This window comes from Cryobacterium sp. SO2 (assembly GCF_026151165.2).
GTDB lineage: Bacteria > Actinomycetota > Actinomycetes > Actinomycetales > Microbacteriaceae > Cryobacterium.
Genome location: NZ_CP117849.1, coordinates 454,548 through 512,218 on the forward strand (window position 1 = coordinate 454,548; position 57,671 = coordinate 512,218).

Genomic DNA, 57,671 nt, shown 5'->3' on the forward strand with positions numbered 1-57,671 from the left:
TCCGACACCGTGAGCATGGCCATCGGCAGGCCGAGGTTCACGGCGGTGCGTAGTTCGGCGGTGAGCATGGCCCTGGCGATGCCCCGGCGGCGGTGGGTTGGCGACACCGTGACCGAGCTGATGGCGTAGCTGCCCAGCGCGGTGCCGCCGGGAACGGTGAGGCCCATCTCCCAGGAGCGCACGGTGGCGACCGGGGTGTCGGGGTCGGCCTGCGAAGCGTCCCAGACGCCCGTGACCCGGTCGGTGGCGATGTCCTCGACCTGCACCTCGAGGGTGCCCTCGGTGGGCGTCACCTCGTGGAAGCCGCGGGCATCCGCCAGCAACCAGCGCTTGAGGCCCGCGTCGTCGGTCGCGTCCAGGACGGCCAGGCGCAGGCCGCGCTCGGCGAGGACGGCGGCGGATTCGGGGTCGACGGGTACAGACGTGTAGGCATTCACCCCGCCAGCCTACTCACGCGCCCTGGGCGGGACTCGGGTGCCGTGAGAGCCCGTCGCGCCGCTTGACAGCCCGCGGCGGCGGCGGACAAGCTGAAGCCGAACCGGGCCGGCTGCGGCAGGAAACGGCTGCGGATCGGGAAGGGGAGCGGATGACGACGGGCGCCAGAGTGCTGATCGCCCCCGACTCGTTCAAGGGCACCGCCGATGCCGCCGCCGTGGCCCGGGCGCTCGGCACGGGCTGGGCCGCCGTGCGCCCGGACGACGACCTGGTGCTGATGCCGATGGCCGACGGCGGCGAGGGCACTCTGGACGCCTTCGCCCTGGCGGTGCCCGGCGCCACGCGGATGCCCGCGACCGTGACCGGACCGGATGGCCGACGCGCCCCGGCCTCCTGGCTGCTGCTGCCCGACGGCACCGGCGTGGTCGAACTGGCCTGCACCAGCGGCATCACCCTGCTCGAGACGCTCCGCCCGCTCGACGCGCACACCGAGGGATTCGGCCAGGCCGTTGCCGCCGCCCTGCGGCACGGCGTCGACCGGCTCTACCTCGCCCTCGGCGGTAGCTCGTCGACCGACGGAGGCGTGGGCGCGCTCACCGCGCTCGGCGGCCGGTTCCTCGACGGGGACGGGCGGCAGGTGCTCCCCGGCGGGCGGGGCCTGGCCGACATCGTGACCGCCGACCTGAGCGGCCTGCCGCCGCTGCCGGCCCGCGGCGCGCTGATCCTCAGCGATGTCACCAACCCCCTGCTCGGCCCGGCCGGGGCCGCCGCCGTGTTCGGACCGCAGAAGGGCGCGGATGCGGCGGAGATTGTGGCGCTCGACGCCCGCCTGGGCCGTCTGGCCGGGTTGCTCGGCGCCGACCCGGCCACCCCGGGCGCCGGGGCCGCCGGCGGCACCGCGTTCGGGTTGCTGGCCTGGGGCGCCAGGCTCGCGCCCGGCGCCGCCGCCGTGGGGCAGGCGCTCGGGCTGCCGGCGGCCGTGCGCGGCGCATCCGTCGTGATCACGGGTGAGGGCCGCTTTGACAGCCAGTCCGCGGCCGGCAAGGTGCCGTCCCTTCTGGCCGGCCTGGCAGCAGAAGCCGGCGTGCGCGCCCTGCTCGTGGCCGGTGCGATCGAGCCCGGCGCCCTGACGGCCCACCCCGGCTGGTTCGCCGCCGCCGTGAGCCTCACCGACCTCGCCGGCGGCACCGCGGCGGCCATGGCCGACCCGCTCACCTGGCTCGAGACGGCCGGCTCGCGCTTGGCCGGCGACCGGTAGCGACCGTCCGAGCCGGCCCTCGCGGCTCGGGTTCGTGCCGCCCCGGGATGCAACGTTGGAATCGACCGGGTAAGTTCGCATGGAGAGCAGAAGCGCTCGCCCGGACCGGGCGGTGCGGCTGCTCGCGAGTGTGACCGACCAGGGAGCGAAATGGCAGCAACACTGCGCGATGTGGCGGCGCTCGCCGGGGTGTCGATCAAGACGGTGTCCAACGTCGTCCACGACTTCGAGCACATCCGACCGTCGACCAGGACCAGGGTGCGCGCGGCCATCGACGAACTCGGTTACACGCCCAATATCTCGGCCAGGAGCCTGCGTTCCGGCCGCACCGGTGTGATCGGGCTGGCCCTGCCCGAACTCAGCCTCAGCTACTTCGCCGAACTGGCCGACGCCATCATCCAGGCGGCCGAACGCCGTCACCTCGTCGTTCTGCTCGAGCAGACCGGCGGCGGTGACCGCGACCGCGAGATCGCCATGCTCTCGAGCCAGCGCCTGCAACTCACCGATGGGCTCATCTTCAGCCCCCTGGGCATGAGCTCGGCGGATACCGCGCTGCTCAATGTGGACTACCCGTTGGTGCTGCTCGGCGAGCGCGTCTTCGGCGGTCCCGTCGACCACGTCACCATGCACAACGTCGAGGCCGCCAAGGCCGCGACCCTGCACCTGATCGGCCGCGGCCGTCGCCGGATCGCCGTCATCGGCGCCCACGAGGGCGAAGTGGTCGGGTCGGCCGTCCTGCGCCTGCAGGGCTACCGCGAGGCCCTCGCCGAGGCCGGCATCCCGTTCGATCCCGCTCTGGTGGGCAACGTGGGTCTCTGGCATCGACGGGATGGCGCCGAGGCGATGCGCGCGCTGATCGACACCGGCGTCAGCTTCGACGCCGTCTTCGGACTCAATGACGCCCTCGCGCTCGGCGCCATGCGGGTGGCCCAGGTGGCCGGGTTGCGCGTGCCGGAAGACGTGATGTTCATCGGCTTCGACGCCCTCGACGAGACCAAGTACTCACTGCCGACCCTGTCGACCATCGATCCCGGCCGCGACGAGATCGCCGACACCGCGGTGCGCCTGCTCGTGCAGCGCATCGAGGAGGGTGTGACCCCGCCTGTACCCGAGGTCTACCTGGCCGACTACACGGTGATCGACCGCGAGTCCACGGCCGTCTAGGCAGCTCGGCGGCTCAGTCGGCCAGGCTGCCGAAGAGCACCAAGCGGCAGCCGTGCGCCGGGGTGGTCAGGGTGAGGGTGTCGTCGACCGCCGCCACGGACTGTCCGTCCCACAGGTCGGTGGCTCCGACGGCTCCCGCCGGCTCACCCAGCGCCGACAGCGGCAGGCGGATGTCCCTGGCGGTGTCCCCGGTGTTGAACACGGCCACGTAGAGGGCCGTGGGCTGCCCGGCAGCGGCCGCCCCGGCGCTCGAACTCCACACCACGGTGTCGCCCTCCCGCCACAACTCGCGCTGGTTGTGCGAGTCGCGGTGCATGCGCAGTACGGCGGGATTGGTGAGCAGGGCCAGGGTCGCCGGTGGGGTGGACGGCAGGTCGCCGCCGAACATCAGCGGCGACCGGGCCAGACACCACAGGGTGAGCATGGTGCGCTGCTCGTCGGCGGTGAGCCGGCTCATCCGGTCGCCGCCACGCTCGGCCCGGATGCCGATGCGGCCCAGCGGCAGCATGTCGGCGTCGGCCCAGGCTCCCGGCGTCTGGTGCGGGGCCCACCGGGCCAGGCGGCCGAACTGGTCGAGGATGTCCTCCCAGCGGTCCCAGAGGTCGTCGGACACGCGCCAGAACTGGGCGTGCCCGGCCAGGTGCTCGCGGTGCGCGAGGGAGAGGTCGGTGCCGGGGGAGAGACTGAGCGTGATCGGCCGGCCGGAGCGCTCGATGGCCAGCGCGTAGGCCTCGATTTCGCGGGTGTGATACGGCGCGAGCATGTCGTCGGCCTTGATGAAATCAACCCCCCAGGCAGCGAACTGGGCCACCTGGGCGTCGTAGTAGGCCTGCGCGCCGGGGTGGTCGTGGTTCAGGCCCACGTTGTCGGGGTTCCAGGTGCAGGCCGAGTCCGGGTCGGCGATGTCGGCGGCGCTCACCCCTGCGCAGCCGAAGACTGGCAGCGACGCCGCCACCGCGGCGCGCGGGATTCCGCGCATGATGTGCAGCCCGAAACGGAGGCCCAGGGCGTGCACGCGGCGGGCGAGCGGGGCGAACCCGGCGCCGTCCGCGGCGGACGGGAACCGGTTGACCGCGGGCAACTGGCGACCCCAGGCATCCATCTCGATACCCGGCGTATCGTTATAGCCGCCGGCGCGTGCGGCGGGGTCGTACCAGGCGATGTCGACCACGATGGTGTCCCAGCCGAAGCGCAACAGGTGTGCCGCCATGAAGTCGGCGTTCGCCAGCACTTCGGCCTCTGTCACCGTGGTGCCGTAACAATCCCAGGAGTTCCAGCCCATCGGCGGGCGCTGGGCGGTGGGATCGGGGTGGGGGTTTTGGTGCAGGTCAGGCTGGGTTTCGGGGGTCACTGTGGTGCTCCGGTTTGATCGGGTTGACCCGGCCGGCGCCAGGTAACGGAATGATCACGATATTACAACGTTGGAATTTTCTTGCCGGAATTCATTGCGTCTGCCCAGAGCCTGTCATACTGTTACAACGTTGTAAAACACTCAGGACGCGGATGTCCGACCCGATGGGCCGTGGCATTCACACTCACAGCACAGCCAATAGGGAAGGAACTACGTGATGAAGAGGTCACGTTTTATCGCCGCCTCCGTAGCAATGATCGCTACGACCGGCCTTCTGCTCAGCGGATGCTCGGCAGGAGCAGCAGACACCGGTGAGAAGCAGCTCACATTCATGTTCCGCGGCGGCGAAGACGAGAAGGCCGCGTACACGACGGCCATCAAGGCCTTCGAAAAGGCCAACGACGTCAACGTCAAAATCATCGTCACCACGGCGGATGACTACTCCACCAAGCTCAAGGCCGCCATCGCCGGCAAGCAGATCCCCGATGTGTTCTACATCGGCCCTGGCGACGTGCAGGCCTACGTGAACAACGGTGTCATCCTCGACATCACCGACTACGTCGAAAACTCGGACACCCTCGACCTCGACAACATCTGGGACTACGGCGTCGACAGCTACCGGTTCGACGGCAGCCTGGTCGGCCAGGGCGCCATCTACGCCCTGCCGAAGGACGTCGGCCCGTTCTCGTTCGGCTACAACAAGACCATGTTCGAGGCCGCCGGCATCCCGCTGCCCGACCCGGACGTGCCCCTGACCCTTCAGGAATTCGTCGACATCTCCAAGCAGCTGACCGTGGACCTCGACGGCGACGGCGAGCTCGACCAGTGGGGAACCGGCCTCAACGTGCAGTGGAGCCTGCAGTCGTTCGCCTGGTCGAACGGCGCGGAGTTCCTCAATAAGGACCGCACCAAGGTCACCGTGGACACCCCGGAGTTCGCCGAGGCGCTGCAGTGGTTCGCCGACCTGTCCAACGTGGAACACATCACCCCCTCCACCGCGCAGGCACAGACCCTCGACACCTACCAGCGCTGGATGAGCGGCCAGATCGCGTTCTTCCCGGTGGGCCCGTGGGACGTCTCGACGTACGCCGATCTCGACTTCGACTACGACCTGATCCCCTACCCGGCCGGCTCGACCGGTGAGTCCGCCACCTGGACCGGCACGCTCGGTATCGCGGTCGGCAGCACCACCAAGTACCCGGAGCTGTCCGAGAAGCTCGTCGAGTACCTGTCCGCCGACGCCACCGCCCAGCAGACGCTGGTTGATGCCGGAGTACAGATCCCGAACCTCAAGGACACGGCAGACACCTGGGTGGCCGACTCGACCACCCAGCCCGCCAACAAGCAGGAGTTCCTGGACATCGTGAACGGCTACGGCCGCGCACTGCCCGCCAACAACACCTACAACGCCGAGTGGTACGACGAGCTTTTCACCAACATCCAGCCGGTGCTCGACGGCACGCAGACCGCCGCCGACTACCTCAAGGAGGCGCAGCCCAAGATGCAGGCATTCCTGGACGACGCCAACGCCCAGGCCGGTATCGGCTAACAACCCGCACCGGATGTCGCGGCCGCGTTCTCCACTGCGCGGCCGCGGCATCCGCCCCCGGCCGGCTCGCCGACCGATAGCTCATTGGAATCAAGTCAAGGAAGATCGCTGATGTCCACAGAAGTTCTTCGCACCAAGCCGCGCCGCTCCAGACTGCACAGGCGTGAGCACCAGGTCGCCCTCGCGTTCATCGCGATCCCCCTGATCGGCTTCCTGCTCTTCACGCTCTACCCGCTGCTCTACTCCGTCTACGCCTCGTTCACGAGCTGGAACGGCCTGGCCGCACCGACGTTCAACGGGATCGACAACTACATCAAGATGTGGAACGACCCGTACTTCCTCAAGGCCATGTGGAACACGTTGTTCATGATGATCGGCATCCCGATCGGGCTCGTGCTCTCGATGGCCCTGGCCCTCGGTCTCAACCGCAAGATGCGCGGCACCACCTTCTTCCGCACGGTGTACTACATTCCCGTGATCTCCTCGATCGCCGCCATCGCCATCCTCTGGCAGTGGGCGTACAACGGCGACTTCGGCCTGGTCAACCAGGTCCTCGACCTGGTCGGCATCCAGGGCCCGAACTGGCTGGCCGACAAGGACACCGTCAAGCCGGCCCTGATCATCATGGCCACCTGGAAGGGCCTCGGCTATTCGATGCTGCTCTACCTGGCCGCCCTGCAATCGGTGCCCCGCTACCTCTACGAGGCCGCCTCGCTCGACGGCGCCGGCACCTGGGACCAGTTCCGCAACATCACCCTGCCGATGGTGCGCCCGGTCACTTTCTTCCTCGTCGTGACGAGCATCATCGGGGGATCGCAGATCTTCATCGAGATCAACATCATGACCCCGCTGGGCGGTCCGGAATTCAGCTCGGCCTCTATCGTCTGGTACATCTGGCGCCAGGCGTTCAACAACCTGCACATGGGGTACGCATCGGCCATGTCGATCGTGCTCGGGCTGATCATCTTCGTGATCACCGTCATCCAATTCCGGCTCAACCGCCGCAACCAGTTCTCGATTGACTGAAGGCCGCCACCGTGAGTACGTCAACTTCCCTTCCCGGCCCGGTTCAGGCCGGCGCACCGCTGCTCGACCCGCAGGGCGGCATCCCCGCCGGCCCCGGAGCTCCCTCCGGCCGCGGGCGGCGCTCCAACCCGACGCCCGCCGGCGCAGGTCATCCGCTGACCCGCTCGGCACGGTACAAGCTCGGCAACGTTCTCGTCACGCTGATCCTCTCGCTCGGCGCGATCGTCATGCTCGGCCCGCTGATCTGGACCTTCTCCACCTCGCTGAAGACCCACGACGCGATCTTCGCGCTGCCGCCACAGTGGATCCCCGACCCGGTGATGTGGGACAACTACCTCCGCGTGTGGTCGGCCGGACCGCTGCTCAGCGGCATCCGGAACAGCCTGATCGTGGCCGGCACCGTCACCGTGATCGGCTCGATCACCTCTTCGATCGCCGCGTTCGCCTTCGCGAAAATGCGGATGCCGTTCAAGAACGCCGCCTTCCTGATGCTGCTGGCCGGCCTGATGATCCCGTTCCCGACCATCATGATTCCGCAGTTCATGGTCTTCGCGAACATCGGCTGGGTCGATACCCTGCTGCCGCTGATCGTGCCCGGCCTGTTCGGCAACATCATCATGATCTTCTTCCTCAAGCAGTACCTCGAGAACGTGCCGGACTCGATCATCGAAGCCGCCAAGCTCGACGGCGCCTCCTACCTGCAGATCTTCTTCAGGCTGATCTTCCCGGCCATCCGGCCGGCCATGGCCGCGCAGTTCATCCTCTGGTTCATGGCCGTGTGGAACGACTACCTGGCCCCGATCATCTACCTGAACACGCCGGAGAAGCAGACTTTGCAGCTCGTGATCGCCAGCTTCAACGCTCAGTACGCCAGCCAGACCGACTACCCGCTGATCATGGCGGCCTCGTTCATCGCCCTGCTGCCGGTGCTGATCGTGTTCATCGTCTTCCAGCGTCAGATCATCGAATCCGTCGCCCTCACCGGCGGGAAGGGCTGACCGTGCCTGTTCTCGACGAGCGCGCAACCCTCGAGTGGCCCGAACTGCCCGGCACGGCGCTGCGCAGCCTGGCCCCGGTGCCGGCCGGCGACCCTGCCACCGGTGACCCCGCCGCCTGGGGCACCCGCAACGCACACGACCCCACTGTCGTACGCGACACCGACGGCTCCTGGTACATGTTCTCCACGGATGCCGCCGCCGGCGCCGACTCGGTGGCCGCCGGTGTGCACGTACGCCGCTCCGCCGACCTCGTGCAGTGGACCTTCGTGGGCACGGCCCTGGACGGGGTGCCCGGACCTGCCTTCGAGTGGACCCAGGCCCCCGGCCTGTGGGCGCCGGAGGTCGTGCGCTGGCCGGCACCCGGTGCATCCGCCCCTGCCGGCGACGTGCGCTGGCACATGTACTACTCGGCCTCCACCTTCGGCTCGAACACCTCGGCCATCGGCCTGGCCGTGGCCGACCGGCTGGCCGGTCCGTGGGAGGACCGCGGCATCGTCGTGGGCACCAGGACCGGCGAGTCCAGCCAGAATGCCATCGACGCCGCCGTCACGGTCGACCGTGACGGTACCCCGTGGCTCACCTATGGGTCGTTCTTCTCCGGCATCTACACGCTGCCGCTGAACGGGCGCACCGGGCTGCCGCAGACGCCGGGCGACCTCGGCACCCTCATCGCCCGCCGGGCCGTGTCGGTGGAACGGGCGATCGAAGGCGCCTTCATCGTCTACCGCCGCGAGGAGGACCGCTACGTGCTGTTCACCTCCTACGACTCCCTCTTCGACAGCTACAACGTGCGGGTCGCCGTGGCCGAGAACATCGACGGACCGTACACCGACCTGCTCGGCCGCTCCATGACCGACCTCGACGCCGCGCCGGCGTCGATCGGCACCAAGGTGCTCGGCAGCCACCGGTTCGGCACCGACACCGGCTGGCTCGCCCCAGGGCACAACTCGATCCTCATCGAACCGGATCTTCCAGGGGCGGCCCCGGCCGCGACCGGTTACCGCGCGGACGAGTACGTCATGGTGCACCACGTGCGCTTCGCCGACGACCCCCACCAGCACGTCGTGCAGCTGCGGCGCACCTTCTTCACCGAGGCCGGGTGGCCCGTCGTCTCTCCGCAGCCGTTCGCCGGCGCCGACGCGGAGCGCCTCGCCGAGCCGGTCGCCCTGACCGGCCCGTGGCACGCGGTGCGGTTGGCACCGGAGTCGCCCGACCTGGTGAACTCCGCTGTGGTGACCGTCGCGTTGGCGTCCACTGTGCTGCTGCCCGCCGGCCCCGGCGTGGCGGATGCGGCCGAGCGACTCTTCGACGGCCGCACCGAGCGGGTGCGCCTCGTGGTCGGCACCGACGCAGGTGGCACCGATGCATCCGGCACCGAACTCGATGCCGTGGTCTTCTCCTCCTGGGACTGGGCCAACGCCCGGCCCGCCCTCTCCTTCAGCGGCCTCGCCGCCGACGGGGTGGCCTGGTTCGGCACGAAGGGAGCCTGACATGGACGACTACGCCATCGGCTGGGCAGGTAAGGCCATGCAGTGGCTGCGCTTCGCGATCGCCCTCGTCGTGATCAACCTGCTCTTCATCGCGGGCAGCATCGCCGGGCTGATCGTGTTCGGGGTGTTCCCGGCCGCGACGGCCGCTGCCATCCTGCTCGGTCGGCTGCGCGCCGGCCAGCCGGGCGACCGTCTGGTGCGGGACTTCATCACCGCCTACCGGGCCCAATTCCGGCACCTGGCCGTTGTCGCGATCCCGTTCCAGGCCGCGGCAGCGCTGGTCTTCCTCGACCTGGTGGCCTTTCAGACCACGGCTCTCGCCGGCAGCCCGGTGAGCGCGGTGCTGCTGGTGTTGCTCGTGGTGGTGTCGGTCTGCACCCTGCTGGCCGGCCTCTCGGCTGTCATCATCTGCACCCGCTACCGGGATTCGGCCCGGGCGATCTGGCGGTATGCGTTCGTGCTGCCGGTCGTGTCCCCGCTGATGAGCCTGTCGCTGATCCTGGGCCTGGGCGTGCTCACCGTCGCCCTGTTCCAGTTCGGCGTGCTGATGCCGCTGATCGGGGCGTCCGCGCCGCTGTTCGTGGCCGGCTGGCTCATCGACCACCGCCTGGCCGCCCTCGACGCCACGCACCCCGCTCACGGCGCGGTGCGGAACGAAGACGGCGCGCTGCCGCTCGCCCCGGCCGGCCGCACCTCGCTCGCCTGACCGGCCCGGCTGTGACCGGTTCGCCAGTGCCGCACCTTCGCTCCACCCGACTTGCCCCACCTTTATAACGTTGCACAGATAGATAGGACACGATCTCCATGACCACCGCACGAATCAGCATCGACCCCACCACCGTGGTCGCCCCCATCAACCGGCGCATCTTCGGTTCCTTCGTGGAGCACCTGGGCCGATGCGTCTATGACGGCATCTACGAACCCGATCACCCCACCGCCAACGAAGACGGCTTCCGCCTCGACGTTGTCGAACTGGTCAAGGAACTGGGCTCCACCACCATCCGCTACCCCGGCGGCAACTTCGTCTCCGGCTACAAGTGGGAAGACGGCGTCGGCCCGCGCGACCGGCGCCCGGTGCGCCGCGACCTGGCCTGGCACTCCCTGGAGAGCAACCAGGTGGGCCTGGAGGAGTTCGGCCGCTGGTGCGAACTCACCGGCTCCGAGCTGATGATGGCCGTGAACCTGGGCACCCGCGGCATCGAATCCGCGCTCGACCTGCTCGAATACGCCAACGGCGATGCCGGCACCGCGCTCGCCGACGAGCGCGTGCGCAACGGCAAGACCGAGCCGTACAACATCCGCATGTGGTGCCTCGGCAATGAAATGGACGGCCCGTGGCAGGTCGGCCACATGTCCAGCGACGACTACGGCAAGATCGCCGCGCGCACGGCGTCGGCCATGAAGACCGCAGACCCCTCCCTCGAGCTCGTCGTCTGCGGATCCTCCGGATCGGCCATGCCCACCTTCGGTGAGTGGGAACGGGTGGTGCTCGAGCACAGCTACGAGTCCGTCGACTACATCTCCTGCCATGCCTACTACCAGGAGCGGAATGGCGACCTGGACTCCTACCTGGCGTCGTCGCTGGAGATGAAGTACTTCATCGACACCGTCGTGGCCACGGCCGACCACGTCAAGCACAAGCTGCGCAGCCAGAAGACCATCCAGCTCTCCTTCGACGAGTGGAACATCTGGTACCTGGACGAACACCGCGACTCCGAGGAAGTCAACGACGAGTGGCGCTTCGCACCCCGCCAGCTCGAGGACGTCTACTCGGTGGCGGATGCCGTTGTGCTCGGCAACCTGCTGATCACCCTGCTGCAGAACCACGACAGGGTGGGCTCGGCATCGCTGGCCCAGCTGGTGAACGTGATCGCCCCGATCATGACTGAACCCGGCGGAGACTCCTGGCGCCAGACCACGTTCTTCCCGTTCTCGGTCACCTCCAGGCTCGCCCGCGGCGAGGTCATCTCGCCCCGCATCACCGTGGGCACCTACGACACGGCGCTCTACGGTGCCGCGCCGCTGGTGGACTCGGTGGCCACGGTGGACGCCGCAGCCGGCACCGCCGCGGTGTTCCTGGTGAACCGCAGCCAGACCGAATCGATCGAGGTGACCATCGATGTGTCCGGGCTGGGCGCATCCGCCATCACCGAGGCCGTCACCCTGCATGACGACGACCCGTACGCCAAGAACACCCTGGAAGACCAGAACCGGGTGGGTCTGTCTGACCTCACCGGGTCTGTGCTCGCCGACGGCACTCTGACCGTCACCCTGCCGCCCGTCTCATGGTCGGCGCTCGCACTCGGTTAGCACGAACGGGCCAGGCGGGCACGCTCGCGGGCCTGTTCGTTCTGGCCCTGGCTGCGGTGCTCCTGTTCGTGCTGAGCGGATGCTCGGCCGAACAGGGCGCCCGACCGCTCACCGGGGATATCGCCACGCATGACCCGGCCTACGTGGCCGGGGTCGACGGGGCGCCCTCTTACGTGTACTCCACCGGCAACGGGGACATCGCCGACGGCAATATCCAGATCCGCAGCTCGGTCGACGGGCTGGACTGGGAGTACGTCGGCGAGGTCTGGCAGGAGAAGCCCGCCTGGCTGGTCGAGGCCGTGCCCGGGGTCGACAACCTCTGGGCGCCGGAGCTCTACGAGCACGACGGCACCTGGTACCTGTATTACTCGGCGTCGCTGTTCGGCACGAACACCTCGGTGATCGCGCTGGCCACGAACAGCACCCTCGACGTGGACGCGGCCGACTACGAGTGGGTGGACCAGGGTGAGGTGATCACCTCGGTCGGCACCGACTACAACAGCATCGACCCCGGTGTCGTCGAGGATGCGGACGGCACGCCCTGGCTGAGCTTCGGCTCGTTCTCCACCGGGCTGCAGCTCGTGCAGCTCGAGTGGCCGACCGGGCTGCGCACCGACGATGCCGAACCGGTGACGATCGCGGACCGCAACCTGGCCGTGAACGCCCTCGAAGCGCCGTACCTGCTCGCGCACGACGGTTACTTCTACCTGTTCTTCTCCCGGGACTTCTGCTGCCGCGGCGTGGACAGCACCTACAACATCGCCGTCGGGCGCTCGGAGTCTGTGGCCGGACCCTACCTGGACGCCAACGGCGCCGCCCTGCTCGAGGACGGCGGCACCCCGGTGCTCAGTAGCGACGGCGACAGGATCGGCCCCGGTGGCCAGTCGGTGTCCGGCGGCACCCTCGCCTTCCACTACTACGATGCCACCCTGGACGGCCTGTTCCAACTCGGCCTCATCCCGATCAACTGGGAAGACGGCTGGCCGGTGGCGACCTGGGAATAGGCCCCAGCCGCACGGCCGCCCACGCTACCCCGCACCCACCCCACAGGAGTTCTCATGCCCATCGCCGGACCCGTCAGCCCGCTGGCCGGAGCGCAGAGCGCCCTCCGCCCACTGTCACTGGACGCCGTCACCTTCGCCGGAACCGGCCAGCTCGCCGCCTGGCAGCGGGTGAACCGGGACGCCACCCTGGCGCACTGCGTGGATCAGCTCGAGGCCTCTGGCGCGCTCGCGAACCTGCGCATCGCGGCCGGCCGGGAGAGCGGGACCTTTCGCGGTTTCGTCTTCGCCGACTCCGATGTGTACAAGGTGCTCGAGGCCATCGGCTGGGAGGCCGGCCGTGCCGGCGGTGGCGCGGAGGCCTTTGCCGGCTTCGTCGACGAGACGGTGGCGCTGCTCGAGGCCGCCCAGCAGGACGACGGCTATCTCGACTCGTTCTTCCAGGTCGCCAAGCCCGACGAGCAGTTCGCCGACCTGCGCTGGGGGCACGAGATGTACTGCCTCGGGCACCTGCTCCAGGCCGGCGTGGCGTGGGCGCGCACGAGCGCGCGCACCGACCTGCTTGAGGTGGGGCTGCGGTTCGCCGAGCTCGTCGAGGCGCGCTTCGGCGCCGGCGGCGTGGATGCCGTCTGCGGGCATCCGGAGATCGAGACCGCCCTCGTCGAGGTGTACAGGGTCACCGGCCAGCGACGCTGGCTCGACCTGGCCCAGCGATTCATCGACCTGCGCGGCCACCGCACCGTGGGCGAAGACCGGTTCGGCTACGGCTACTTCCAGGACCACGAGCCGGTGCGGAGCGTCCCCGGTGCCACCGGGCACTCGGTGCGGCAGCTCTACCTGGCCGCCGGCGTGGCCGACGCCTACGCGGAGAACGGCGACACCGAGCTGCTCGCCGCGCTCGAACGCATCTGGCACGACGTGCACCAGAGCAAGATGTACGTCACCGGCGGACTCGGCGCCCGGCACCGCGACGAGGCCTTCGGCGACCCGTTCGAGCTGCCGCCGGACCGGGCGTACTCCGAGACCTGCGCCGCGATCTCCAGTGTGCAGTTCAACTGGCGGATGCTGCTGATCACCGGTGAGGGCCGGTTCGCCGACGAACTGGAACGGGCGCTGTACAACGCCGTGGCCGGGTCAACCACGAGCGACGGCACCGCGTTCTTCTACTCCAACCCGCTGCAGGTGCGCACCCACCGGGACGGCGCCCACGAGCAGGCCCCGGCCCGCCGGGTGGGCTGGTACGACTGCGCCTGCTGCCCGCCCAACCTGGCCAGGCTGGTGTCGTCGCTGCAGCACTACGCGGCCACGACCGCGGGCGGCTCGCTGCAACTGCACCTCTATGAGACCGGCTCCATCGACCTCGGCGGGGTGGGCGGCGCCGCAACTACGGCCCGGATCACGACGGGCTACCCGGTCGACGGCACCGTGCTCATCCAGTTCGATCACGCCTTCACCGGCGGCGAGGTGGCGCTGCGAGTGCCGGGCTGGGCGGAGTCCTGGCGGGTCACCGTGAACGGGGAGCCGGTTGACCTGCCGGTGTCGGACGGCTATGCGCGGGTGGCGGGGGCGGGCATCCGCTCGATCGAGTTGGTGCTCGAGATGCCCGTGCGGCTGCGGCGCGCGCATCCGCAGGTGGACGCCGTGCGCGGCTGCGTGGTGGTGACCCGCGGACCGCTGGTCTACGCGCTTGAGCAAGCCGACCTGCCCGAGGGGCTCGTTCTCGAGGACTTCGTGATCGATACCGCGGTGGATGCCGAGCTCGGCCCGGTCGACGCCGTGCTGGGGGTGCCGCTGGTGCGGATCACCGGGGCCAGGCGTGCGATGGGCTCGGGGGAGCTCTACCCGGTGCTGGTCGGAGCGGCTGCCGGTGCGGCCCCGCCGGCGGACTCCGCGGTACGGTCCGCTGCGGCGGTGCCGATCGGCGGCGAGCCGGTGGTCGTCACCGCGGTGCCGTACTACCGGTGGGGCAACCGCGCGCCAGGGGGAATGCGCGTCTGGATCCCCACCAGCTAGCTCCTGTCCCGCCTCCCACCTCATCTCGCGAAAGCGGTCGTGTGGTTGCTTCAGCGGGGCGAAGCGACCCGTTCCCCGCTTTCGCGAGATGGTGCTTCCGCGAAAGCGGTCGCGTGGTTGTTTCCCCGCACGGGAAGTAACCGTTAACCCGCTTTCGCGAGTTACTGCTCTCGCGAAAGCGGGCGTGTGGTTGCTTCAGCGGGCGCGAAGCGACCCATTCCCCGCTCTCGCGAATACGAAGGGGCGCGGGTACGGTCAGGCGCGGTGGGCCGCGTACTGGGCGCGGATCACCGGGTGGAAGTCGGGGGTGGGGTGCGCCGCAAGCGCCACCGACCAGGCCGGGCGGGTGCCGGTGAGGGCCCAGGCGGCCTGCACGGCGCCACCGTCGGCTACGTATTCACCGGGCTCCGGCACGGCAACGGGGGCGTCGAAGACCTGCGCGGCGATGAACTGCACGGCCGGGTTCTGGGCGGCACCGCCGATCAGCAGGATGCGCTCCACCGTGACACCCTGCGCGCGCACGGCATCCAGCCCGTCGGCGAGGCCGCAGAGCAGCCCCTCGATGGCCGCGCGGGCGAGGTTCGGCCGGGTGGTCGAGCCGAGGGTGAGCCCGAAGAGCGACGCCGTGGCATCGGGCAGGTTCGGGGTGCGCTCGCCCTCGAAATAGGGCTGCAGCACCAGGCCGGCGGCGCCGGGTTCGGCCTGCAGCGCGAGGCGGCCGAGCTCGTCGTGGTCCACGCCGAGCAGACCGGCGATCGAGTCCAGGATGCGCGCGGCGTTGAGCGTGGCGATCAGCGGCAGGTGCAGCCCGCTGGCATCGGCGAACCCGGCGACGGTGCCAGAGGCGTCTTCGCTGGGCTGCTCGGTCACGGCGAACACCGTGCCGCTGGTGCCGATCGACACCACCACGTCGCCGGCCGCGGCGCCCAGGCCGAGCGCCGCACCGGCGTTGTCGCCGGCGCCGACGCCCACCACGAGGCCCGCGGGCACACCGGGCAGGGCCACAGTGCGTCCGGCACTCTCGCCGGGGCCGAGCACCACGGGCAGCACGGCATCGTGGCCGAGGCCGCGCACCAGCAGCTCACGGTCGTACTCGTTCAGTGCGGCCGAGAAGTAGCCGGTGCCGCTGGCATCCGACCGGTCTGTGGTCAGCTCGGTGAGCACGGGGCCGAGTTCGCTCTCGTCGGCCGGGCCGAAGCCGCGCAGCCGCCAGCTCAGCCAGTCGTGCGGGAGGGCGACGGCGGCGACCCTGGCGGCGTTGGCCGGTTCGGCGTCGCGCAGCCAGCGCAGCTTGGTGACGGTGAACGAGGCCACGGGCACCACGCCGGTGCGGCGGGAGTACTCCGCGGCGCCGACCTCGTCGATCAGGGCGGCGGCGGCCGGGGCGCTGCGGGTGTCGTTCCAGAGCAGGGCGGGCCGGATGACGCGGCCGGCCGTATCGAGCACCACCATGCCGTGCTGCTGGGCGGCCACCGACACGGCGGAGACATCGGCCAGGCCGCCGGCCGCCTCGATCGCGGCGAGCAGCGCCTCCCACCAAGCGACGGGATCGACCTCGGTGCCCACGGGATGGGCGGCCTTGCCGGTGCGCACGAGCGCCCCCGTCTCGGCATCCCGAACGACCACTTTGCAACTCTGTGTCGACGAGTCGACTCCGGCCACCAACGTCATGTCACGCACTCCAAGCTCGACCACACCACACAAGAACAACAGGACAACAATCAACAACGGGCGCGGATGCGCATAACTCCTACACTTCTCGCCGGAGCCCGGCGGCCACCCCGGAATGTCGGGTTAGCTGCCGGGCCGGCGGGAAAATTGCAGGAGTTGCGCAACCGGGCGGGGCGGACCGGGTTAGCGGGCGCCGAGCAGGTGCTCGAGGGCCAGCTGCTGCAGCCGCACGAAGCCGAAGCCCTTGCCGCCGAAGTACTCCTCGGGGGCGAAGTCCTCGTAGGCCGAGGTGTCGGCCAGGAAGTCGTCGTAGCTCTCGCCCTCGGACAGGGTGGGCACGGACAGCTCGGGCACACGTGAGGCGGCGAGCTGCTCCTGCACCTCGGGGTCGGCGCGGAAGGCCGCGGCGCGCTCTTTGAGCAGCAGGTAGGTGCGCATGTTCGCGGCGGCGGAGTCCCAGACGCCGGTGATGTCCTCGGTGCGGCTCGGCTTGTAGTCGAAGTGACGCGGGCCGTCGTAGGAGGGGCCGCCATTCGGGCCGCCGTTTTCGAGCAGGTCCACCAGCGAGAACGCGTTCTGCAGGTCGCCGTGACCGAAGACCAGGTCCTGGTCGTACTTGATGCCGCGCTGGCCGTTGAGGTCGATGTGGAACAGCTTGCCCTGGTAGAGCGCCTGAGCGATGCCGGCGGTGAAGTTCAGCCCGGCCATCTGCTCGTGGCCGACCTCGGGGTTCACGCCCACCAGTTCGGGGCGCTCGAGGGTGGTGATGAACGCCATGGCGTGGCCGACGGTGGGCAGCAGGATGTCGCCGCGCGGTTCGTTGGGCTTGGGCTCGATGGCGAAGCGGATGTCGTAGCCCTTGTCGGTGACGTAGTCGCCGAGCAGGTTGACGGCCTCGCGGTAGCGGTCCAGGGCCGAGCGGATGTCCTTGGCGGCGTCGTACTCGGCGCCCTCGCGGCCGCCCCACATCACGAAGGTCTTGGCGCCGAGCTCGGCGGCGAGGTCGAGGTTGCGCAGCACCTTGCGGAGCGCGAACCGGCGCACGGCACGGTCGTTCGAGGTGAAGCCGCCGTCCTTGAAGACGGGAGCGCTGAAGAGGTTCGTGGTGATCATCGGCACGATCACGCCGGTGTCTGCGAGCACCTGCTTGAGGCGGTCGATTTCCTTCTGCCTGGCGGCATCCGTGGAGCCGAAGGCGAAGAGGTCGTCGTCGTGGAAGGTGAGGCCGTATGCGCCGAGCTCGGCGAGGCGGGTGACGGCCTCCACGGTGTCGAGCTGCGGGCGGGTCGGTCCGCCGAACGGGTCAGCTCCGTTATAGCCGATGGTCCACAGGCCGAACGAGAACTTGTCGGCGGGGGTGGGGGTAAGGGACATGACGGTGCTCCGATTCAGCTTCATTGGCGATTTGTTGCAATTACCAACATATTACACACGCGCATCCGATCCGTACAGCTCTCGTCGCGGGTCGCAGGAAAACCCCCGGCCACAACATATTCGGACGAATCGGTACTCGACCCAGGGTGGGGCGCACGGGTCGTCGAACGGTTTCGACGATTTAGACCACAAATACCACCGCCGGTTGCGATTCCTGTCGTTCCAACCCCCCAAACAGGGGCATTTCCCATTTTGCCCCTAGGCAAACCGTTGAGGGACGAGATAAGTTCTGTCCGTCAACAAAGGCCGCATATTTGCGGTGGGTCAATCACAGCGATGTCCCGTTACAAGGAGGTAACCCTGACGCGCTTTCGCCCAATGCCGGGAGGACGCGGGACAAGATTTCCTCCTCTGGCAGATCCCGGTCCACCGGTATCTGCGGTGACTGGCAGCTCTCAGAGAGGAAAGCTCCAACTATGTCCAAGACCAAAAAAATTCTCGCCCTCGCGGCGGCCGGCGTCTTCGCCCTGTCGCTCGCGTCCTGTTCATCCGGCGGCTCCACGGCCGGCAGCTCGGACGGTGCCGCAGCCGGCGCCGACTGCAACGTCGGCATCTCGATGCCGACCCGTTCGCTGGAACGCTGGATCAACGACGGCGACCAGCTCAAGAAGTTGCTCGAGGATGCCGGTTGCACCGTCGACCTCCAGTACGCCGACAACAAGACCGACCAGCAGATCAGCCAGATCCAGAACCAGGTCGCCGGCGGATCGAAGATCCTCGTCGTGGCCGCCGTCGACGGCAAGGTGCTCGCGCCGGTGCTCGCCGAGGCCAAGAAGCAGGACGCCACCGTCATTGCCTACGACCGCCTGATCAACGGCACCCCCGACGTGGACTACTACGCGACCTTCGACAACTACAAGGTGGGCCAGCTGCAGGGCGAGTTCATCGAGACCGAACTCGACCTGGCCAACGCGACCGGGCCGATCTCGATCGAGCCGTTCGCCGGCAGCCCCGACGACAACAACGCCAAGTTCTTCTTCTCCGGCGCCTGGGACGTGCTGCTGCCCTACGTGGAGAGCGGCGTCCTCGTCGTTCCGAGCGGCCAGTCGCCCGCGTCCAACGACGACTGGGCCTCGATCGGCATCCAGGGCTGGGCCAGCGACAAGGCACAGTCCGAGATGGACAACCGGCTGTCGTCGTTCTACACCGGCGGCGACAAGGTCGACGTGGTGCTCTCCCCGAATGACAGCCTGGCCATCGGCATCGAAGCCTCGCTGAAGTCGGCCGGCTACACACCGGGCGCCGACTACCCGCTGATCACCGGACAGGACGCCGACAAGGCCAACGTGCAGGCGATCCTCGCCGATGAACAGGCCATGACGGTCTGGAAGGACACCCGCACCCTCGGCCAGCAGGTCTTCGACATGATCCAGGAGATCGTGGCCGGCGACGAGGTCACGGTCAACGACACCGAGACCTACGACAACGGCGAAAAGGTCGTGCCGTCGTTCCTGCTCGACCCCGAGGTTGTCGTGAAGGACGATGTGCAGACCAAGCTGATCGACTCCGGCTTCATCAAGGCATCGGATGTCGGCCTCTAACCAGCCGACCCTGGCCGGCCTGCTCGGGTGAGCAGGCCGGCCTCCTCGACGGGCACCCGGGAAACCGGGTGCCCGGCCCATCAGCTAAACAGGAGAGCGCAGTGGAGCATTCGATCATCCTCAGGATGAACAACATCGTGAAGGACTTCAACGGGGTGAAGGCCCTCGACGGCGTGTCCCTCGAGGTCACGCGGGGGCAGGTGCACGGCATCTGCGGCGAGAACGGCGCGGGCAAATCCACGCTGATGAAGGTGCTCAGCGGGGTGTACCCGGTGGGCAGCTTCGACGGCACCATCGAGTTCGAAGACCACGAAGTGGCCTACAAGTCCATTAACGACAGCGAGCACGACGGCATCGTCATCATCCACCAGGAGCTGGCGCTGAGTCCGTACCTTTCTATTGCCGAGAACATCTTCCTCGGCAACGAGAACGCCACCCGCGGGGTGATCGACTGGAACAAGACCAACCGCGAGGCCGCCCTGCTGCTGGCCCGGGTGGGCCTGGACGAGAATCCGGCCACCAAGATCCTCGAGCTCGGCGTGGGCAAGCAACAGCTCGTGGAGATCGCCAAGGCGCTGTCCAAACGGGTGAAACTGCTCATCCTCGACGAGCCCACCGCCGCCCTGAACGACGAGGACTCCACGCACCTGCTCGGCCTGATCGACCACCTGCGCACGCAGGGCATCACCTGCATCATCATTTCCCACAAGCTCAAGGAGATCAAACGCATCGCCGACACCGTCACGGTGATCCGCGACGGCAAGACCATCGAGACCATCGACATGGCCGGCCCGGATGCGACCGAGGCTCACATCATCCGCGCCATGGTCGGCCGCGACCTGAATAACCTCTTCCCGCCGCGCGAACCCGCCGTGGGCAAGGAGGTGCTCCGGGTGCAGAACTGGACGGTGCACCACCCGGTCGACGTGGCCAGGAAGGTCGTCGACGGCGCATCCTTCACCGTCAACGCCGGCGAGATCGTGGGCTTCGCCGGGCTCATGGGCGCCGGCCGCACCGAACTGGCGATGAGCCTGTTCGGGCACTCCTACGGCACCAACATCTCCGGCCAGGTCTTCAAGGACGGCGCCGAGATCCACATGCGCACGGTGGGGGAGGCCATCGCGCACGGCTTCGCCTACGCCACCGAGGACCGCAAACGCTATGGCCTCAACCTCATCGGCGACATCACGGTCAACGTCTCCGCCGCCGCCCTGGCCAAGCTGGCCAAGTACGGCGTGATCGACCGGCACCGCGAGTACAAGGTCGCCGACTCCTATCGGCAGAAGATGAACATCAAGGCGCCATCGGTCACCTCGGTCACCGGCAAGCTCTCCGGCGGCAACCAGCAGAAGGTGGTGCTGTCGAAGTGGATCTTCTCCGGCCCCGACGTGCTGATCCTGGATGAACCCACCCGCGGCATCGACGTGGGTGCCAAGTACGAGATCTACGGAATCATCAACGAACTCGCAGCCCAGGGCAAGGCGGTCATCGTGATCTCCTCCGAGCTGCCCGAACTGATCGGCATCTGCGATCGCATCTACGCGATCTCGGAAGGAAAACTCACCGGTGAGGTCGCCAAGGCCGACGCCTCGCAGGAAACCCTCATGCACTACATGACCGCAGGAAAGGACTGAGCGCGATGACCACCACCACGCCAGCGAGCAGCAAGGCGCCCACAGAACCACCCGTGAAGCGACGGATGCCCAAGCTCTCGATCAACCTTCGCCAGTACGGCATCGTCGCGGCCCTGGCCGTGATCGTGATCCTCTTCCAGGTCCTCACCGACGGGCGCCTCCTGCTGCCCGGCAACGTGAACAACCTCATCCAGCAGAACGCCTACGTGCTGATCCTCGCGATCGGCATGGTGATCGTGATCATCGCCGGCCACATCGACCTGTCGGTCGGGTCGGTCGTGGCCATGGTGGGCGCCGTCGCCGCGATCAGCATGAACAACTGGGGCCTGCCCTGGTGGGGCGCGGTCATCGTGTCGCTGCTGGTCGGCGCCCTCGTCGGCGCCTGGCAGGGCTACTGGGTGGCGTTCGTCGGCATCCCGGCATTCATCGTCACCCTCGCGGGCATGCTCATCTTCCGTGGGCTCACCCTGGTGCTGCTCACCGGCGGCACCATCAGCGGCCTGCCGGCGGAGTTCACCGCCATCGGCGCCGGCTGGTTGCCGTCGTACCTGGGCGAGCTGGGCGGCCGCGACCTGCTCACCCTGGCGCTGGGCATCCTCACCGCCGTGGCCCTGATCGTGTTCCAGCTGCGCACCCGCGCCACCCTGGCCCGGCTCGACCTGCCGCGTGAACCGCTCGCCTCGATGTGGACCAAGAACGGCATCGCCGCCGTCGCCATCGTGTGGTTCGCCTGGCTGCTCAGCGACTACAGCGGCACCCCGATCATCCTGATCGTGCTCGCCGCGCTCATCCTCATCTACAACTTCGTGCTCAACCGCACGGTGTTCGGCCGGCACGTCTACGCCATGGGCGGCAACCTCTTCGCCGCCGTGATGAGCGGCGTGAAGACCAAGTGGGTCAACTTCTACATCTTCGTGAACATGGGTGTGCTGGCCGGCCTGGCCGGGGTGGTCTCGACCGCCCGTGCCGGTGGTGCGGTGGCCTCCGCGGGCCAGAACTACGAGCTCGACGCCATCGCCGCCGTCTTCATCGGCGGCGCCGCGGTGCAGGGCGGCGTGGGCACCGTGGTCGGCGCCGTGGTCGGTGGCCTGGTGATGGGCGTGCTCAACATGGGCCTGTCCATCCTCTCGGTGGACGCCGCCTGGCAGATGACCATCAAGGGTCTGGTGCTGCTGCTCGCCGTGGCGTTTGATATCTTCAACAAGCGGCGCGCCGGAGGACGATAGGACTCACGTAGCCGGATGTGTCCTGCCGGGCGCACCCACCCGAGAGGACCGCACCCGAGAGGACCGTGACCCACCCGTGACCCATGCACCACCCACCCTGGGTGTTCGGGGCGGTACCAGCAACGACCAGCTCCGCCGGTACAACCTGTCGATGGTCATGACGATGCTGCACCACGCCGGCGGATGCTCGCGGGCCGAGCTCACCAAGCGCACCGGGCTCAACCGGTCCACGATCGCGGCCCTCGTGGCCGAGCTCGCTGACCTGGGCATGGTGTTCGAGGTGGAACCGGAGAGCGTGGTGGGCCGGGTGGGCCGGCCCAGCCCCCAGGTGGTGCCCAACCCGGGGCTGGCCGCGATCGCCGTGAACCCCGACATCGACGCCATCACGGTGGGGCTCGTCGGCCTGGGCGGCGAGGTGATCCGGCGCATCCGCTTCGACACCACCCGGGTGCCCACCGTGGCCGAGGCCATCAACGCCGTCAAGGCCATCGTCGACGGCATGCGCGGCGAGATCGACCAGAGCTACAGCATCGCCGGCGTGGGGGTGGCCGTACCGGCGCTGGTGAACTCCGCCGACGGCCGGGTGCTGATCGCCCCGCACCTGGGCTGGCGTGACGCCAACCTGGCCCGCGACCTCGCCAGGGTGCTGGACTACCCGGTCTTCGCCGGCAACGACGCCAGCCTGGGCGCCATCGCCGAGAGCATGTTCGGCGCCGCCCGCGGTATCAACGACCTCGTTTACCTCAACGGCAGCGCCAGCGGCATCGGCGGCGGCCTGATCATCGGCGGCAGCCCGCTGCGCGGCACGAGCGGGTACGCGGGCGAGCTCGGCCACACTCTGGTGAACAGTCAGGGGGTGCGCTGCCACTGCGGTCGGATCGGCTGCCTGGAGACCGAGGTGAGCATGGCCAGGTTGCTCGCGGTGCTCAAACTGCCCCGCGCCGACCAGGACGACCTTGACATCGCGCTCGGCGTCTCCCGCGACCCGGCCGTGCTGGCCGAGGTGCGCCGGCAGATCGAGCTGCTCTCCGAGGCGATCTCCAACTTCGTGAACATGTTCGACCCCGAGATGGTGGTGCTCGGCGGGTTCCTCGGCTCGCTGCTGTCGGTGGGCCGGGAGCAGTTGACTGCGGCCATGATCGTGCGTTCGATGAGCAGCATCGGCCACACCGTGGCCATCGAGCGGGCCAGCCTGGGGTCGCACCTCATGCTCGTCGGCGCCGCCGAGCTGGCCTTCGCCGACCTGCTCGACGACCCGGCCGGCTTCGTGCGCGGCCGCCCCACCCGCCGCTAGTCACTCCCGCGCCGCAATTGTCCGGATGGGGAACAGTTGGCGGTGGTCGGGACCGCGCGGGCGGGCACCGGTGGCGCCGATCAGGCATTTGTCGTCAATAACCACAAATTGCTTGCGGAACTGAGGATGCCTGTCGTATGCTCCCTATCGAGGCAGTCGAAACGTTTAGACGAACGGCTCGCCACTCGGCTGCAGAACCGCATCCGATACCGCACACCCCTATCGACGACGGAGTCCTGATGGCCAACATTCACGACGTTGCACGCGTCGCCGGGGTGTCCATCAGCACGGTCTCGTACGCGCTCAGCGGCAAGCGGTCCATCGCGGCCTCCACCAAGCAGCGCATCGACGAGGCCGTTCTCGAGCTCGACTACCGGGCCAATGCCGGCGCGCGGATGCTCAAGGGCGCGCGCACCAACATCCTCGCGTTGAGTGCCCCGCTGCACGCCGGCACCCACGCGCCTGCCCACATGACCTTTGTGCTCTCGGTGGTCACGGCGGCCCGCAAGTACGACTACGACGTGCTGCTGCTCACCCAGGACGAGGCCACCAGCGGACTGCGCCGAGTGGTGCGCAGCTCGCTCGTCGACGGCATCGTGCTGCTGGACGTCTCCACCGAAGACCCGCGCACCGACCTGGTGCGTGAGCTCGGCCTGCCCGCCACCGTGATCGGCATCCCCAACGACACCGACGGTCTCACCTGCGTCGACCTCGACTTCGAGCGGGCGGCCGTGATGGCCGTGCGCCGCCTGGTCGACCTCGGCCACCGTGAGATCGGCCTGATCGGCCAGGCGCCGGCGGTCTACGAGCGCGGCTCCAACTTTCCGCCGCGGTTCCGCGACGCCTTCCTGGCCGAGGCCGCACGCCTGGGCGCCACCGTGGCGTTCACGCCGGCGCCCGAGGAATCGGCCGGGGTTCGGGCGGCGTTCGACGGCCTGACGGCGACCCTGCCCGGTATGACCGGGCTGGTGCTGCACAGCAACGAGCCCGTGCAGTCCATGGTGCTTGAGCTCCTCAGCCAGCGCGGCATCAGCGTGCCGAACGACCTCTCGGTCATCTCGGCCTGCTCCAGCTTCTCCACCGACCACCTCACCCCGCCCCTCGACGTGATCCCGTTACCCGCCGACCAGTCCTGCACACGCGCGATCGAGCTCACCATGGCCCAGTTCGCCGGCGATGTGCTGCCGCACGTCGAGTTCATCGAACCGACGTACGTCGAGCTCGGCTCGACAGCCCCCAGCCCCCTCCACCCCTAGAACCCGGAAAGGATTCCCGCGGCGGCACTATCGAAACGTTTCGATTCGCCACCGGCACCCGCACCACCCGCAGCACCGCACCATCCGCCCCATCGCACCACCTGCATCTCACTATCAGCGCACCACTACAAGGAAGTAGAACAGTGAAGAAAACCAAGAGAAGCCTCGCCGGCATTGCCGTGCTCGGCGTCAGCGCCCTCCTGCTCTCCGCCTGCTCGGCCGGCGGCTCCGGCGGCGGCGACAGCAACACCCTCAAGCTCTGGCACTTCGAGAGCGACACCAGCGCGATGGGCATCGCCTGGACCGAAGCCATCAAGGTCTTCGAAGAAGAAACCGGCGCAAAGGTCGAGTTCGAGGAGAAGAGCTTCGAGCAGATCCGCTCCACCGCCAGCCAGGTTCTCAACTCCGACGAGGCCCCCGACATCCTCGAGTACAACAAGGGCAACGCCACCGCCGGCCTCCTCGCCAGCCAGGGCCTGCTCAGCGACCTCGACGACGACTACGCCGAGTACGGCTGGGACGACGCCCTCGCCCCGTCGCTGCAGACCACCGCGCGCTACGACGAAGACGGCATCATGGGCTCCGGCGCGTTCTACGGCGTGCCCAACTACGGCGAGTTCGTGGAGATGTACTACAACAAGGACATGTTCGCCGCCGCCGGACTCGAGGTGCCGACCACCGTCGCCGAACTCGAGACCGTCATGGCCGCCTTCGTCGACCAGGGCATCACCCCGCTGGCCGAGTCCGCCGCCGAGTACCCGCTGGGCCAGCTCTGGTACCAGCTCGCGCTCACCAAGGCCGACCGCTCCTTCGTCGACGACTACCAGCTCTACACCGGCGACGTGGACTGGTCCGGCCCCGAGCTGAGCTACGCCACCGAGACCATCAAGGACTGGACCGACGCCGGCTACATCTCCACCGACGCCAGCGGCTTCAAGGCAGAGGATGCCGGCACCGCGTTCATCAACGGCACCTACCCGATCTTCTACTCGGGTTCCTGGTGGCACAACCGGTTCACCACCGAGGCCACCGGCTTCGAGTGGGGCACCTTCCTCTTCCCCGAGGCCGAGATGTCGCCCGGTTCCGCCGGCAACATGTGGGTTATCCCGGAGAAGGCCAAGAACAAGGACCTCGCGGCCCAGTTCATCGACATCACCATGCGCCCCGAGATCCAGGCCCTGATCGGTAACAACGGTGGCATCCCCGTCGCCGCGAACACCGAAGACATCACGGACCCGAAGAGCCAGGAACTGATCGGCAACTTCAACACCCTCACCGAGAAGGACGGCATCGCGTTCTACCCGGACTGGCCCACCGCCACGTTCTACGACGAACTGAACGCCGGCCTGCAGGAACTCATCAACGGCACCAAGTCGCCCGCTGACATCAACGAGCAGCTCGGCGGCCAGTACCAGTCAGGTGTCGAGGACATCGTCGGCTAACTCCGCCGGCTCACTCCGGCCACTGCACCGAAGCGTCACCTCGCAGTACCCGGCCGGGGGCCGTCACGGCCCCCGGCCACCACTCGCAGAGAAGGAAATCGCATGACGACAGCATCCGTAGCCGATGCCCCCGTTGATGCTCCCGCGGCAGGCAACAAGCCCGTGCGGCAGAGCCTCATCCCGGGAAGCAACCCCAAGACATTCTGGATTTACCTCATTCCGGGCCTGGCCCTGCTCACGCTGATCATCGTGGTTCCCCTGGTCTGGAACATCTACCTCACCTTCACCGACTACCGCGGCATCAAGCCGCCGGAGTGGGTGGGCCTGGAGAACTGGGTCAAGCTCGCCGGCGACACCACCTTCTGGACCTCGTTCAGCAACTCCATCGCGATGATCGTGGCCATGGTGGTCGTACCCACCCTGCTCGGCCTGGTGCTCGCCGCCATGCTCTTCGACCTGATCGGCAAGAAGTTCGGCGGCAAGATCGCCAGCTTCCTGCGCGCCACCTACTACCTGCCGCAGATCCTCCCCGGCGTCGTCGCCGCGATCGTGATCGGCTGGATCCTGCGCCCGCAGAACGGCGCCCTCAACCAGGTGCTCGAAGGCATCGGCCTGGGCGGCCTCGCGCAGAACTGGCTCGGCGATCCAGACACCGCCCTGCCCAGCATCATGGTCATCATGATCTGGGTGCAGCTCGGCTACCCGATCGTGATCTTCATGGCCGCCCTGCAGCGGGTCGACCCTGAGCTCTACGAAGCCGCCGAACTCGACGGCGCCAACTGGATCCAGCGCTTCCGCGCCATCACGGTGAGCATCATCCGCCCCGAGATCTTCGTGGTCACCCTCACCTGCACCATCGCGGCCCTCAAGGTCTTCGGCCCGATCTACACCCTCACCGGCGGCGGTCCAGGCACCTCCACCATCGTGCCCGCGTACTACGCGTACAGCGAGTTCTTCCAGTCCCAGCAAGTGGGCTACGGCGCCACCATCGCCACCGCACTCACCATCGTCATCGCCGCCGTCTCGGTCGTCTTCCTGCTCGCCCAGACCCGACTCGAGCGCAAGGAAGAGGAACGCTAATGACCTCCACCATCCTCGACCCCGCCACCTCGGCCGTCGCCGGCCCGCCGGCCCGGCAGAGCCGCAAACGGCGCAGCAGCACCACCCGCAAGTCCCTCGGCGACTGGATGATCCTGCTCGCCGCCGTGCTGATCGGCCTGCTCATCGCGGTGCCGTTCTTCCTCATCCTGATCAACTCGTTCAAGTCGCCCGCCGACTACAACGCGGCCGGCCCGCTCACCCTGCCCACCGACCTGTACTTCGACGGCATGGTCAACTTCTGGGAGCGGGTGAACTTCCCCGAGAAGCTCTGGAACAGCTTCTTCATCTCCAGCGTCGTCGCCATCCTGGCCGTGGTCATCTCGTTGCTGAACGCGTTCGCGCTCGGCATCGGCCGGGTGCGTGGCCGCACCTGGATCGTGCTGCTGATCCTGCTGGCCAATATGCTGCCGCAGGAAGTGCTGCTCTACCCGCTCTACTTCATGTTCAAGAGCGTGGGCCTCTACGACAACCAGTGGGCCGTGATCATCATCTTCGTGGTCATCCAGAGCGCTTTCGGCACCTACCTGCTGGCCAGCGTGCTCGGCACCTTCCCCAAGGAGATCCTCGAGGCCGCGTCCCTGGACGGCGCCAGCCGCTGGACGATCCTCTACCGGGTGGTCTACCCGATCACCAAGCCCACCCTGAGCGTGCTGGTGATCTTCTTCTTCATCTGGACCTGGAATGAGTTCCTCATCCCGCTGACCTTCCTGGTGAGCAACGCGAGTCAGACCGTGCCGGTCTCGATCGCGGTGCTGCAGGGCGACCGGCTGATGGACGTCACCACCACCAGCGCCTCGGCCCTGCTGGGCCTGTTGCCCACCCTGATCTTCTTCCTCATCTTCCAACGCACCCTCACCAGGGGCATCACCGCAGGAGCAGTCAAGTAGTTATGAAATTCACCGATGGTTTCTGGCACACCCGCCCCGGCGTCACCGCGCTCTACGCGCAGGAGGCGTACGACATCGAACAGGTCGGCACCGCGCTGCGGGTGACCGCGCCGACGAAGGTGATCGAACGCCGCGGCGACGTGCTCAACCGCGCCCTGCTCACCGTCACCCTCTCCTCGCCGCTGCCGGGCATCATCAAGGTGCGCGTCGACCAGCACACCGGCATCGCGACCGGCTCTGGTTTCGACCTGGTCGGCGCCGAGCCGGATGCCGGTGTCATCGTGATCGACAACACCGGCGGCACCCTCACGGCCGGCCCGCTCACCGCCCGTGTGGCCCTCGGCGCCCCGTTCGCGCTGTCGTTCGAGGCCGACGGGCGCACCCTCACCGAGAGCGGGCACAAGTCGATCGGGCACATGCAGCTCGCCCCCGGCGCCCCCGTCGCGGCCGAGCCGGCCGGGGTGTCCGGCGTCACCACCACCGGGCTCGCGCCGGCGGCGTCCTACACGCACGCGCAACTGTCCCTCGGCGTCGGCGAACTGGTCTACGGCCTCGGCGAGCGCTTCGGCCCGCTGATCAAGAACGGCCAGACAATCGACATCTGGAACGCCGACGGCGGCACCTCCAGCGAGCAGTCCTACAAGAACGTGCCGTTCTACCTCACCAACCGCGGCTACGGCGTGCTGGTCAACCACCCCGAGCACGTCTCGTTCGAGGTGGGCACCGAGGCCGTGGAGCGGGTGCAGTTCTCGGTGGCCGGCCCGGCCATCGAATACCTGGTGATCTACGGCCCCACCCCCAAGGACGTGCTCGAGCGCTACACCCGGCTCACCGGCCGCCCGGCCCGGGTGCCGGCCTGGTCGTACGGCCTGTGGCTGTCGACCTCGTTCACCACCCAGTACGACGAAGCCACGGTGAACAGCTTCATCGACGGCATGGCCGAACGCGACCTGCCGCTCTCCGTCTTCCACTTCGACTGCTTCTGGATGCGCGAATTCAACTGGACCGACTTCGAATGGGACCCGCGGGTGTTCCCCGACCCCGAGGGCATGCTCACCCGGCTGCACGAGAAGAACCTGCACGTGAGCGCCTGGATCAACCCGTACATCGCCCAGCGGGCCGGCATCTTCGCCGAGGCCGCTGCGGCCGGCTACCTGGTGAAGAAGGCCAACGGCGACGTCTGGCAGTGGGACATGTGGCAGGCCGGCATGGGCCTGGTCGACTTCACCAACCCGGCCGCCGTCACCTGGTTCCAGGGCAAGCTGCGCGGTCTCTTCGCGCAGGGTGTCGACGCCATCAAGACCGACTTCGGCGAACGCATCCCCACGGATGTGGTGTGGCACGACGGCTCGTCGGCCGACGTGATGCACAACCTCTACAGCCAGCTCTACAACAAGGCCGTCTTCGAGGTGCTGCAGGAGCACCGCGGCGAGGGCGACGCGGTGCTGTTCGCCCGGTCGGCCACCGTCGGCGGCCAGATGCAGCCCGTGCACTGGGGCGGAGACAACTCCTCCAGCTACGAGTCGATGGCCGAGACCCTGCGCGGCGGGCTCTCCCTGGCGTTTTCCGGCTTCGGCTACTGGAGCCACGACATCGGCGGCTTCGAGGGCATGCCCGACCCGGCCGTGTTCAAGCGCTGGCTGGCCTTCGGCCTGCTCTCCAGCCACTCCCGGTTGCACGGCTCCACCAGCTACCGGGTGCCGTGGCTCTTCGACGACGGCCGGGAGGAGCCCGGCCAGAGCGCCGTGGACGTGACCCGGGTGTTCACCAAACTCAAGCTCGCGCTGATGCCCTACCTCTACCAGGTGGGTCTCGAGGCGCACAGCGTCGGCGCCCCGTTCATGCGGCCGATGCAGCTCGAGTTCCCCGGCGACCCGGCCGTGGACTACCTCGACCGGCAGTACCTGCTCGGCGCCGACCTGCTCGTGGCGCCGGTGTTCAGCGAGTCCGGCGACGTGCAGTACTATCTGCCCGCCGGCACCTGGACCAACTACCTCACCGACGAGGTCGTGGAGGGCCCGGTCTGGCGCCGCGAGACCCACGCCTTCGACAGCCTTCCGCTCTGGGTGCGCGGGGGAGCGGTGCTCGTCACCGGCTCCCGCGACGACCGGCCCGACTACGACTACACCGATGAGGCCCTCGTCACCGTCTACCCCGGCGGCACCGGCGAAGCCAGGACCGTCGACATCAGCAACCCGCTGGACGGCACCCACATCACCGTCACCGTCACGAGCGACGGCGACAACACCGTCGTCACCAGCGATTCGGCGGCGCCGTTCCGCGCCCGGCTCGCCGGTGGCACTACCGTTGTCGCTACCGACCGAAAGGCACTTCTTCGATGACCAGCACCACAACGCCGGCCGCCACCGCCGGAAACCCCGATTACCGGGACGCCGGCCTGGTGTTCCCCGACTCATTCATCTTCGGCTCCGCCACCGCCAGCTACCAGGTGGAGGGTGCCTTCGACGAAGACGGCCGCGGGCCCTCGATCTGGGATACCTTCAGCCACACGCCGGGCAAGATCTGGAACGAGGACACCGGCGATGTCGCCGCCGACCACTACCACCGGCTTGAGGCCGACCTCGACCTGATGAGCTCGCTGGGACTGGCCGCGTACAGGTTCTCGATCTCCTGGTCGCGCATCCAGCCCACCGGCCGGGGCCCGGCGAACCAGAAGGGGCTCGACTTCTATGCCCGCCTGATCGACGGGCTCATTGCGCGCGGCATCCGCCCCATCGTCACCATGTACCACTGGGACCTGCCGCAGGCGCTCGAAGACGAGGGCGGCTGGACCAACCGGGCCACCGCCTACGCCTTCGCCGACTACGCGGCGATCCTGGGCGCGGCCTTCGGCGACCGGGTGGACACCTGGACCACGCTGAACGAGCCCTGGTGCTCGGCGTACCTCGGCTACGGCTCCGGCGCGCACGCGCCCGGCCGCACCGATGGCGCCGCTGCGCTCGCGGCCGTGCACCACCTCAACCTCGCGCACGGCCTGGCGATCCTGGCCCTCAAGCCCCTCGTCACCAACGACCCCGACTTCTCGATCACCCTCAACCTGCACGTGCTGCGCGGCGAGGGCGAGACCGGACCGGAGGCCGTGCGGCAGATCGACGCCCTGGCCAACCGGGTGTTCCTCGGCCCGCTGCTGAAGGGCGCGTACCCGGCGGATGTGCTCGAAGACACCAAGGGAATCAGCGACTGGGCTTTCGTTCTGCCCGGCGACACCGAGATCATCCACCAGCCGCTCGAGGTGCTCGGCGTTAACTACTACTCCACCACGCTGGTGCGGCTGTGGGACGGCGAGTCGCCCCGGGAGAACGCCGACGGCCACAAGGACGTCGGCGCGTCACCGTGGCCGGGCGCGGACAGGGTCGAGTTCCTCGCCCAGCCGGGCCCGTACACCGAGATGGGCTGGAACATCGACCCGTCCGGCCTCGAGGACCTCCTCGTGTCGTTGCACGAGGAGTTCCCGAACCAGCCGCTGATGGTCACCGAGAACGGGGCCGCGTTCGCCGACACGGTGGTGCAGACCGACGACGGTCCCCGCGTGCACGACGTGGAGCGCACCGACTACCTGCGCCGGCACTTCACCGCCGCGCACCGGGCGATGGCCCGTGGCGTCGACCTGCGCGGCTACCAAGTGTGGTCGCTGATGGACAACTTCGAGTGGGGCTACGGCTACTCCAAGCGCTTCGGCATCATCCACGTGGACTACGAGACCCTCGAGCGCACCCCGAAAGACAGCGCCCGCTGGTACGCCGCCCTGGTCGCCACCCGCACCCTCCCCGCCTAGCCAGCACCCTCCCGCCCCGTCCCCCGAGCCGTGAGTTGAGCCCCGAAAACCTTGGGTTTTCGGGGCTTTTCTCACGGCTCGCGGAAGGTTAGCGGGGGTCTTGCCAGGAGTGGGCGGGGGAGAAGCCCAGGAGGCGGCGGGCCTTGGTAATGGAGAGAAGCGTGGTGCGACCGTCGATGTCCGCGGTCACCGGCACGGCGGGGAAGACCTCGGCGGCCAGGTCGGCGCTGGGCCGGCGCATCACGGTGTCGGCGGCGGCGATGATGAAGCGCTCGAAGCCGGGCGGGGCCACCTGCAGCGCCTTGAGCACGGCCTGGGCGCCGTCACGGCCGTCGATGTAGCCCCAGAGGTTCCACTTGCGCAGCGTCGCATCCGTTTGGAAGTCCTCGAAGGCGTCGTAGTCCTCGGGGTCCATCACGTTGGAGAACCGCAGCGCCGTGATCGACAGCGTCGGGTCCCAGCGCACCAGCTCGATCGCCATCTGCTCCTCGAGGTGCTTGACCAGCGAGTAAGTGCTCTCCGGCCGGGCCGGGTACTCCTCGTCCACCGGGATGTAGGGCGGGTCGGTGTCGAACGGCAAGCCGAGCACGGTCTCGCTCGAGGCGTAGACGATGCGGCGGATGCCCACGCGGCGGGCCGCCTGGAACACGTTGTAGGTGGCGAGCATGTTGTTGTGGAAGGTCGCTACATCCGGTGCCAGGCCCGGCGCGGGGATCGCGCCCAGGTGCACCACGGCGTCGAAACCGTCGGCCTGGTCGTTGACACCGGAGAAGGCGTCGATCACCTGGCCGTAGTCGGTGAGGTCGATGCGCACGAAGCCCGCTCCGCGGCTGCCGGTCAGGTCGAAGTTGATCACCTGATGGCCCTCGGCGCGCAGCCGTTCGAGCACGGTCTTGCCGAGTTTTCCGCTGCCGCCGGTGAGGGCGATTCTCATGCTGGGGAATTCCATGGACATCCTTGTCTGCGTCGTACGGGTGACGCCTCGACCCGATTTGTGGCGGTCTGCAACGTATCACGGCCGCCGGGGAGAGTTGCCGGGTACTCTGGGGGCCAGAGTGACTCACGCTCGCAGACCGGGCGTCAGCCAGACGGAGGAACCGTGCAGGGCAGCAGCCATGACGATGTGCGCCGACACAACCTGTCGGTGGTGCTCAGACTCGTGCACCGCAGCGGCGCCGCCTCCAGGTCGCAGCTCACCCGGCTCACCGGGCTGAACCGCTCCACGATTGCCGCCCTCGTGGCCGAACTGGTGGAGCGCGGCCTGGTCGTGGAGGGCGAACCGACCGCCACGAACCAGGTGGGCCGGCCCAGCCCTATTGTCAGCGTCAGTGAACGGGTTGTGGCACTCGCCGTGAACCCCGAGATCGATGCCGTCACGATCGGAATCGTCGGCCTCGACGGGCAGGTGCACCGCCGGGTGCGGTACCCCACCGACCAGTCGCCGAGCGTGGTCGAGGCCGTGAACATCGCCGCCGCCGTGATCGACGGCATGCGCGGCGAGCTGGCCGCGAAGTTCACCGTCGTGGGCATCGGCGTGGCCGTGCCCGGCCTGGTGCGCGCGCACGACGGTCTGGTGCGGCACGCACCGCACCTGGGTTGGGTGGACGAGCCGCTCGCCGAGATGCTCGAAGCGGCCACCGGATACCCGGTGCTCGCCGCCAACGACGCCAGCCTGGGCGCGATGGCCGAACGGTTCTTCGGCGCGGGCAAGGGCATCACCGACCTCATCTACCTCAACGGCGGCGCCAGCGGCATCGGCGGCGGCATGATCGTGGGCGGCGTGCCGGCCGGCGGCATCGCCGGCTACGCGGGCGAGTTCGGCCACACCCGGGTGAGCGACAGCGCCAGGGTCGACTCCGCCGGCATCCGCGGCACCCTCGAGGCCGAGGTCACCCGGCGTGAACTGCTCGACGTGCTCGGCCTCACCGGTGCGGATGCCGACGAGCTCGAGCAGGCGCTGCTGGCGTCCACCTCCCCGGCCGTGCGCGCCGAGGTCGACCGCCAGATCGACCACCTTGCGGTGGCGCTGGCCGGCGCGATCAACATCCTCAACCCACAGCTCGTGGTGCTCGGCGGGTTCCTGGGCGCCCTGCTCGCGGTGGATGCCGAGCGGCTGCGGTCCGCCGTCGCCTCCCACTCGCTCGGGGCCGCGTTCGGCACCGTGCGGCTGAGCGCGGCCGAACTGGGCTCCAACCTGCTGATGATCGGCGCCGCCGAGTTGGCCTTCGAGGGGCTGCTCGACGACCCGGCCGGCCTCCCGGCCGGAACGGACCAGCCCTCAGACTGAGCCCACCTCGCCCGGTCCCGGCTCCGCGCCGGGCGTCAGCGTGGGGGTGAGGGAGCCGGGCACCCGCAGGAAGTTCGTGATGATCGTGCGCCGGTCGTCCGCCCGTTGCACCAGCTGCACCTCGCTGCGCGGGTGCGCGCCGGACAGCGGGATGATGCGCACCCCGGCCGGCAGGTTCAACGTGGCGCTGGCCGGCGCGATGCTCACCCCGAGGCCCGCCCCCACCAGGTGCAGGATCGTCACCCACGACGACGCCTCCTGCACCACCCGGGGCTCGTACCCGGCCTGGCGGCACGGCTCGAGGTTGCGCAGGTAGGCCCGCTCGCCCGCGGCGCGCGGATAGAACACGAACGGGTCGTCCCGCAGCATCCCGGCGTCGAGCCGCGCCAGCCCGGCCGCCGCGTGGTCGCTGGGCACGACAGCGACATACGGTTCGGTGGCCAGGGTGGTCATGGTGACCGCGGGGTGCGGTTCGGAGTCACGCACCACCCCGATGTCGATCTCGCGGGCGAGCAGCCGGCCGAGGATCAGCGAGGTGTAGCCCTCGTGCAGCTGCACGTGCACCGACGGGTACAGCGACCGAAACGCCCGGATGCGCTCGGTGATGCCCAGCGGAATGGCCGACGTGATGAAGCCGATGTCGAACCGGCCCTGCTCGCCCCGGCCGATCCGGGCGGCCTCGTCGACGTCGGACGCAGCCTGGTCGAGGAGCCGGCGGCTGCGCTCGAGGAACGCCACCCCGGCCTCGGTGAGCACCACCCGGCGGGAGGTGCGATCGAACAGCGGCGTGCCGATCAGCTCCTCGAGCCGCCGGATCTGTTGGGACAGCGGCGGCTGGGCCATGTGCAGGCGGTCGGCGGCCTTGCCGAAGTGCAGTTCCTCCGCGACCGCGACAAAATAGCGCAGGTGCCGGAGTTCGAGGTGAGCGACCATAGGCCCACGCTATCAAGACGTCTGCGGTCTGAATCCCTCGCCAAGGGATATTGGACGTCTGGATAAGCCGCTCACAGAATGGAAGAGAACAAGGAGTCCACATGTCACTCAGCCCCAGCCCCGTCGCCCAGCCTGTCCCGATCACCATCGACCCCCTGACCTCCGACGCCGACGCCCGCGCGTTCCGGGAGCTCAACGAGGAATGGATCCGCCGGCTGTTCACCCTCGAGGCCGCCGACAGCGCCACGCTGGACGACCCGGTCGGCGCCATCGTCGACCGCGGCGGCCAGGTGCTGATCGCCCGGCTCGGCGACGAACGGATCGGCTGCGTCGCCCTGGTGCCCACCGGCGACGGTGTCTTCGAGCTGTCCAAAATGGCGGTGCAGCCCGGCCTGCGCGGCAAGGGCGTGGGCCGGCAGCTCATCACCGCGGCCATCATTCTGGCCGGCCGGCTCGGCGCCACCTCGCTGTTCCTGGGCAGCAGCACCAAGCTGCCCAACGCCGTGCACCTCTACGAATCGGTGGGCTTCACCCACGTGCCTGCCGAACGCATCCGGCCGATGCCGTATGCCCGGGCAGATGTCTTCATGGAGCTGCCCCTCACGAACGCCGGCTCGCCGGCAAACGTGCAGAAAACCCCGGATCCGCGCAATCTTTCGCCAGTTGGCGGCCACAGGGAATAGAACGCGGGGCCCGGGGCTTTTCGCAAACGGGCCTTCGCCCGCACTCCACCCCGTAAGCCCCCGACCGAGGACTCTTTTTCGTGACTACCGCCGTCATCCCCGTCATCTCCGAGGCGCAACTCGCCTCCACCGCCCGGCACCCCGGCGACGCACTCTCCCGCGGGCAGCGCGTGGTCTACATCATCATCCTGGGGGCGCTGACGGCGCTCGGCCCGTTCACCATCGATCTGTACCTGCCCGCCTTCCCCCTGCTCGAGAGCGAACTCGGCGTCTCGGCCGCGGCCATCCAGCTCACCCTCACCGGAACGATGATCGGCTTCGGCTTCGGTCAGCTCATCGTGGGCCCGTGGAGTGACAAGGTCGGTCGTCGGCTGCCGCTGCTGCTGGCCACCGGCTTCCACGTGCTCGCCTGCGTCGGCGCCGCTCTGTCCAACGACATCGTGTCGCTCGGTATTTTCCGGGTGCTGCAGGGCTTCGGCGCCGCAGCCGGTGCGGTGGTGGCCATGGCCATGGTGCGCGACCTCTTCGGCGGCAAGCCGCTCGTGAAGATGCTTTCCCGCCTGGCCCTGGTGAGCGGCCTGGCGCCGGTGCTCGCGCCGGTCATCGGCTCGCAGCTGCTGCTCGTGATGCCGTGGCGCGGCATCTTCTGGGTGCTCGCCGGCTACGGCATTGTCGTCATGGTCGCCGTCGCGATCTGGATCGTCGAAACCCTGCCGCAGGACCGCCGCACGGTGCCCGGCCACTCCAGCCTCGGCCAGCGCTACAAGGCGGTACTCAGCGACCGCACCTTCGTGGGCGTTCTCATCATCGGGGCGATGACCTTCACCGGGCTGTTCTCCTACCTCTCCTCGTCACCGTTCCTGTTCCAGCAGGTCTACCAGTTCAGCGCGCAGCAGTACGGTGTGCTGTTCGCGGTCAACTCGCTCGGCATCGTGGTGGGCGTGCAGGCCAGTTCGCGGCTGATGCACCGCTACAACGTCGGCCCGCAGAACATCCTGATCGTGGCCACGGCCGTGCTCGTGGTGATGTCGGCGGCCATCTTCACCCTCGACCTGCTCGGCGCGGGCCTGTGGGGCACCCTCATCCCGCTGTGGTTCTTCATCGCGGCGTGCGGCTTCACCTTCCCCACTGTGCAGGTCATCGCGCTCAACTCGCACGGCAGCGAAGCCGGCACCGCCGCATCCCTGCTGGGCGCGGCCAACTTCGGCATCGCCGGCCTGATCTCACCCGTCGTGGGCCTGCTCGGCGTCGGCACCGCCGTGCCGATGGCATCCGTGATGGGCCTCGCTGCGATCGTCTCCATCCTCAGCCTGTGGTTGATCGTGCGCCCGCGCACGGTGGCGGCGCTCACGCACTGACCTGGCCGCGGCAAAAGCCCTGCCGCACCCTTCAGATCGATATGGAAGAATCTCGAAGGTGATCTACAGCACAGGCGAGGACGCCTCCGACCGGGTGGCAGTGGATGTGCTCGCGCGCAACGGCGTGACCGTCGAGGGCGATCCGTCCGCGCCGCCGATTGTGTTCGGCCCCGGCTACGGCACCAGCCAGAACATGTGGCGCCTGGTGGCGCCGCAGTTCACCGACGAGTACCGCGTCGTGCGGTTCGACCACGTCGGCTCCGGCGAGTCGGATGTGTCGGCGTACGACCGCCGCAAGTACGACTCGCTGCGGGGGTACGCCGCCGATCTGCTCGAGATCCTCCGCTCCCTCGACCTGCACGATGTGGTCTTCGTGGGGCACTCCGTGAGCGCCATGATCGGTGCGCTGGCCGCGATCGAGGAGCCGGAGCGGTTCGGCAGGCTGATCATGCTGGGCCCCTCGCCGCGCTACCTGAACGACGAGGGCTACGTGGGCGGCTTCGAGCGCGCCGATGTCGACGCGCTGCTGGACGCTCTCGAGGTGAACCACGTGAGCTGGGCCGCCGAGATGGCGCCGGCGCTGATGCGCAACCCGGAGCGGCCCGAATTGGCCGAGGAGCTGGCGGAGAGCATCGCCCGCACCAACACAATGGTCGCCCAGCACTTCGCCAGGGTCACCTTCCTCTCCGACACGCGCCGGTACCTCAAGAACATCAGCACGCCCACGCTGATCCTGCAGTCCACCGACGACCTGATCGCCCCGCCGGAGGTGGGCGAGTACCTGCACGAGAACATCCCCGGCAGTGAACTCGTCGTATTGAGCGCGGCCGGGCACTACGCGCACCTGTCCGACCCGGCCGAGATCGAGCGGCAGATCCGGCGCTGCCTGTGACGCCGGACGAGGTCTCCCGCGCGCTGTTCCACCACGCTCCGGCCGGCCTGTTCGCGATGACCACCGACGGGGTCATCCTCTCGGCGAATGACACCTTCTGCCAGTGGGCGGGCGCCGCCAGGGAGGACATCGTCGGCCGGTACTTCCTGTCCCTGCTCTCCCGCGGCAGCAAGCTGATCTTCGAGACCCGGTTCATGCCGCTGCTTCAGACGCAGCGAACCCTGAACGAGGTGATGCTCAGCCTCTCCACCGGCACCGGCAGCACCCGGGATGTGCTGGTCAGCTCGGTCCTGGACGACTCGGGCGACCAGACCATGGTCTTCGCCGCCGTCGTCGACGCCGGGATCCGGCTCAAGTACGAGCGCGACCTCCTCGACGCCAGGCGCACGGCCGAGAGCGCGGTGGCTCGGGTGCGCATCCTGCAGCACGCCGCGGCCGGCCTCGCCCCGGCCACGACCATGGCCGCGTTCGGCTCCGCGCTGCGGGTGTCGGCCGAGATCGCCACGGATGCCGCATCGGTGTCGGTCGTCGTCGCCGAGCCCGACGGCCGTCTGGACCTGGTCTCGGGCACCTACCCGCTCTCCGGAACCGTGGACCTGGCCGGCCTGCTGCCGGTGCAGGAGTGCTTGAGCCACGGCCGGGTCGTGCTCTGTCGCAGCCCCGCGGACATCGCACTGAGTTTCCCGAGCCTGGCGGCCGACCTCGACGCCGAGGGGGTCGAGGCGCTCTGCGTCATTCCGGTGATCGAAGACGGCACCGTCGGCGGCGCCATCGCCTGCTGGTTCCAACGCCCGCGGGAGCTGGACGAGAACCTGCTCGACCTGCTCGCGGCGCTGGCCACGCAGGCCGCGCCGGTGCTCGAGCGCATCCACCTGCAACGCCGGATCGAACACCAGTCGCTGCACGACTCGCTGACCGGGCTGCCCAACCGGTTCGCCATGCAGCAGCGGCTGCGGCAGCTGCTTGTCGAGGCCGAGCCGCTCGGCCGCACCGTGGCGGTGCTGTTCCTCGACCTCGACGGGTTCAAGGCCATCAACGACGCCTTCGGCCACGAGGCCGGCGACCAGGTGCTGCAGCAGGTGGCCGAGAGGCTGCTGCGCACGCTGCGGGTGGGCGACCTGCCGAGCCGGTTCGGTGGGGACGAGTTCGTGATCGCCTGCGACGGCGTCGACGAGGGTTCGGTGCTGGAGATGGCCCGGCGCATCCGGGATGCCGTGCGGGTGCCGCTGGGCGGCATCGCGGAGGGGCAGTGCGTGTCGGCCAGCATCGGGATCAGCGTGTTCACGCCCGGCGTCTCCCCGCTGACCACGCCGGGCGCCCTGATCGCCCTCGCCGATGAGGCCATGCTCGCCTCCAAGCGCGCCGGCAAGGGCCGCGACACCCTCGTCACGGCCTGACCCCGCCCCGCGCCCGCCTGCCCGCTCCCGCTCCGCTCCCACCCGCCCTCAGCCGGGACTGGCCCGTTTTCGCTAGTTGCAGCACCTCCCGCACTAGCGAATCCGGGCCACTCATTGTTCAGGCCGGCGAGGCTGGCCCATATTTGCTAGTTGTCGGGGGTCGCGCACTAGCGAAAGTGGGCCAGTCAGGGACCAGGCGAGCGGGCAGGTCTGGGCGCGGGCAAGTGGGCAGGTCTGGGCGCGGGCAAGTGGGCAGGTCTGGGCGCGGCCGGGCGGCCCGTCCGCGGGTCAGGGCCGCCTCCCATCCGCGCCGATCTAACATGGGCTGATGGACCCCTCCCGAACCCCCGAGACTGAGCCCACCCCACCCGAGCCCGCCACGACGCCGGCCGGGCCGGAGGCCGCGGCGGATGCACCCGCCCGCCGGATCGCGCGGCGGTGGCCGCTGATCAGCGGCGCGTTGGCCGTGCTGCTGGCGTTCCTGCTCGGCGCCCTGATCCTGCTGCGCGGCAACGGCCGCCCGATCGAGGTCGACGCCGAGTGGATGGAGGAGATCCTCGAGCACCGGTCGCCGGTCTGGGAGGTCCCTGCCCTGGTGATGAACTTCCTCGGCGCCGGCATCGCCGGGGTGGTCGTGATCCCGCTGCTGATCCTGGTGACCCTGCTTGTGCTCCGACGCCCGTGGGCGGCCCTCTACTTCCTGATCGCCACCGTCGCGAGCGCCGGGCTGGTGCAGCTGCTGAAGACCCTGTTCGGCCGGGCCCGCCCGGAGGACATGCTGATCACCTCCGACTTCGGCTCGTTCCCATCCGGGCACGTCGCCAATGCGGCCACCATGGTGGTGGCGCTGGGCATCATCTTCCCGCGGCTGTGGGTGTGGATTGCCGGTGCCGTGTACACGGTGGCGATGATGGTGAGCCGCACCTACCTCGGCGCGCACTGGCTCACCGACACCATCGGCGGGCTGATGCTCGGGGCCGGGGTGGCCGTGGTGCTGTGGGCGCCGCTCGCGGCCAAGCTCGACGGTGAGAACACCATCGCCCGGCGGCGGGCGCAGCGAACGAAACCGCCGGCATCCGCCTCCGGCTAATCCGGCGGATAAGCCGGAATCCGGCGCGCGGGCTGACATTGCGGCCGGTGCGCGCTAGCGTCGGGGCATGAGAATTCTCCTCGTTGGGGCGGGTGGCGTCGGTGACGCCTTCGCGAAGATCGTTGCCCGCCGCTCGTTTTATGAGCAGGTCGTGGTGAGCGACTACGACCTCGGCCGGGCGGAGCGCACCATCGCGTCGATCACGGCCCGGCACGGCGCCGAGATCGCCGGCCGGTTCACGGCGGCGCAGATCGACGCCTCCGACCCGGATGTGGTGGCGCGCGTGGCCCGCGAGCACGGCGCCACCCACGTGATGAACGCCGTGGAGCCCAAGTTCGTGCAGAGCATCTTCGCCGGGGCGCTCGCCGCGGGCGCCGACTACCTTGACATGGCGATGAGCCTGTCGGAGCCGCATCCGACCGACCCGCACAGAGAGACCGGCATCAAGCTCGGCGACGACCAGTTCGAGCAGGCCGCCGACTGGGAGACCAGCGGCCGGCTCGCGTTGGTGGGCATGGGCGTGGAACCGGGGCTCTCCGACGTGTTCGCCCGCTACGCCTCCGACCACCTGTTCAGCGAGATCGACGAGCTCGGCACCAGGGACGGCGCCAACCTGGTGGTGCGCGACGAGGCCGGCAACGAGATCTTCGCGCCGTCGTTCAGTATCTGGACCACGATCGAGGAGTGCCTGAACCCGCCGGTGATCTTCGAAAAGGACCGCGGCTGGTACACGACTCCGCCGTTCAGCGAGCCGGAGGTGTTCGACTTCCCCGAGGGCATCGGCCCGGTGGAGTGCGTGAACGTGGAGCACGAAGAGGTGCTGCTGATGCCGCGCTGGCTCGACGCCAAGCGGGTCACCTTCAAGTACGGCCTCGGTGAGGAGTTCATCGGGGTACTCAAGACGCTTCACTTGCTCGGCCTCGACAGCGTCGCGCCCGTGAAGGTGCGCACCGCGGAGGGCCCGGCGATGGTCGCGCCGCGCGATGTGGTGGCCGCGAGCCTGCCCGACCCGGCCACGATCGGCCCGCGGATGACCGGCAAGACCTGCGCCGGCGTCTGGGTGACCGGCACCGGCACGGATGGCGCGCCGCGCGAGGTGTACCTCTATCACGTGAGCGACAACGAGTGGACAATGGCCGAGTACGACGCCCAGTGTGTGGTCTGGCAGACGGCGCTGAACCCGGCGATCGCGCTCGAGCTGCTGGCGACGGGCGTCTGGACTGGAAGCGGTGTGCTCGGCCCGGAGGCCTTCGACGCCCAGCCGTACCTCGACCTCATGGCCGCGCCCGAACCAGCCGGCTACGGCCAGCCCTGGGGCATGGACGAGCGCACCCCAACGGTTCGCGAGCCGTGAGATAAACCCCAACCCGGGCGTCGGGAAGGGGCTTAACTCACGGCTCGCGAGGGTTAGCGCCGGTGATGCGCCGCGGAGGCCAGCACCCGGCGGCCGAGCAGGTCGCAGGCGGTGATGGTGCGCTTGGCGAGGCGGTGAATCGGGATGCGGCCGCCGCCGGCCAGCGACACGTCGTACCGGATCACCGACGCGATGCCTCGCCCGTAGGTGAGGTGCAGGGCCTCGGTGAGCCGCTTGGTGCGGAACCGACCGCGGGTGCCCATCGCCACGACGGTCACCCGCGCCAGGCCGGCCTGCCCGTACCGCTCGCGCACCGCGCCGAGAAGTTCGTCGGCGGCAGCGAAGCCGAGCGGGGTGTTGGCCGTGGCGATCACGGCGATGATCGACGGCGACTCGAGCAGGTCGAGGCCCTCGCCGAGCGCGTGCGGGCCCAGGTCGTGCAGTACCAGGCCGCCGTCGATGCTCGCGGCGTCGTCGCCGCGGGGCAGCCGGGCGCCCACCGACCCCGACGAGTGGTCGGCCAGCGTCGGCACGCTGGGCGACAGGCGTGACAGCTGGTCGAACAGGATGGCGGCGAGCGTGGTGGTGCCCACGCCGCCGGCGGTGCCGCAGACGACGATGCGCAGGGTGCCGTGGGTCACAGTGCCAGCTCCTTCGCCAGGGATTCGGCCGCTTCAGTGGCGGGGTTCCGGGCATGCGCGATCTGCACGATCCGCGGCCGGTCGCCGCGTCGCACGATCCGGCCGCGGCCCGGCGGCATCTGCTCGGCGTACACCCCGGGCAGGATCTGGCCTTCCGTGCGCTCGCCCGACATGATCAGGCTCGTCGCGCCGGTGTCGCGCAGCGACTGGAGGACCACGTCGTAGAGCGCCCGGGACGCGCCGGCCACCGGGCGGGTGACGATCACGTTGAGCCGCAGCTCGCGGGCGCTGGGCAGGAACGGCAGCAGCGGCGCCAGCGGGTCGGTGCCGCCGGAGGCGAGCACGTCGTAGTCGTCGGCGATCACCACGATGCGCGGCCCGGCCGAGCGGTCGGACGCATCCTGCCGTTGGGCCAGCTCATTCGCGATGGCGGTGGTGAGCACCCGGGCCTGGCCGCTGGATTCGGCGAGCCCGCCCAGGTAGTCGTCCGGGCAGGACGAGGCGATCTCCCCGCGCACGTCCATGATCGCGATCACGAGCTCGTCGGCCGTGTACCGGTCGATCAGCCCCTGCACGATGCCGCGCACGAATGTGGACTTGCCCGAGGCGTGGTCGCCGAACACGAGCACGTGCTGGTCCCGGGACGCCAGGTCGAGGTAGGCCGGTTCCATGGTGTCCTGGCGCAGGCCGAACGGCACCGCATCGGGCGAGTCGATGGCATCGGGCAGTTCGTCGGGCGAGAAACTGTCGGGCAGCAGCCGGATGGGCGCGGCCGACGGGCCCTGCCAACTGTGCGCCGAGCGGGAGGCGAGTTGTTCGATCTCGTCGCCGATCAGGTCGTCGGCGGTGTCGTCGAGCACGGGCAGGGCGATGTGAGCGAACAGGCCGTCGTCGGTGATCGCCCGCCCGGGCTGGTCGCTGCGGAGCGCCCCGGAGAGCTTGCGGCCCACCTGGGAGTCCATCGGGTCGTTCAGGCGCAGCTCGATCCGGGTGCCGATCAGCGGCTGCTGCGCCATCCGCAGTTCGTTCCACCTGGTCATGGCGAGCACCACGTGGATGCCGAAGCTCGACCCGCGCGCCAGGATGTCGAACAGGGGCTGCTCGAACTCCTCGAACTCGGTGCGGAGCGCGCCCACGCCGTCGACGAGCAGCACGATGTCCGCGGCGACGAGTTCGGGCACACCGCCGTCGGCGTGCAGCCGGCGCAGCGTCGGCAGCGAGTCGATGCCGCGCTCCGTGAAGAGGCGTTCGCGGGTGGCGAGCATGCCGGCGAGTTCCTCGAGCAGCCGGCGCAGTCTGTCGCGGTTGGCGCGGGTGGCCACCCCGCCCACGTGCGGGAAGCCCTCGATGCGGTTCATGCCGGAGCCGGTGAAGTCCATCCCGTAGATGCTCACCTGACGGGGCGTGTGGGTGAGCGCGATCGACGCGGCCATGGTGCGCAGGAAGGTGCTGCGGCCGGTCTGCGGGGCGCCGAAGATGGCGACGTGCCCGCCGCTGCGGGTGAGGTCGATCAACCAGGGGTCCTGGCGCTGCTTCTCCGGTTCGTCGAGCAGGCCCATCGGCACCTTGAGCTCAGGCGTGGGTTCGTCGGTGAGGATGCGGGAGAGCGCGAACCGCTCCGGCAGCGGCAGCAACCAGATCGGCGGCACCGTGAGGGCCGAGCCGCGCAGGCCGTCTACGGCCTCGTCAATCAGCGCCCGCCCGGTCGACGGGCTCGCCAGGGCCTCTTCCGCGGTCTCGTTCTCGGTGCGCTGCTGCAGCCCGTTGTAGAGCGGCAGCGGCAACGCCGTGAGGGTGTCGAGGTCGGCGCTGTGGGTGGGCGCGGCATCCGCCTGCACGGCCGGGCCGGAGACGAAGCCGGACCGGAACCGGCGGTAGATCGAGGTGTCGACCTTGAGGTAGCCGTAGCCGGGGATCGCCGGCAGGTGGAAGGCGTCGGGGGTGTCGAGCACGATGGCGCTCTCCGACGCGGAGAAGGTGCGCAGGCCCACCCGGTAGGAGAGGTACGTTTCCAGTCCGCGGAGCTTGCCGGCCTCGATGCGCTGGCTGGAGAGCAGCAGGTGCACGCCGATGGACCGGCCGATCCGGCCGATGGTGAGCAGCAGGTCGACGAAGTCGGGTTCGGCGGTGAGCAGCTCACCGAACTCGTCGATGACGATGAGCAGATGCGGCAGCGCCGGCAGGTCGGGGCGTTCGGCCGCGAGCTCCCGGTAGTGCGTGATCGACGGCGAGTTGCCGGCGTCCTTGAGCAGCTGCTGCCGGCGCACCACCTCCCCGGCGATGCTCACCCGCGCCCGCTGGGTGAGCTGCGGGTCGTCGGCGAGGTTGTCGATGATGCCGGCCACGTGCGGCAGGCCGGCGAACGGCGCGAACGCCGCGCCGCCCTTGTAGTCCACCAGCACCATGCTGATGTCGTCGGGCCCGTGCGACAGTGCCAGCGCCAGGATCAGGGTGCGCAGCATCTCACTCTTGCCCGAACCCGTCGCGCCGATGGCCAGGCCGTGCGGTCCCATGCCCAGCTGGGCGGATTCCTTGAGGTCGAGCAGCACCGGTTCGCCGAAGTCGTCCAGCCCCACCGGCACCCGCAGGAAGTCCCGGGGTGAGCGCGGTTCCCAGGCGGTGGCCGCGTCGAAGGCACTGACGTCGCCGATGCCGAGCAGCTCGACGATGTCGACGGCCTTGGCCGATTCGACCTCGTCCTGCCTGGTCATGCTCAACCGCAGCGGCGCCAGCATCCGCGCCACGGTCTCGAACAGGGCAGCGGAGATCTGGTCGAGCACGGCGCCCTGCACAGGCACCTGGCCGTCGCCGCCGTCGCGGGCATCCGAGATCTCGGCCGTGCCGTCGCCGACGGTGACCCGGATGGTCACGTCGGATGGTTCGTGCAGCCGGTCGCTGAGCAGGTGCACCATGGTGATCTGCAGATCGATGGGGGAGAGGTCGGCGTCGGGCACCGGCAACACGGATGCGACGTGGCCGTAGTCGTCCACGAACACGATCAGCCGGGCGTTCTCGGCCGGTCCGGCGTTGCCGCCGCTGCGTTTCGCGGTGGCCGCCAGCTGGGCGCGGTCGCCGAGCTCCTGGCCGAGCACCCGCCGCAGCGCGTGCGTGTCCCTGGCCACCCGGCGGGCCGGCACCGGGCCGTCGTAGGTGTCTTCGTCCACGAAGTGCGGCAGCAGGTCCACACCGCGCCAGTCCTCGGCGGCGGTGTCGGGGTAGGCGATGGCCATGTGCACGTCGTCGGGGGCGTGCAGCGCGGCGATCTGCAGGATCAGCGCCCGCGCCACCTGCAGGGCGTTCTGCCGGTCGCCGATGATGGCCACGGCGCCGGCGCCGTCCAGGTTGAGGTCAACGGGCATCCCGCGCACCGTGGAGTAGTGCTCGGTGACCTGCCGGGCCTCGCCGGCCAGGATCGGGTCGTACGGCTGCACGGGGTTCTGCTCGGTGGGGATGGCCAGGTCGAACCAGGCCACGTCGCCCACGCCCAGGCGCGGGCTGAGGAAGTCGGCGTCGTGCCGGCGGCGCTCCCACAGCCGGCCGGGGTCCCGCACCAGCTCGATCAGCGCGGCCGGGTCGGGGTTGAGCAGTTCGGCGGTGGCCCGCACCGACTTGCCGCGCTGGCGCATCCGGGCGCGCAGCCCCTCGAGATAGTCCAGGTAGCGTTCGCGCTGCACCCGCCGGGTACGGGCGGCCGCGCCGCGCTGGGTGAGCGCCATGGCGAGCCCGCTGATGATGGCGACGATGAGGATCAGCGCGCCGATGACCATGAACAGGGCGTTGCCGCGCAGGGTGACCATCATGATCACGCTGGTGCCGGCGCCGAGCACGGGCAGCAGCGCCTGGATGGGCACACCGCCCTGCGCGCCGTCCTGCATCGCCGGCGGCGGGGAGATCACCTCGGCGTCGCCGCGTTGCAGCGGCCGGGTCACCCGGGTGGGCCTGTGCACGAGTCGGAGCGTCATGCTGTGGCCTCACGGTGTCGGAGTTCGGCGCCCAGCGAGAGCTGCGCCTGGGTCATGATGGTGCCGGCGAGCTGCGCGTAGGCGATACGGGTGCGGGCGCTCATGTGGGCGCTGGCCACTGGTGTGGCGGAGCCGGCGCTCGGGTCGTGCGGAATCCGCAGGACCGGCACCCCGAGGTCGGACCCGACGTCTGGCAGGGCCTGGCCGCGGCTGGAACCGCTGACGTCGACGATGACGAGCACCACCTGCGGGCCGTCCTCCACCCCGGTCAGCGCCGGGATCACGGCGGCGGCGTCTTCGAGTTCGTGCCGCCTCGACGGGGTGACCACGCACAAGACGTGGCTGGCCAGCGCCACCTGGGCCAGGTCGATCTGGTAGCCGCGCACGCCCCAGTCGGTGATCGCCAGGTCGAAGAACCGCGACACCGGGTTGATCCGGTCGAACCAGGTGCGGCTGGGTACCGGTGTGGTCGGATGCGCGGGGTCGCGCAGGTCCAGCCCGATCAGACCCGACCGGGCAACGGGCAGCCCGGCCGCGGCATCGGCGGCCGAGAGAGGCCGGGTGCGTGCCGGTGGCAGCGCGCCGGGCAGCGTGGGCACGCCGGCGTGCCAGAGCAGGTTCTGCGCGCCGCCGGAGGCATTCACACCGAGCACCAGGCCGGAGCGGCGGGTGGCGAAGATGCTCGCCACTCCGGCCGCCACGGTCGAGGCGCCCGCCCCGCCGCAGGCCTGCACGAGGCCGATGCGCCGGTTGAGGGTGAGCGGCATCCGGATGGCGGCATCCGCCGAGGTGAGGTCGTGCAGGCGTGCGCTGGCGCTGCCGACGAGGGCGAAGGGGATCGACCGCAGCCCGGCTGCGAGGGTGGACACGGTTAGAACGTCCCGAGCAGGTCGGGGTACACGCCGAAGACCCCGAGCGTGACCGGCAGCAGCGCCACGACGGCGAACATCTCGATGCTGTTGCCGGCGCGGCGCAGCCGGGCCCTGGTGTGTGCGGGCGGGTTCAGCGCGACCACGAGCAGGGTGGCCACGCACACGATCACGAGGGCCGCGAGCACGTACCACTCGTCGGTGTGCGCCACCGCGGCCACGATGAAGGCCGCGATCGACGCGGCCCAGAGCACGATGGCCTGACCGGCGAGTGGGAAAGCGCGGGTGCGGAGTGCGGTGACGACAATGAGCGCCGCGCCGAGGCCGATCGCCCAGCCGTCCGCTGATGCGGCGAGCAGGCTGGCGGCGATCAGGAGCGGCAGGGCCACGGCCACGGTTGACCAGGTGAGCGACCTGTAGGCGTCGTTGACGGTGGCCAGCACGGTCTCCCGGTTGGTGAGCCGGCCCGCGATCACGAGGTCGTCGATGCCGGTGAGCCCCGAACTGTTCATGGCGTACCAGGGCAGCATGCCGCAGATCACGGCGGCGGCGACACCCACCACAGCCGCGGTCTCCAGCTCGGCCAGGCCCATCAGGTGCAGCAGCACGGGCAGCACGCTCAGGGCCACGCCCACCACACTGGCCCGCAGGGCCGGGCGGATGCCGAGCCCGAGTCCCAGCGCTACACCGATCGCCAGCCAGCCCAGGCCGAGCGCCAGCACGAGGGTGGCGATGACGGGGTCTTCCCGGCTGCCGAGCCCGGCGTCGGCCAGGCTGGCGCCGGTGGCGGGCACAATACCGAGCGCGGCGGCGGCGAACGCTGTCGCCGGCCAGCGCTGGTGCAGACGGCCGAGCACAACCGAGACCAGGAGACTGCCCGCGAACACCGCGGTGAGAAGCGCGACGGTGCCCGTGTAACTGCCGGTGAACAGCAGCGCGGCCACGGCCATCATGGTTGCGATGGCGACGGCGCCGACACCCTCGCGGTGCCTGGCCGTCCACAGGCCGCGTTTGTCGTCCCTGGCCTCGGCGACGACGTCGGTCACGTCGGCCACCTCCGGCGGCGCCGGAGCCTCGTCCACCCGCAACAGGCGCAGCAGCTCCCCGGCCGACACGTGCTGCTCGGCGAGCGTGAGGGCGGTGTCCAGCTGCTGCCCGGTGGCGCGCACCAGGGTGAGCGGGCGGGCGACAGAGCCGGTGCGTTCCTCGAGCAGGTCCATCAGCTGCGGGATCAGAGCGGCGATGGTCTCGTCGCCCGGCACCACGATTTCGGCCTTGCGAGTGCGGCCCACGATGGTGAGCCGGGTGAAGCCGCTCACAGCGCTGGTCCGGGCACGAGCGGGGCGGAGAGCGAGGCTACTTCGGCATCCGCCGCGGCCTTCTTGGCCAGCAGGTCGATCACGAAGGACGTGCCGACGCAGGCGGCGCAGGCCACCGCGGCCAGGATCACCCCGGCCAGGAACCGGCGCAGGTTGTCGGTCGTCGCGCGGCGCTCGGACAGCTCGCCGAACAGGAATGCGGCCTGGAGCCGGGCGCGATGCGTCTTGACGGTTTCAAGGAGCACCACATCGTAATCAGAGGACATCGACGGGCAGGCTTTCTCTCGGGATCGTGGCGGTGATCGGGGTGGGGGTACCTGTCACGGTGACGGCCTCGGTGGCGAGGATGTCGAAGTGGCGGTCGCCGAGCTCGACCCGCCAGCCGGGTGCGGCGGCGGTCGGCTGGCCCGGCAGCAGCGGGCGGCGCTCGCCGGAGTAGGTGACCAGGGTGGTGCCGTTGGCCGAGCCCAGGTCGGTGACCCAGAGCAGCGTGCCAGACCAGGTGACCAGGGCGTGCGACTTCGACATGGTGCGGGAGAGATCTGTCCAGGCGAACAGCGGATGTACCTCGTCGCCCGTGCGGTTATCGGGCCGGCGGCCGATCAACAGCGACGTGTCCACCTGCTGGGACTGGTCGTTATCGAGCACGATAGTCACGAACGGGGCGATCCGGGCCTGCGGGGCGTACCCGTCGTCGGCATCCGTGGCCAGCATGCGGCGTCGGCCCTCACGCCGGGTCGGCGCGCCCGACTGGGCCGAGACCTGGGCCAGCTGGGCCGTGCCGAGGGGGTTGCGGGCGGGGGCGTGCGGGTCGCGACCGCGGCGGAGGTCCGCGGTCATGGTGCTGCGGGAGCCGATCAGGTCCACCATGGCGCTGAGCAGGCGGCGGGCGCCCACCGGGCTGCCGGAGAGGTCGTCGACAGTTCGGAGGCCCAGCAGCCACCGGCCGAGGGTGCGCCCGGTGCCGAGCAGCAACAGCAGTTGGCTGCAGCCGAACACCAGCAGCACGCCGAGCACGGCCGCGAACAGTCCACCGGTCGCGCGGTCGGGCGATCCGGCGGCCACGGCCACGGCGCCGCCGGCCAGGATCGCGGCCGGCGCGAGGTCGATGGCGACCGACCAGTACCGGCGTGTCGCGGATGCGGTGACCACTCCGCCGAGCATCCCCGAATAGGGGCCGAGAGCGGCCCCGGGAGCGGCCACGACAGACAGCACCCCGCAGCGTGTGCAGTAGGCGTTTGCTGGGATCAGCGGGGCTCCGCAGCGTCCGCAGCTGATCGCGCCGATGAGCGCATTGACCATGAAGAACCGCACCCCCCAAAGGTGAATCGGCAACTGTCGATGTGCTGAATTTCCCCCGCACCGTGTTGACATACCCTAACCTGAGATCTCATCGAAGCATTTAGGGGGACAAAATGGCTGGAATGAAATTCGCAATGGGGGCCGACGTTCTGTCGCACCTCACCAAGAAGACGAGCACCTCGTCTGACGACCTGGGCTCGCTGGTGAAGCAGCTCTTCGAGGCGGCCGCGCCGCTCGAGGGCAAGTTCAACGGCGCAGGGCGTGCCGCGTTCGACAGGTTCAAGACCGAGACCGATGGCATCGCCACCGAGCTCAACAGCGCGCTGAATGCCGTGCTCACCGGTATCCAGGGTCAGGACCTCGCGTTCGCGCAGGGTGACCAGGAACTCGCCGACCAGACCAGCACCGCCCAGGCCGGCTCGAGCTTCGACGCCGCCAGGTTCGGTTCGCGCGCCTGACGATTCCGCCGGCGTGATCCACGCTGGCACCCTGCGGCCCGCGCGAGCGCGCCGCGGCACTCTCACACTCGACCCAACCGAAGGGCATCATCATGGCTTCAGGCGGAAACTCAGCAGATCGCCGCGACTACGACGTCGCCGCATCCCAGAACGTGCAGGACAACTTCAACGCGCTGGCCGCGCAGCTCGAGTCGCTCATCGACCAGCGCGATGCCGACGTGAAGGCCATGATGGCCGACTACCAGGCCGACGGCGTGTCAGAGGACTATGCCGCCAAGGAAATGCGCTGGAACACCGTGGCCGGTGAGGTCAAGCAGATCATCAACACCCTGCGCACCTCGCTGTCCTCGAACGACGAGACCGCCCAGGCCACTTTGGCGCGCGGCCGGTCGGCTGTTCAGAATATCGGCTAACCCGTTCTGATGACCCAGAGCGAGAGCGTCGAACATCCGCTCGTCGACTCGGTGGGCGACGGCTATGTCGTCAGTTTCAGCGCTGCGCCCATCGTGCACGCCAGCGAGGGCCGCACCAGCCTGATCAGCGAGTGCGCCAGAGCCGGGCTGCGCGTGGTGTTCCTCACCCCGTCGTCGTCGCGGCTCACCTTCGGCATGATGCAGCTGCTCGGCGCCACCCGCAACAAGTGGGTGGTGCGCGATTCCGCGGATGCCCTGACCGACGGTCTCACCGGCCGTCGGCTTGACGCGGTGAGCGACGTGCTGCGCCCCGGCGTTGCCGTCGACCGCGCCGACCCGGCCGGGCACACGACGGATGCCTCGGCGCGGTCCTGGCTGCAACTGACCGTGTCCGTGCACCTGCAGGCCCGCGACGAAACTCGTGTGGGCGCGGCCTTGGCCTTCCTCACCGACCGGGTGGCCGGCACGGTCCCTGCTGGCTGGGGCGTGCACGAACCTGCCGGGCTGGCCTGGGACCGCGACAAGATCGACAGGTACGTCCGCGCCCGGATGCCGCGGGAGACCCGGCTGCACGTCACCGGGCGTGGCGACCTCGCGTTCTCCGGCGTGCTGCGCGTCACCCGCAGCGCCAGGGGCCTCGTGGAGGAGACCAAGCTGCTGGTGGCCCTCGACGCCGACGACGCTGCCGCCGCGTACAGCATCAGCGCCGTGCCCGGGGTGTTCGCCGACCTCGCGGCCACCGAGTCGGTGCTGGTGGGCAGCGCCTTCGTGCTGCGCGGCGCCGCCGACCTGGCCGTGTCGTCAGAGCTGGGCGCCCCACCCTTGCCGGTGGCGATGGTGCTCGGCCCGCGGGCCGTGCGCGACCTCAAGATCGACCTGCCCGACGCGGCGGAGAGGTTCGGCGCGATCCGTGCCGGTCGCCCGCGCATCCCCTCGATCGTGCTGCCGTTCACCCGGGAGGGCTCGGGTAGCTGGCAGCAGTACCTCGACGTGGCCGGCTCGTTCGACCCGGCCGATGTGGCGCGGGCTCTCGGCAACGGCGACACCCGGGAGGTGGCTCATGCCTCATGAACTGATCGTGGTCTCGGCCCGGCCGGTGGATGTGGGCGACCACTTGATCGCCGCCGTGTCGGTGAACCCGGACCTGCTCGTGCGGCACATCTGGAACGGCGGCGCCACCCAGGTGTGTTCCCCGGCCGGTGAGGTGCTGCTGACCGTGCTGCGCAGCAAGGGGTTCGACGTGCCCGAGGACGTGGAGCGCCTGACCGGCAGCACGCCCACCACCGGGCAAGCATTTTGGACTGAACTGTATTCACCGATGGACCCGGGCGCTGACCTGGGGTTCGACGTTGCCCGGGCGCTCGCCCGGTCGGCGGAGGGCAACCTATTCGTGCGGGAGGGCATCGAATGACCAGCTGGAGCATTGACCCACAGGGGGTGTCGACGGTTCTCACCAACGTTGAGACCGCCGCAACCGAGCTGTCCACGGCACTGGACGGCATCCTGACCGCCCAGGATGAGCTGATCTACGGCGCCGGCTCGCTCGGCGGGGTGCCCGCCGCCGTGCAGGCGCTCATCGAGAGCGAAAAGACCCGACTCACCAACGTGGGCTACCGCATCAATGCGGGCACAGTGGGAGCCAGCACCGCCGCTATCGCCTACCTGAAGGGCGACGAGGAGATGGCGGCCACCGCACAGGCGGCCGCGTCTGCCTCCGCCCTCAACGGCGACATGTCCGCCATCGGTGCTGAGCGGGCGGCTGCACTGTGAGCGTCAGCGATCACATCGGCTACGGGGACCTGGTCAACGCCGAGAATATTCCCGGCGACAACATCTACCCGGAGTCCGTTGCCAGTGCCGCCACCGCATACTCGACCGCCGGCACTGCCGTGCCCGAAAAGGGCTCGGCGGTACTCACCCAGTGGCAGGGCCTCAGCGGCGTCTACACCGCACCGGAATCGGCCGAGCTGCTCGCGATCATGGACCCGGTGTCGGTCGACACCGCCGCGATCGGCACCACCCTCGCGAGTGTGTCGACCATCATCTCGAACTTCGCCGACACCATCGCCCCGATCAAGACGCGGCTGATGGCGCTCAAGGTCGAGGCGAACGCGTTCGCGACCCGGGTCATCAACGGTGTCACCGTGGAGTGGTACGACAAGGACCACCCAGCCTGGGACGCCGGTATCTTCAGCTTCGTCGTCACTGACTTCGCCGACATGGCGCCGGTCACCATCCCCTGGGACCAGCACCGCGACACCGTCGAAGACAACAAAGACATCATCGGCCGGATCAATACCGAGGTCGCGGCGCTCGACGCCGCCCAGACCGAGGCCATCAACGCCATCAACGCGTTGCGCACCGATGAGGACCGGCCCACGGAGGTCGTCGTCGCGATGACCGCGGACGACCTCAACGCCGAGGGCGCTGTGCTGCCGTACGGTGCCGCGACGGATGGCGACAAGGGTTGCTACCAGTCCGTCAACGACGGCATGGAGAGCGCCATCGTCGGCATGGGCGAGGGCGCCGGCGCCCTGTTCGGCTACAACGCCACCACCGGGGACTGGGGCGACGGCGAGACCGCCGCCGCGGCCTGGCGTGGCATGGGCATGACCGTGGCCGGAGTCGCCATGCTCGGCACCTGGAGCATGGCCGCCACGCTGATCCCCGACGAGTACGTACCGGAGTGGCTCCAGGGCGTCGACGACTTCTCCGAAGAGGCCGTGGGCTACGCCACCGAGGCCGGCAAGTCCCTCGTCGCCGTCGACATGTGGTCGGAGAACCCGGCCGAGGCGTTCGGCACCACCCTGGTGAACGTCGGCACCTTCTTCATCCCCGGCGGCGCCGTCGTCGGCGGCCTCAAGGCCGGCACCATCGCCGCCCGCGCCGCCTCCATTGCCGGGCACGCGGTGGACTTCGTCCTCCCCGGCGCATCCGTGGCCACGCGCGTGGTGACCAGCACCGCCGTCCACGCCGGCGGCGGGCTCGGCGCCCTCACGACCGCGCTCAAGGGCAGCCTCAGCACCGGTGTTTCCGCCGGCCGCGGCGCTTTGGCGCAGACCCTCAACGCCCTTGGCGATTCCATGCCGTCGGTGCGGGTCGAGCCCGGCTCCGGCCTTGCCCTCCCCGGCGGCGGCGGCGTCATGCCCAGCCCCGGCCGCATCGTCATCGGCGAGCCCGGCAGCGGCGGCGACATGTTGCACCGCTTGGCCGAACGAGTGGATCCCGGCACCACGCCGGCCACCACTGGCACGCCTGCGACGTCGGCAACGCCCGGCACGCCGGCGACGACTGGCACGCCGGGCACGCCGGCGACGTCTGGCACGCCTGCGACGCCCGCAACCTCTGACACGCCTGGCACGCCCGCAACCTCTGACACGCCTGGCACGCCGGCTACCTCTGACACGCCTGGCACGCCGGCTACCTCTGACACGCCTGGCACGCCGGCTACCTCTGGCACGCCTGCCAGGTCGGGCCCGGCCGAAACGTCTGGCACTACCGGGACGCCCGACGCCTCCGCTACCTCAGCTACGCCTGATGCCGGCACCACGCCCGGCGCGTCCGGCACTTCTGGCACTTCTGGCGCTTCCGGCGCTTCCGGTACTTCCGGTGCTTCCGGTGCTGGAAACACGCGACCCGCTGCCGGCGGAGCCATGGATGCTCCTGCCGATGCGCCGCCGACGTCGGCCAACCCAGCCCAGACGGCAACGGACGGCACGACGCCGACCACTGCCGACGCGGCACCGGGTGGCGCTGCCGCCAGTACCCGCCCTGCCGGCGGTGGAGCCCCGGATACTGCCGCCACCTCCGGTGCCTCCTCCGCCACGCCCGGTGGCGCCGGCTCTGCGAGCACGAACGTCGATGCCACCGTCGACGCCGGCCCGACCCCGGATGCCGCACCCGCCGACACGTCGAGCGCAACCACAGCGTCCCAACCCGCCGCCGTCGCCGTCGAACCCCCGTCGAAGATGGTGGACGGAACGCTGCGCGCGCCGGCATTCACCGACGACGCGGTCGGTCAGGGGCATCAGCCCTTCGACCAGGCCATGCCGGCCATCCTCGAACGCCACGGCGTCACAGACGCACAGTTCACCCGCGTGGCGCAGGAGCCCCTGGTGAACCTGTCTCGTCCGGAGTTGCAGCTGGTTCATGACGTGAGCAAGGCGGTACCGTCCCCGAGCGCGACGACAACCTTGCAAAAGGTCATCACGTTCAGCGATGCGTCAGCGATCATGAACCCGCTCAAGGAATCTATGGAGCGCATCAAGGGATTCGTGTCGCGGCCCATTGACCTTCTGGGAATGTCCAACCGGCAGAAATTCGATGTGCTCGGTCTGGGCTACACCAAGACCCCGTTCCGCAGCGATCTCTTGCTGGGTCGGGCGTTCTACGACATCCGTTTCGACGGGCCGACGCCATCGGCTGTCACCGTACCCGACGGCCCCCTCCGTTTCATGCTGGGCGAGGTCAAGGACCCCACCATGAACATGACGGATCCGGTGGCCAAGGCACAGGCGATCAAGGACCAGTGGGCCGGGTACGAGGGTGCAGAGCGGAAGGCAATGCTCGCGCTCTACGGAGACATCGGCTACGACTTGGGCAACGCGCTCGACCCAAAAAACCCGTTCCGCGGATCTGGGTTGTCTGGCACGCAGAACGGCTTTTCACCGGAGGGCACCCTCGGTCGCGATGGCGTCCCGGTGCCCAACGGTGCAGAATTGTGGCGCACCCTGCCGAACGGAGAACGTGAGTTCATGGCGGTGTACGAGAAGCCGAATCCGAAGGCTCCGGGAACGTGGCTGCTGACCGATGCCGCCGTGCAACCGGGATTGATGGATGGAATCGCTCCGCGACCCACAGCGGGCGTGGGGGCTACGATGCGGGAGAACGACTAGGTAGATGGAGCCACATAGCGAGCTGACGAAGCCACACAGCGTTCACGTCCTCGAGACGGCAGAGCTCGACGGTGGTGTGTCAGCGGTCACCGGCTTCGCCACGCTGCGCGGGGAACGGGTCTACATCCAGGGAGTCAAGGCCTCGGGACTCGTCAGCGTCAACGGGCCGATGTCCCTGCAAAACGTTCCGGGCCTGGGCGCCGACCATCAGACCGGCAGCGTCTCCGGCGATGTGCCATTCGATTGGCTGGAACGGTTCTGGCTGATCCGTACGTCCCATTTCGATCGCGTCGACGAGCGCAGCCCCGCGCCCGGGCTGACCGCTGTCATCGCCGGAACGACTTTTGGGGTGACGGATACCTGCGGAACGGTCAGTGAAACGGGGGAGCGTCAGCTGCAGCTTGTCTGGCTGGGCGCCACCCAGCCAGATGGGCCCGAGTGGGTGCTGGACGGCTACGGCTGCTGGACCACACTCGTGCCGCGTCGTTCGGTTGCCGTGGTGACCTACGTGGAGTGGACGGCCCTGTGGAGGGATATCACCGTGAACGTGGCGGGTGTGCAGCGCGGGCTGGCGCACATCTTCGTCCCCAGCGGCGGAGTGCCCGAGTTCGATGCCCCCGAGATCGAGCACGGCGCCAGCGTGCGCGGCTGCTGGTCGGCGGTGGTACCGCTCAGCGAGCTGAGCCTGCGCTCCTGGATCTCGGTGGATCATCCGGCGGGCCCCGGCGTCGTCACCGGTGAGGTTGGGCTGGTGAAGGGCCGAACCACCATTCTCGCCCGGCCGATGACGGCCGCGGCGGGTACCGTGCTCGCGGTCAAGAACCGGGGCCAGACAGTGACACCCGACTTCGTGCTGCATTCGCTGCATGATGCGCACGTTGCCCCCGTCGAGTGGCGGGCCCAGGTGCGGGAATCGGACCTCACCGGTCTGCGCCGGATCTCGTCAACGACGCGGTGGCGTGGGGAGTCCGCAGCGGTCAATGGCGCCGACGACACCGACGATGTGGTTTACGTCCCCGGCGAGTCGGCCGCGTGGTCAGAGCTGGCCGAACTGCACTCCTCAGCGGAGCCGATCACACCGGATGCCCTGCCCACCAGAGCACTGGCCGTGGCCGGACAGTACAAATATTCGGAGTACCGTCTGTAGGCGCTCCGCACCCGTTCGCACCATGCGCACTTTAACTTTTCCACGTAAGGACCTCATGTCTCTCATCCAGAAGGCCATCACCCCGCAATTGAGCAACGCGTACCTCACCGCAGGGTGGGACCGGGTGTCCGGGTTCGTCGTCGAAGCGGCGACCGTTGCCTTCGCGACCACGCCGGCCCAACTCTTCGACGTGCACGCCCTCGGTTTTCCTGGCTCGCCGTTCTCGCCCGAGGACCCGTTTGTCGATGTCATCCGCTTCCCGGCGCGGGGGACGATGCGCCTGGAGAAGGCGATCGGCGGAGTCGACCAGAAGACGCGGGCGCTCACCGGAGGCCCGTTCGTGGATCGACCGCCGTTCAAAGGCACCGGTTTCGCGCCGGTCCCCGGCCACATCGTGCCGGTCTGGTGGATGCGGCACACCCGAGTGGTTCCGAACACCCAGCTGGTGCGGGTCTTCGCCGACGGCACCGAGAAGCTCCTAGCCGTGTTCGCGAACATCGCCGACGGCTGGCTGGTCGATGGCGAGCCCGTGGGCCGGTCGACACCGTTCTCCCGGCACGTCGGCACCCTGGCCAAGTGGAACGGCATGTACCTCACGGCCGACGTGATCGACCAGGGCCGCCGTATCGTGTTGGCCACGCACTCCGAGCCCACCGACGAGCGTTTCGTGCGCACCGGCCGGGGCATGTGGAAGTACGTGATCCCCTTCGAGGAAGCGGAAGAGGTGATGGAGCTCGACATTGAGGCGGTCTGGAACGGCCTGGAGCTGCGGATCGTCGACGAGTCGGTGGACG

47 protein-coding genes (2 of these 47 cut by a window edge) are annotated in these 57,671 nt (G+C 69.2%); 35 read left to right on the forward strand and 12 right to left on the reverse strand.

Annotation, left to right across the window (positions count from 1 at the left end):
* A protein-coding gene (locus BJQ94_RS02180; protein WP_265400704.1) for a GNAT family N-acetyltransferase crosses the window boundary here: on the reverse strand, positions 1-437 show its 5' portion. 889 nt of this gene lie to the left of the window's left edge; only the first 437 of its 1,326 coding nucleotides appear in the window; the start codon lies at positions 435-437; its stop codon lies beyond the left edge, outside the window.
* 149 nt (positions 438-586) lie between these two features.
* Between BJQ94_RS02180 and BJQ94_RS02185 the strand changes: the two genes are divergently transcribed.
* Positions 587-1,693, forward strand: a complete 1,107-nt coding sequence (locus BJQ94_RS02185; protein ID WP_265400705.1) for a glycerate kinase — start codon at positions 587-589, stop codon at positions 1,691-1,693.
* Between the two features lie 150 nt (positions 1,694-1,843).
* On the forward strand, positions 1,844-2,857 hold the full coding sequence (locus tag BJQ94_RS02190; RefSeq protein ID WP_265400706.1) for a LacI family DNA-binding transcriptional regulator: 1,014 nt from the start codon (positions 1,844-1,846) through the stop codon (positions 2,855-2,857).
* A 13-nt stretch (positions 2,858-2,870) separates the two neighbouring features.
* On the opposite strand, the gene BJQ94_RS02195 is transcribed toward BJQ94_RS02190, so the two are convergent.
* Complete coding sequence (locus tag BJQ94_RS02195) at positions 2,871-4,139, reverse strand: glycoside hydrolase family 27 protein (RefSeq protein WP_265400738.1); 1,269 nt, start codon at positions 4,137-4,139, stop codon at positions 2,871-2,873.
* Between the two features lie 286 nt (positions 4,140-4,425).
* Between BJQ94_RS02195 and BJQ94_RS02200 the strand changes: the two genes are divergently transcribed.
* From BJQ94_RS02200 to BJQ94_RS02235, 8 genes are all read left to right on the forward strand, one after another.
* The gene (locus tag BJQ94_RS02200) at positions 4,426-5,757 is read left to right on the forward strand and encodes a sugar ABC transporter substrate-binding protein (protein ID WP_265400707.1); all 1,332 of its coding nucleotides are present in this window, start codon (positions 4,426-4,428) and stop codon (positions 5,755-5,757) included.
* A 111-nt stretch (positions 5,758-5,868) separates the two neighbouring features.
* The gene (locus BJQ94_RS02205) at positions 5,869-6,783 is read left to right on the forward strand and encodes a sugar ABC transporter permease (protein ID WP_265400708.1); all 915 of its coding nucleotides are present in this window, start codon (positions 5,869-5,871) and stop codon (positions 6,781-6,783) included.
* Positions 6,784-6,794: 11 nt separating this feature from the next.
* Positions 6,795-7,781 (forward strand): carbohydrate ABC transporter permease, encoded by a 987-nt coding sequence (locus BJQ94_RS02210; protein ID WP_345893468.1) that lies wholly within the window; start codon positions 6,795-6,797, stop codon positions 7,779-7,781.
* Between the two features lie 2 nt (positions 7,782-7,783).
* Positions 7,784-9,271, forward strand: coding sequence for an arabinan endo-1,5-alpha-L-arabinosidase (locus BJQ94_RS02215; protein WP_265400709.1), 1,488 nt, complete (start codon positions 7,784-7,786; stop codon positions 9,269-9,271).
* Position 9,272: 1 nt separating this feature from the next.
* Positions 9,273-9,977 (forward strand): DUF624 domain-containing protein, encoded by a 705-nt coding sequence (locus tag BJQ94_RS02220; RefSeq protein WP_265400710.1) that lies wholly within the window; start codon positions 9,273-9,275, stop codon positions 9,975-9,977.
* Positions 9,978-10,075: 98 nt separating this feature from the next.
* Positions 10,076-11,581, forward strand: a complete 1,506-nt coding sequence (locus tag BJQ94_RS02225; RefSeq protein ID WP_265400711.1) for an alpha-N-arabinofuranosidase — start codon at positions 10,076-10,078, stop codon at positions 11,579-11,581.
* A 56-nt stretch (positions 11,582-11,637) separates the two neighbouring features.
* On the forward strand, positions 11,638-12,585 hold the full coding sequence (locus tag BJQ94_RS02230; protein WP_275875538.1) for an arabinan endo-1,5-alpha-L-arabinosidase: 948 nt from the start codon (positions 11,638-11,640) through the stop codon (positions 12,583-12,585).
* Positions 12,586-12,639: 54 nt separating this feature from the next.
* Positions 12,640-14,595 carry a beta-L-arabinofuranosidase domain-containing protein gene (locus tag BJQ94_RS02235; protein ID WP_265400713.1) on the forward strand — a complete coding sequence of 652 codons (1,956 nt, stop codon included), beginning with the start codon at positions 12,640-12,642 and terminating at the stop codon, positions 14,593-14,595.
* A 255-nt stretch (positions 14,596-14,850) separates the two neighbouring features.
* Here BJQ94_RS02235 and xylB read toward each other — a convergent pair whose 3' ends face one another.
* The gene (gene xylB / locus BJQ94_RS02240) at positions 14,851-16,266 is read right to left on the reverse strand and encodes a xylulokinase (RefSeq protein WP_265400714.1); all 1,416 of its coding nucleotides are present in this window, start codon (positions 16,264-16,266) and stop codon (positions 14,851-14,853) included.
* 183 nt (positions 16,267-16,449) lie between these two features.
* Complete coding sequence (gene xylA, locus BJQ94_RS02245) at positions 16,450-17,640, reverse strand: xylose isomerase (RefSeq protein WP_265400740.1); 1,191 nt, start codon at positions 17,638-17,640, stop codon at positions 16,450-16,452.
* Between the two features lie 476 nt (positions 17,641-18,116).
* Between xylA and chvE the strand changes: the two genes are divergently transcribed.
* The 10 genes from chvE (at position 18,117) to BJQ94_RS02295 (ending at position 31,877) form a co-directional block, all read left to right on the forward strand.
* A complete protein-coding gene (gene chvE, locus BJQ94_RS02250; RefSeq protein ID WP_265400715.1) occupies positions 18,117-19,241 on the forward strand; it encodes a multiple monosaccharide ABC transporter substrate-binding protein in 1,125 nt (374 codons plus the stop codon).
* A 125-nt stretch (positions 19,242-19,366) separates the two neighbouring features.
* A complete protein-coding gene (mmsA, locus tag BJQ94_RS02255) occupies positions 19,367-20,875 on the forward strand; it encodes a multiple monosaccharide ABC transporter ATP-binding protein (protein WP_265400741.1) in 1,509 nt (502 codons plus the stop codon).
* Positions 20,876-20,880: 5 nt separating this feature from the next.
* On the forward strand, positions 20,881-22,101 hold the full coding sequence (gene mmsB, locus BJQ94_RS02260; protein ID WP_265400716.1) for a multiple monosaccharide ABC transporter permease: 1,221 nt from the start codon (positions 20,881-20,883) through the stop codon (positions 22,099-22,101).
* 76 nt (positions 22,102-22,177) lie between these two features.
* Positions 22,178-23,395, forward strand: coding sequence for an ROK family protein (locus BJQ94_RS02265; protein ID WP_265400717.1), 1,218 nt, complete (start codon positions 22,178-22,180; stop codon positions 23,393-23,395).
* Between the two features lie 239 nt (positions 23,396-23,634).
* A complete protein-coding gene (locus BJQ94_RS02270; RefSeq protein WP_265400718.1) occupies positions 23,635-24,651 on the forward strand; it encodes a LacI family DNA-binding transcriptional regulator in 1,017 nt (338 codons plus the stop codon).
* A 143-nt stretch (positions 24,652-24,794) separates the two neighbouring features.
* Complete coding sequence (locus BJQ94_RS02275; protein ID WP_265400719.1) at positions 24,795-26,093, forward strand: extracellular solute-binding protein; 1,299 nt, start codon at positions 24,795-24,797, stop codon at positions 26,091-26,093.
* A 102-nt stretch (positions 26,094-26,195) separates the two neighbouring features.
* Positions 26,196-27,173 carry a sugar ABC transporter permease gene (locus BJQ94_RS02280; RefSeq protein WP_265400720.1) on the forward strand — a complete coding sequence of 326 codons (978 nt, stop codon included), beginning with the start codon at positions 26,196-26,198 and terminating at the stop codon, positions 27,171-27,173.
* Entirely contained in the window at positions 27,173-28,081 is a 909-nt protein-coding gene (locus tag BJQ94_RS02285) for a carbohydrate ABC transporter permease (RefSeq protein ID WP_265400721.1), read from the forward strand. Before BJQ94_RS02280 ends, BJQ94_RS02285 begins: the two co-directional genes overlap by 1 nt.
* Before the next feature lie 2 nt (positions 28,082-28,083).
* Complete coding sequence (gene yicI / locus BJQ94_RS02290; RefSeq protein WP_265400722.1) at positions 28,084-30,423, forward strand: alpha-xylosidase; 2,340 nt, start codon at positions 28,084-28,086, stop codon at positions 30,421-30,423.
* A complete protein-coding gene (locus BJQ94_RS02295; RefSeq protein WP_265400723.1) occupies positions 30,420-31,877 on the forward strand; it encodes a GH1 family beta-glucosidase in 1,458 nt (485 codons plus the stop codon). Before yicI ends, BJQ94_RS02295 begins: the two co-directional genes overlap by 4 nt.
* 88 nt (positions 31,878-31,965) lie before the next feature.
* Here BJQ94_RS02295 and BJQ94_RS02300 read toward each other — a convergent pair whose 3' ends face one another.
* Positions 31,966-32,811, reverse strand: coding sequence for an NAD(P)-dependent oxidoreductase (locus BJQ94_RS02300; protein ID WP_265398244.1), 846 nt, complete (start codon positions 32,809-32,811; stop codon positions 31,966-31,968).
* Positions 32,812-32,976: 165 nt separating this feature from the next.
* On the opposite strand from BJQ94_RS02300, the gene BJQ94_RS02305 reads away from it, so the two are divergent.
* A complete protein-coding gene (locus BJQ94_RS02305) occupies positions 32,977-34,164 on the forward strand; it encodes an ROK family transcriptional regulator (RefSeq protein WP_265398214.1) in 1,188 nt (395 codons plus the stop codon).
* On the opposite strand, the gene BJQ94_RS02310 is transcribed toward BJQ94_RS02305, so the two are convergent.
* On the reverse strand, positions 34,156-35,097 hold the full coding sequence (locus BJQ94_RS02310; protein ID WP_265398215.1) for a LysR substrate-binding domain-containing protein: 942 nt from the start codon (positions 35,095-35,097) through the stop codon (positions 34,156-34,158). The genes BJQ94_RS02305 and BJQ94_RS02310 overlap by 9 nt on opposite strands.
* A gap of 101 nt (positions 35,098-35,198) precedes the next feature.
* Between BJQ94_RS02310 and BJQ94_RS02315 the strand changes: the two genes are divergently transcribed.
* From BJQ94_RS02315 to BJQ94_RS02340, 6 genes are all read left to right on the forward strand, one after another.
* Positions 35,199-35,780, forward strand: coding sequence for a GNAT family N-acetyltransferase (locus tag BJQ94_RS02315; RefSeq protein ID WP_265398216.1), 582 nt, complete (start codon positions 35,199-35,201; stop codon positions 35,778-35,780).
* Positions 35,781-35,860: 80 nt separating this feature from the next.
* Positions 35,861-37,138, forward strand: a complete 1,278-nt coding sequence (locus tag BJQ94_RS02320; RefSeq protein WP_265398217.1) for a multidrug effflux MFS transporter — start codon at positions 35,861-35,863, stop codon at positions 37,136-37,138.
* 58 nt (positions 37,139-37,196) lie between these two features.
* The gene (locus BJQ94_RS02325; protein WP_265398218.1) at positions 37,197-38,030 is read left to right on the forward strand and encodes an alpha/beta hydrolase; all 834 of its coding nucleotides are present in this window, start codon (positions 37,197-37,199) and stop codon (positions 38,028-38,030) included.
* A complete protein-coding gene (locus BJQ94_RS02330; protein WP_265398219.1) occupies positions 38,027-39,427 on the forward strand; it encodes a sensor domain-containing diguanylate cyclase in 1,401 nt (466 codons plus the stop codon). Before BJQ94_RS02325 ends, BJQ94_RS02330 begins: the two co-directional genes overlap by 4 nt.
* 328 nt (positions 39,428-39,755) lie before the next feature.
* The gene (locus tag BJQ94_RS02335) at positions 39,756-40,517 is read left to right on the forward strand and encodes a phosphatase PAP2 family protein (RefSeq protein WP_265398220.1); all 762 of its coding nucleotides are present in this window, start codon (positions 39,756-39,758) and stop codon (positions 40,515-40,517) included.
* Positions 40,518-40,584: 67 nt separating this feature from the next.
* The gene (locus tag BJQ94_RS02340; RefSeq protein WP_265398221.1) at positions 40,585-41,871 is read left to right on the forward strand and encodes a saccharopine dehydrogenase C-terminal domain-containing protein; all 1,287 of its coding nucleotides are present in this window, start codon (positions 40,585-40,587) and stop codon (positions 41,869-41,871) included.
* Between the two features lie 53 nt (positions 41,872-41,924).
* Here BJQ94_RS02340 and BJQ94_RS02345 read toward each other — a convergent pair whose 3' ends face one another.
* From BJQ94_RS02345 to BJQ94_RS02370, 6 genes are read right to left on the reverse strand one after another with little or no spacing between them, the layout of a single operon-like run.
* Positions 41,925-42,512 (reverse strand): hypothetical protein, encoded by a 588-nt coding sequence (locus BJQ94_RS02345; RefSeq protein ID WP_265398222.1) that lies wholly within the window; start codon positions 42,510-42,512, stop codon positions 41,925-41,927.
* Complete coding sequence (gene eccCa, locus BJQ94_RS02350; protein WP_265398223.1) at positions 42,509-46,474, reverse strand: type VII secretion protein EccCa; 3,966 nt, start codon at positions 46,472-46,474, stop codon at positions 42,509-42,511. Before eccCa ends, BJQ94_RS02345 begins: the two co-directional genes overlap by 4 nt.
* Positions 46,471-47,343 carry a hypothetical protein gene (locus BJQ94_RS02355; protein ID WP_265398224.1) on the reverse strand — a complete coding sequence of 291 codons (873 nt, stop codon included), beginning with the start codon at positions 47,341-47,343 and terminating at the stop codon, positions 46,471-46,473. Before BJQ94_RS02355 ends, eccCa begins: the two co-directional genes overlap by 4 nt.
* A gap of 2 nt (positions 47,344-47,345) precedes the next feature.
* Positions 47,346-48,662, reverse strand: a complete 1,317-nt coding sequence (locus BJQ94_RS02360) for an EsaB/YukD family protein (protein WP_265398225.1) — start codon at positions 48,660-48,662, stop codon at positions 47,346-47,348.
* The gene (locus BJQ94_RS02365) at positions 48,659-48,928 is read right to left on the reverse strand and encodes a hypothetical protein (protein ID WP_265398226.1); all 270 of its coding nucleotides are present in this window, start codon (positions 48,926-48,928) and stop codon (positions 48,659-48,661) included. The genes BJQ94_RS02360 and BJQ94_RS02365 overlap by 4 nt, the downstream gene beginning before the upstream one ends.
* Positions 48,918-49,976, reverse strand: coding sequence for an FHA domain-containing protein (locus tag BJQ94_RS02370; RefSeq protein ID WP_265398227.1), 1,059 nt, complete (start codon positions 49,974-49,976; stop codon positions 48,918-48,920). The genes BJQ94_RS02365 and BJQ94_RS02370 overlap by 11 nt, the downstream gene beginning before the upstream one ends.
* Positions 49,977-50,086: 110 nt before the next feature.
* On the opposite strand from BJQ94_RS02370, the gene BJQ94_RS02375 reads away from it, so the two are divergent.
* The 8 genes from BJQ94_RS02375 to BJQ94_RS02410 all read left to right on the forward strand — a co-directional run.
* Positions 50,087-50,422 (forward strand): hypothetical protein, encoded by a 336-nt coding sequence (locus tag BJQ94_RS02375; protein ID WP_265398228.1) that lies wholly within the window; start codon positions 50,087-50,089, stop codon positions 50,420-50,422.
* A gap of 92 nt (positions 50,423-50,514) precedes the next feature.
* Complete coding sequence (locus BJQ94_RS02380; RefSeq protein WP_265398229.1) at positions 50,515-50,835, forward strand: pore-forming ESAT-6 family protein; 321 nt, start codon at positions 50,515-50,517, stop codon at positions 50,833-50,835.
* 9 nt (positions 50,836-50,844) lie between these two features.
* Positions 50,845-51,906 (forward strand): DUF6177 family protein, encoded by a 1,062-nt coding sequence (locus BJQ94_RS02385; RefSeq protein WP_265398230.1) that lies wholly within the window; start codon positions 50,845-50,847, stop codon positions 51,904-51,906.
* A complete protein-coding gene (locus BJQ94_RS02390; RefSeq protein ID WP_265398231.1) occupies positions 51,896-52,246 on the forward strand; it encodes a hypothetical protein in 351 nt (116 codons plus the stop codon). Before BJQ94_RS02385 ends, BJQ94_RS02390 begins: the two co-directional genes overlap by 11 nt.
* Positions 52,243-52,605 (forward strand): DUF6507 family protein, encoded by a 363-nt coding sequence (locus BJQ94_RS02395; protein WP_265398232.1) that lies wholly within the window; start codon positions 52,243-52,245, stop codon positions 52,603-52,605. Before BJQ94_RS02390 ends, BJQ94_RS02395 begins: the two co-directional genes overlap by 4 nt.
* A complete protein-coding gene (locus BJQ94_RS02400; RefSeq protein WP_265398233.1) occupies positions 52,602-55,730 on the forward strand; it encodes a hypothetical protein in 3,129 nt (1,042 codons plus the stop codon). The genes BJQ94_RS02395 and BJQ94_RS02400 overlap by 4 nt, the downstream gene beginning before the upstream one ends.
* A gap of 4 nt (positions 55,731-55,734) precedes the next feature.
* On the forward strand, positions 55,735-56,877 hold the full coding sequence (locus tag BJQ94_RS02405) for a hypothetical protein (RefSeq protein ID WP_265398234.1): 1,143 nt from the start codon (positions 55,735-55,737) through the stop codon (positions 56,875-56,877).
* 55 nt (positions 56,878-56,932) lie between these two features.
* Positions 56,933-57,671 carry the 5' portion of a hypothetical protein gene (locus BJQ94_RS02410; RefSeq protein WP_265398235.1) on the forward strand. The gene runs 170 nt beyond the window's last position, so only the first 739 of its 909 coding nucleotides appear in the window; it begins with the start codon at positions 56,933-56,935; the stop codon falls past the right edge of the window.

What these genes read in the sequence shown, in the direction of transcription:
- yicI (WP_265400722.1), top strand. Translation starts at nt 28,084, where the DNA reads ATGAAATTCACCGATGGTTTCTGGCACACCCGCCCCGGCGTCACCGCG.
- BJQ94_RS02375 (WP_265398228.1), top strand. Translation starts at nt 50,087, where the DNA reads ATGAAATTCGCAATGGGGGCCGACGTTCTGTCGCACCTCACCAAGAAG.
- eccCa (WP_265398223.1), bottom strand. Translation starts at nt 46,474, where the DNA reads ATGACGCTCCGACTCGTGCACAGGCCCACCCGGGTGACCCGGCCGCTG.
- mmsA (WP_265400741.1), top strand. Translation starts at nt 19,367, where the DNA reads ATGAACAACATCGTGAAGGACTTCAACGGGGTGAAGGCCCTCGACGGC.
- BJQ94_RS02195 (WP_265400738.1), bottom strand. Translation starts at nt 4,139, where the DNA reads ATGGGCTGGAACTCCTGGGATTGTTACGGCACCACGGTGACAGAGGCC.
- BJQ94_RS02395 (WP_265398232.1), top strand. Translation starts at nt 52,243, where the DNA reads ATGACCAGCTGGAGCATTGACCCACAGGGGGTGTCGACGGTTCTCACC.
- BJQ94_RS02380 (WP_265398229.1), top strand. Translation starts at nt 50,515, where the DNA reads ATGGCTTCAGGCGGAAACTCAGCAGATCGCCGCGACTACGACGTCGCC.
- BJQ94_RS02390 (WP_265398231.1), top strand. Translation starts at nt 51,896, where the DNA reads ATGCCTCATGAACTGATCGTGGTCTCGGCCCGGCCGGTGGATGTGGGC.
- BJQ94_RS02270 (WP_265400718.1), top strand. Translation starts at nt 23,635, where the DNA reads ATGGCCAACATTCACGACGTTGCACGCGTCGCCGGGGTGTCCATCAGC.
- BJQ94_RS02185 (WP_265400705.1), top strand. Translation starts at nt 587, where the DNA reads ATGACGACGGGCGCCAGAGTGCTGATCGCCCCCGACTCGTTCAAGGGC.
- BJQ94_RS02405 (WP_265398234.1), top strand. Translation starts at nt 55,735, where the DNA reads ATGGAGCCACATAGCGAGCTGACGAAGCCACACAGCGTTCACGTCCTC.
- BJQ94_RS02310 (WP_265398215.1), bottom strand. Translation starts at nt 35,097, where the DNA reads ATGGTCGCTCACCTCGAACTCCGGCACCTGCGCTATTTTGTCGCGGTC.
- BJQ94_RS02365 (WP_265398226.1), bottom strand. Translation starts at nt 48,928, where the DNA reads ATGTCCTCTGATTACGATGTGGTGCTCCTTGAAACCGTCAAGACGCAT.
- xylA (WP_265400740.1), bottom strand. Translation starts at nt 17,640, where the DNA reads ATGTCCCTTACCCCCACCCCCGCCGACAAGTTCTCGTTCGGCCTGTGG.
- BJQ94_RS02295 (WP_265400723.1), top strand. Translation starts at nt 30,420, where the DNA reads ATGACCAGCACCACAACGCCGGCCGCCACCGCCGGAAACCCCGATTAC.
- xylB (WP_265400714.1), bottom strand. Translation starts at nt 16,266, where the DNA reads ATGACGTTGGTGGCCGGAGTCGACTCGTCGACACAGAGTTGCAAAGTG.
- BJQ94_RS02335 (WP_265398220.1), top strand. Translation starts at nt 39,756, where the DNA reads ATGGACCCCTCCCGAACCCCCGAGACTGAGCCCACCCCACCCGAGCCC.
- BJQ94_RS02280 (WP_265400720.1), top strand. Translation starts at nt 26,196, where the DNA reads ATGACGACAGCATCCGTAGCCGATGCCCCCGTTGATGCTCCCGCGGCA.
- chvE (WP_265400715.1), top strand. Translation starts at nt 18,117, where the DNA reads ATGTCCAAGACCAAAAAAATTCTCGCCCTCGCGGCGGCCGGCGTCTTC.
- BJQ94_RS02225 (WP_265400711.1), top strand. Translation starts at nt 10,076, where the DNA reads ATGACCACCGCACGAATCAGCATCGACCCCACCACCGTGGTCGCCCCC.
- BJQ94_RS02385 (WP_265398230.1), top strand. Translation starts at nt 50,845, where the DNA reads ATGACCCAGAGCGAGAGCGTCGAACATCCGCTCGTCGACTCGGTGGGC.
- BJQ94_RS02200 (WP_265400707.1), top strand. Translation starts at nt 4,426, where the DNA reads ATGAAGAGGTCACGTTTTATCGCCGCCTCCGTAGCAATGATCGCTACG.
- BJQ94_RS02235 (WP_265400713.1), top strand. Translation starts at nt 12,640, where the DNA reads ATGCCCATCGCCGGACCCGTCAGCCCGCTGGCCGGAGCGCAGAGCGCC.
- BJQ94_RS02190 (WP_265400706.1), top strand. Translation starts at nt 1,844, where the DNA reads ATGGCAGCAACACTGCGCGATGTGGCGGCGCTCGCCGGGGTGTCGATC.
- BJQ94_RS02285 (WP_265400721.1), top strand. Translation starts at nt 27,173, where the DNA reads ATGACCTCCACCATCCTCGACCCCGCCACCTCGGCCGTCGCCGGCCCG.
- BJQ94_RS02205 (WP_265400708.1), top strand. Translation starts at nt 5,869, where the DNA reads ATGTCCACAGAAGTTCTTCGCACCAAGCCGCGCCGCTCCAGACTGCAC.
- BJQ94_RS02340 (WP_265398221.1), top strand. Translation starts at nt 40,585, where the DNA reads ATGAGAATTCTCCTCGTTGGGGCGGGTGGCGTCGGTGACGCCTTCGCG.
- BJQ94_RS02220 (WP_265400710.1), top strand. Translation starts at nt 9,273, where the DNA reads ATGGACGACTACGCCATCGGCTGGGCAGGTAAGGCCATGCAGTGGCTG.
- BJQ94_RS02300 (WP_265398244.1), bottom strand. Translation starts at nt 32,811, where the DNA reads ATGAGAATCGCCCTCACCGGCGGCAGCGGAAAACTCGGCAAGACCGTG.
- mmsB (WP_265400716.1), top strand. Translation starts at nt 20,881, where the DNA reads ATGACCACCACCACGCCAGCGAGCAGCAAGGCGCCCACAGAACCACCC.
- BJQ94_RS02315 (WP_265398216.1), top strand. Translation starts at nt 35,199, where the DNA reads ATGTCACTCAGCCCCAGCCCCGTCGCCCAGCCTGTCCCGATCACCATC.